Raw genomic sequence first — 57671 nt, 5'->3', positions numbered from 1 at the left:
CGTTCTGGCCCTTGATATCGGCAAGGCTCGCCTTGTCCTTCAGGATCACGGCGTCATTGCCGTTCGAAAAGTCGCCGACGATCACGGCCGTCGTGTCGACGCCGCCGGCGGCCGGGATCGACAGGCCATCCATGTTGGTCAGCGTCACCGCATCGAAGGCGCCTGCCGTGTACTGGTTCATCGACTCCACGTAATCGTTGAACTGCGTGACCTCGATCTTGATGCCGTATTTGTCGGCCCATTTTTTGACGATGCCGTGGTCGGCCGCGTAGCCCCAGGGCATCCAGCCGACATAGATGGACCAGGCCACCTTGAATTCGCTCTTCTGTTCCGCCTCCGCGACGGAAGCAAGCCCAAGCATCAGCGACACCGCCAGCGCTGTGGTCGAAACGATCTTCGAAAAAGTCTGCATTGAAATTCCCCTTCTGCTTTTCTTCAAAAGGGATCGGCAAAGACCATCGTGCCGCCAATCCCTTGGCTTACGAGGTCTCCCGGGCTTTTGTCCCGCCGTGCACCCGGCGGGATTTCTCCTCCGCCGGTGGTGGCTCTCGGACCAGTCGCGCTTCAGAAAAGCGCCGGAACCCTAGCCACCAACTCAGCATATTCTTTGCAAGAGGTGTGCCAGCTTATAAGCCTTTGATTTTTCTAGCCCCCGCTCCTTGGTTGCCTGTTACTGTGTACACTTCGCGGCATTTGCTGAATTTTTGAGCAGCGATCCGCGAAGCCATCCCATCGACGTCGGTTCTTTCCACGGCCACATCCGGTGCCACGGCACCGTTTCTGTCCTTGACTGAGCCGGAACGGGTTTTTGCTTGCATCGATCACATAAGCGTCGGTGGTTGGGATTTACTATGAGTCGACCCTTGACGATACATTTTTTGGAAGCCTTCCAATTGCCTTGGAAGTCACCCAACTTGCTTTTTTACAGTCGCAGGAATATTTTTATTCGGTCGGTCAATACATCATCCAACCAGTACTAGCTGCGGTGGAGCTATGCCCGAGTTTCACGGAAAGAACCGCCTTGCGGCTATACTGCTGATCTTCCTGACGGCATTGGTCTTTCTCGGGCTTGAACAGCCCGCTGCCGCCGCCTCCGGTGACCAGGATGGCCGGCGGGTTGCATTGATCGTCGGCAACTCCGTTTATAAGACGCTGCCCTCATTGCCCAATCCTGCAAACGACGTCCAGGAAGTCGCGAACACGCTGCGCAAGGCCGGTTTCGACGTGACGATCGGCATCAATGTCGACCGCATCGGGCTTGAGAATACGGTGCGCAGCTTCCTTCGCTCGGCCAATAATGCGGAGGCCGGCCTTATCTATTATTCCGGCCATGGCATCCAGGTCGGCGGACAGAATTTTCTCGTGCCGGTCGATGCCACGCTGGAAACACCTTATGACGTCGAAACGCAGACCATGCCGCTCGACCTCATCCTGAATCATCTCAAGCAGAATTCCCGCGTGCAGCTGATCTTTCTCGATGCCTGCCGCAACAACCCGTTCAATGCGCAAAAATTCTGGATGGCGGAAAAGCTGGAACCGGTTGGCGCGACACGCGGGCTGGCGCGCATCGACAGCGATCTGGGCAGCCTGATTGCCTTCTCGACGGAGCCGGGCCAGGTCGCTCTCGACGGCGAGGGGGCACTCAGCCCCTATTCCGAATCCTTCATCAAACGCGCCAGCGAGCCGAACAAGGAAATCCGCCAGGTCCTCACTGATGTGCGCCGCGACGTGATCGCCATGACCAATGGCAAGCAGGTCCCCTGGGAAAATTCCTCGCTGATGGACAGCTTCTATTTCATCCCGGCGCCGCCGCCGCCGAGCGTCGAGCCGATGCAGCAGGTGAGCGTACCGGAGGGGGCAGCCGCGACCAAGCTGCCGATCGCCCCGCCGCATGACGAAACCGGCTCCGCGCTGCTGGTCACCCTGAACCAGCTTCCCCAGACCGGCAAGCTCAGTCTGGACGGCAAGCCGGTCGAGCAGGGCGCCAAGCTGCCGGCCGCGGCGCTGACGGCGCTGAGCTATGATTCCTCGGGAGTTGCCGCCGGCACCGTCGGCCTCATCGGCTATTCCGTCAGCGATCCCTATGGCCAGGCGACGCAGGGCGTCGTCGCCATCACCGTCTCGGCCGGTGCCGGCGCCAAGCTCGCCCAGCTCGAACAGGAGAAGCAGGCGCGGCTTGCAGATGCCGGTGCCTATCTGAAGGCGCTGCCGCGCGACGTCGACACGACGATCGGCGTCGGCCCCGTCGAAGCCCGCCTGCCTGAAGTACCAGCATCGGCTGCGGGAATGACCTTCAAAGTCGCGGCCCTGCCCGACAAGGGCACACTGCGTGCCGGTGATCGGGTGATCGGCCCCGGTCACGTGCTTGAAGCAGCCGATATTCCGGCACTTTCCTACGAACCGCAGATCGGCACCGAAAACCAGTCTTTCGCGCTGACCCTCCAAGCCGCCAACGACGACCTGCAGCCCGCCACCATCACCTTCAAACCGACGCTTGACGCCTGCGATACCGCAGCCGCCGCACCGCTCGACCTGCAGGGCGTCACCGCAGGCAAGCTGCCGAATGAAATCGATCCCGCCGTCGCGCTGCCTGCCTGCGATGATGCGGTCAAGGCCTATCCCAAAGTTGCCCGCTTCGTTTACCAGCTCGGCCGCGCCCAGCTTGCCAACCGGGACGCGAAGACGGCCTTCGCGACGATCAAGAAGGCGATGGATGCCGGCCATGTCAGGGCGATCTACGAACTGTCGAGCTTCTACGAATTCGGCGCATCCGTTCCGCGGGATGCCGCCAAGGCCAGCAAGATCGCGAAGGATGGCGCGGCAAAAGGCGACCCCTTCGCCCTGCTCAGCTATGGCAAGTCCCTCTATTACGGCCGGGGCGCCAAAACCAACCAGCAAGAAGGACTGCGGCTGATACTGAACGCCGCCGATCTCGGCCACACCTACGCAATGAACGAGCTCGGTTACATTTTCCTGAACGGGATTAACGTCCCCGCCGACCCAAGCCGCGGCATCCGTTTTTACGAGGCCGGCGTTAAGCGAAATGATATCTATTCCCTCAATAATCTCGCCTTGGTGTACCGACTTGGAAACGGCGCGCCGCAAGATCTTCCTAAAGCGATCGAGCTTTTTACGCGCGCGGCAGCAGGTGGTCAGCCCTATGCTCCGACAAACCTTGGACGCATGTACCGCGATGGAGTTGGCGTTGCCGTGGACAAGGCCGAAGCGGCGAAGTGGCTGGAGATGGGCGCCGAGCGCGGTGACTACTGGGGCGCACTCGACCGCGCCATGCTGGCGAAGGAAGAAGGTGCGGATGCCGACGACCTTGCAACCGCGGCCCGCTATTTCGCGCTGGCAACCGCGATCAACATGCCTGGCAGCGGCGATCCGAAGAACCAAGCGCTGGCAGAACTCAAGAGGCTGCCTGCCACTGCAAAGAAGCAAGCGGAAGCCGCCTTTGCCGCCGAGCTGACCGCTGAGGAGCAAAAGGCAATTCCCAAGTCGAAGTCGCTCGATGATAGGCTCGTCAAGCTTGCCAAATCGACCTGGGAAAAGCGGAATCCAAGATACGATCTTTTCTGAAACGGCGGTCTGGGGGCGCCCTACATGAACAACAAGCTCATCATCCGTGTTCTCCTGTGCTCGACATTTCTCGCAGGCTCAGGCGCAATTCTGCAAAGCTGCATCTTCGACCCCGGCGGCAGGACGCTGTTCGCCAGCGAAGAGCCCGCCCGGGCCGCCACTCCTACCAAGAAAACCACGCCGACAGTCAGAAAAGTGGCCGCAAGGAGCAGTGACTCCACATTCGGCCGCTCCGGCAATGACTCCAGTTCGAGTTCAAACTCTAGTTCTGGGGGCATGGGCGGCGGCTCTTCGGGTTCGAGCAGTTCTTCCAGCTCAAGTAGCTCCTCCAGTTCGAGCAGTTCGTCGAGTTCCACCGGCGGTTCGTGGTCTGACCGCCGCCTGAAGACCGATATTCACAGGCTCGGCACATCAGCTGGGGGCATACCGGTCTATGCTTTCAGATACATCTGGGGCGGCCCCAGTTTCGTCGGCACGATGGCGCAGGACCTGCTGGCAATCAGACCTGAGGCGGTCATCGGCACGGCATCGGGTTATTACATGGTCGACTATGACCAGCTCGACATTGCGATGATTTCGATGCCGGAGGAACCCTCTTCCTTAATGGCCGAAGCAGCCATGGCACTCACGGCGCAGGCGGCGCGGACACGTTGTTCGGTCTCTCGCCCGCGGCTCGCCGTCCAGCCGGCCATGTGATCGAGGAAATCGAGCGCGTGCCAGTCCCGCGAGACAGCGATAGCGCTACGGGAAACCCTCTCATCGTCCAGGGGGTCACGCTTCTTGGAGGTGTTATCGGCATTGGGCTATCGAGCTCCCTCCACCTTGAACCTGGCATGGCGATGGCACTCGCTCTATTCTGTCTTCTCCTGGCGTGGATCGTCGCGGACGGGTTACCGGCTGCGCATCGGGCGTGGCTATCGCGAAAGAAGCGCCACGAGACTTCCGCGGCCTTGTGGCTGCGGATCGGAACCAAGCTGGTTGGCACAGCCGCGCTTCTTGGCGCAGTCGTCATTGCTTGCTCGGTCTTTCCTTTTTTCACGCAATCTTCCGCAGTCAAATGGGTGGTCAACGCCAGCCACACGACCATCCCCATTTCAATCGCCCTAGTCATCGCCACGATTCTCTATGTCACGGTCACCGATCTCGTTGCCGAGGAACCCGATGACTACCTGCACCAAGTCGGGCGCGCGGTGCTGATGCAGGATTTTCGCGAGGAGGACGTGCTGTTCGCATTACGGCTGGTTGTGATCAAATGCTTCTTTCTTGTGCTCATGTTCTCAGGCGGCATGACAGGTCTTGCGGAGCTCACTGAGAAGCCGGCATGGGGGTACCCGCTGCTATCGGCGGCCTGGTTCGAAGGCCTGATGCGACTTGCATTTCTTTTCGACGTCGTGCTTGCGGCCGGCGGCTATATTGCAACTTTCAAACTCTTCAGATGGCATGTCAGGGCCACGGAGACGACAGCACTCGGTTGGCTTGTCTGCCTCATCTGCTACGAACCGTTCTTTCCGATGATTTCGCAAGCCTTCGTGCCTTATGACGAAGGGCCGGGCTGGGAGATCGTCATCAGAGAAGGATCGGTCGTCTTCTTTCTATGGAGCTTCGCGACACTATTCTGTACCGCGATTTATGTCTGGGCCACCATCGCCTTCGGCCCGCGATTTTCCAATCTCACCCACCGTGGCATTATCACTACTGGGCCTTATCGCTTCATCAAACATCCGGCCTATCTCTCGAAAAACATTGCCTGGTGGCTCTTTGCGGCCCCGAGCTTCATCGCCAGCGGCTTTGCGGAAGGGCTTGCGCGGGCGGGCATGCTGGCCATCGTCAGTCTGATCTACCTTATGCGCGCCCGCGCCGAAGAGCGCATGCTGAGCAAGGATTCTGCCTATCGGGAATATGCCGAAAGCGTCGCGGCACGCGGACTTCTCGCGATGGCGAAGCGGCATCTCGCCTTGAAACCAGCGCCCTGAAGCCGCCCCTTCAGCCATCCAACCCCTTGAAGCGCACCGGCTGGTACCCGCGCAGCAGCAGGATTCCGAGCGAATAGGTGTTGCGGCAGACGCGGCCCTTGCAGGCATTCGGCGTCGCCTCCATCACCTCCACCTTGCGGTCCTCGGTGAAGCGCATGAACAGCATCACATGCGAACCTGGCCGGTTCAGTGCGTCGCCCGGCTGCAGCGACCAGGGATCGGCGAGCCGCCTCGTAATGCTCGGGATCGCCCGCGTCGAGACATGCATCTTCAGCCCCCAGGCTTCGCTGACGAAACCGGAGCAGTCGACGCCGAGAATATTGGATTGCGGCGCGCTCTTGGTGCAGACGTTGCCGGCCGTCTGGCCGTCGACGACACCCTCGGTGAAGTCCTCGAGCGGCGTCTTGCAGCCCCAGCAATAGGGCACGCCCTTCACCGTCTGGCCGCGTTTGCCGAACAGGTAGAATGGCCGGCGCAGGCGGTTCATGTTGACGCAAGCCGGCCCCGGATCCTTGCCATAGGCCGCCGGCGTCACCAGCCAGTTCAGCGTCTCGAAGCCGATCGCCCGCTCGATGACGTCGCCGCGCGATTTCGGCAGGATCGCGACCTTAGGTCCCTTTCCGGGTTTGGCCGCAATTGCCGGCTTTGCCGGCCTCGTGACGGCAAGCTTGCGGCCCGGCTCGCGCCCCTCGAGTTTCAGCACCTGCGCCCGGCTTTCCTGCGAGCGCAGAAACAGCACGTCGCCGCGCGGGCCGATTGCCACGAAGCGTCGCGAGAAGACCGTGCCGGCTTCGATCGGCAGGTCGTAGACGCGCTCCAGCACGCCGTTCGGCGTGAAGCGCACCACCAGCATGCCCGTCCGTTCCGGCCGGTCGGCAGGCACGAGCTCGACCAGCGCATAGGGTCTGCCCGTCGTGTCGATGTCGAGCAGTTCGACGGTGCCGATGCGGTTTTCCCCGGTGAGCTGAAGGGAGAGGAAATTCTCCTCCGAGCTCGCGCGCCGCAGCAGGATCTCCGCCTTGTCGTTTGCCGCCGAGACTTCTGCAACGATATCGCCGAGCCCGCGGCTCGGCACATATTGGACCACCGGGGGGCGGGCTTGCGGCCGGCTGGTGCTGCGGCCGATCTCGTCGATGATGCTGTTCAGCGGGCCGGGCGGCACCGAGCCCATCGAGGCAAAGACCGAGCGGGTGTAGTCGTCGGCATCGCCGCCGTCGATGGCGCGCAGGGTCTGCGAGCGGCCATCGGCGCCGGTGGCGCGCTCGAGCGGCACGATCCCGTCGGACCAGAGGTAGAGTTCGTTATGGACGATGGCGAGATCCTCCGGCGCCGTATTCTCCGGCAGCGGCAGGATCTCGGGATCGGCCTGCGAGCGTTCGCCGTCGACGGCGAGCACGCGGCCATTGTTCTGGTCGAGGATGTAGACGGTGCCGTCGTCGCCGACGGTGATCGCCGCCGGCCCGGACGCCTCGACCTCCTCATTGGCGGAGATGATGCCGACCGAACGGGCGCCGTCGCCGCCCGGAAGCTCGATCATCACAGTGTCTTTGGCGAGCACAGGCCAGGCGATTGCGATCGCTGCGGCCATCAGAATATGCGAGCTGAAACTGCGCATTGCCGTGAACCCCGAAACAGGATCATTTTGGCCATCGGGCCTCAATCTGAAGCCTGTTCACAATTAGAGAGCGAGAGAATGATGTCGTCGGAAAACCGTTCACAACTTTCGGCATCATGCCCCAAGTCCTTAAAATGTTAGGATAGAAGCGGCTCGTCAGCAAGGCGTTGCTTTCCAAACGATTTGAAGATCGGCGTCGGCGATAGTACAAGTTTATCGTCTTGAAGTTTTACTGGCAGGGAAGCCTATGCTGGACTGGAACGGTGACGAACTGGCGCTCGATGTCAGCCTGCTGGAGCAGGTGCGCGCGGCAAGGATCGGGTTTTCCGACCGCGTCTGCGCCGCCTCGGCCAGCAAGGACGAGAAACATCTGGCGCAGCTGCGCTCGGAGCCGACCTATCTGATGGCCGAGTTTCTCTATTCGATGAAGGTCTTCGGCATCAACACGGCTGAAGATGTCGAGCGCTTCGCCGATCTGCACAATGATTACGTGGTGTCGCTCACCCGCGATCCGGCCAAGCTGCAGCGCCTCGGGCTGTCGCAGGATCGCGCACTCGCCTCGATGTTCACCGCCGACACCAAGCCGCGGCTGATCCAGAACTGGGCGGAAAAATCAGGCGCCATCGACCAGTCCAATCTCGCCCGTTTCCTGGTCGCCGTCATGTCGAGCGAGACCTGCCGTAAAACCCTGATCGATTTCGAGACAGCCGGCTTCATGCAGCGCAAGCGCTCGCCCTATGGCACGATGGTGGTCTGGTCGACCGGCAGGATCGAGGAAATCTTCGGCGAAATGCTGCGCAATCTCCGGCTCAGCCTGCAGCAGCTGAAGATCCTCTGACCTCTCTCCAGCCGATTTCAACCCTCCCAATCGATTGGCGCCGAGTGCCGTTGCCTTCCATCCGGCCTCTCCCTATTGTCGGTTTAGAGCAATTCCAGCAAAAGTGTGCAGCGGTTTTGCGCTCGGAATTGCGTGAAAACATAGAGACAGAGCAATTCCGTGATTCGAAGAAAAACGGAATTTCTCTAGTCGCGCGATGGCGCCCCCTTGGACGGATGTGACGACGATGAAGAAATCCCGGCTCATAAGCTTGTCGATCGGCCTGGCTCTGGCGCTTGCGATGCCCGGGCTTGGGTTTGCCGGGCCTGTCGAGGATGCGCTGGCGGCGCGAAACCCCACGCTCGCGGCGCTGCGCCAGCACGATGAAAAGGCCTTTGCCGCTGCCGTTGCTGTCATCGCCGACCATGAACGCGCCGAGGGGCTCACACCCGGCCAGGGCAAGCTGCCGGAGACGACCTCGCCCGGCCGCGACATGGGCTCGGGCTCCGGCAAGGAATTCACATCGGACAATCCGGATATTCTCTGGCTCTACAATTCCTCTCCGGAAGGAATGAGCGACCTGATCTCGATTCTGAAATCCGCCGGCCAGAAGCCGAAGAACTAACCACCTTGCTTTAGTCCGTCTGACTATAAACGGACGCCGGATATTGCCGGCTGCGAGTCTTGCTCGCGCCTTGCCTTGGCGCAATCTTCGCGGCTCCAAATAATTTGTAACCCTCCCTCAAGCAAGACAGCCAAAACCATCCCAATTTCGCCGGTCAGTGCTATTCTCATCTTCAGCACAGTGTGAGATTGTTCGAAGGGGGAGGTTCCGATGCTCAGCCGCAAAGCCATCCTAGCCGCAGCCACATGTCTTTCGCTTTTTTCGCCGATCCCCGAGGTCGGGGCGCAGAACGAACGCACGCTGACGGAAGCGCCGGCTCAGAGCGGGCCCGTCAGCATCACCTTCGACCGCGCCGAGGCGAGATATGCCATCGGCGAAGTCGTCGGTCTCTTCATCCAGTCGAGTGAGAACGCCTATGTCACCGTGTTGAACGTCTCGCCGAACGGCTCCGTCACCAAGCTCTTTCCGAACAAATACCAGACCGATGCCCTCGTTGCCGCCGGCAAGCGCGTGCAGGTGCCGGATCCGGCAAGCGGCGCCAGGCTGCAGGTGTCCGGCCCGGTCGGGCAGGAACAGATCAAGGTCTTCTATTCCTCCAAGCCGCTGACGATCTTCGCCGATCTCGGCAGCAGCGGCAGCGGCATGTTCCGCTCGATCGACGGCGGCATGGATGCCGTCTCCCGCAGCCTCGAAGAAGCCCGCAGCCTCGGCACCAAGATCAGCAGCAAGACGCTGACGCTGACCACCGTCGACAGCACGGCGGCCCTGCCGCCCTCCGCGGTGCCGCCCGTCGCCGCCGTTCCCACCGCAAAACCCGCGCCGGTCGAACAGGCGGCAAAGCCGCCCGTTGCACCGAAACCGCCGGCCGCTCCCAAACCGAAACCGGCCGTCAAACCCGATGTCGCCAAAAAGCCTGAGGTGATCGAAAAGCCGAAGCCGGCGCCCAAACCCGTCGAACAGGCGACCACACAGCCGCCGAAGAAATACAAGATCGTCACCAATCTGGCGCCCGGCCAGGAGCTCGCCGCCGACGAGCTGCAGCTGATCGGCCCCGCCGACACCACCGCCTCCACCCGCCCCAACCAATATAAACAACCGAGCCAATATCAGCAGCCGTACAAGCAGCCGGCCCAGTCTGCCCAGACCAATATGCCGAAACTGCCGATGCCGCAGATCAAGATGCCGCAATTCAAGCTTCCCGGCGGTTTCAGCATCAAGATGCCCCCGCTGAGCTTCGGCCGTTCCGCCGAACCCGGCCAGGCCGGCGAGGAGATCGAGGTGGCCAATGCCGATACGCCGGCCTGCAACGCCCTGCTCGACAAGCTGAACACCGCCGTTGCCGCCAAGGACATCACCGCTGCCGCTACGCAAGCCGATGCCATCGCCGTCAGCGCCGAATGCGGCCAGTTTCAGGTGAACGCCCAGCGCCGCGTCGCAGCCCTCAGGCTCGCCGCCGCCCAGGAAATGATGGCGGCCGACAAGCCGGTCGCCGAGTATGAGCCGCTGCTCGTCGCCGCCGACAGCCCGCAGGTGCTCTGGCAGGCCTCAGCCACGCTCGGCGAGATCTATTTCTCCGCCCGCCGCTTTGCCGACGCCGCCGCCGATTACCAGCAGGCGATCGAGATCATCAAGAACGAGACCCGCACGCCGAAAGCGCCGCCGGCCGAGACCATCTCCGATCTCATCCAGCGCGCCGCCCAGGCCCGGATTCTTGCCGCCAACCCGACCAGCGACAACCCGCAGGGCAGCTTCGTGCCGGCCGAGAAGGATCACCGCAGCGGCGTGCTCGGCGGCATCTATTCGGAAAATGTGCGCGGCATCGTGCCGGTCTCCATCCCGGTGCCGATCACCTTCGATTTCGACAAGTCGACCTTCACCTCGGTCGGAACCGAAGCCGCTGAGGAACTGCTGGAGGCGCTGAAGGAGCAGAAGCCCGGCCGCATCATCCTCATCGGCCATACCGATCGTAAAGGCGGCGACGATTATAATCAGAAGCTCTCCGAGCGCCGCGCCCAGGCCGTTGCCGATTTCCTGAAAAACCACGGCATCGACGCCACGATCGATGCCGAAGGCCGCGGCGCCTCCGAGCCGGTGGACGTGACCGCCACGGCCAACCTCACCGAAGACGATATCGACGCGCTCAACCGCCGCGTCGAATGGCGCCGCGAATAGAGGGGGCGAGGGGGAACCGGCCATGTCCACATTCGCTCCCATGGCCGCCGCACTCGCCCTTCTTGCCCTGGCGGGCACCGATAGCCTCGCCAGGACGATCGAGGCTCCCGAGCGCGGCACGGTCAGAGCCGTTCTGATCGGCATCGATCTCTATCGCAATGTTCCTCCGCTGCACGGCGCCGTCGCCGATGCCGAGGATCTTTCCCTGTCGCTGCGCTCGCTCGGCGTTAAGGACATGACGCTCTTGAAGAACGGCGCTGCCGACCGCCAGGGCATCTTCGATGCGATCGGCGCCGTCACGGACAGGGCAGGCGAGGGCGATCTCATCGTGCTCGGCATAGCCGGCCACGGATCGAGCGAGCCGGAGCGCGTCAAAGGCTCGAAACCGAGCGGCCGCGACGAGGTCTATGTGCTGGCCGGCTTCGATACGAGGCTGCCGGGATCGCGCGAGCGCATCTTCGGCGACGAATTCAAGGTGCTGATCCACAAGCTGGAGCAAAAAGGCGCCGAGGTGCTGTTCATCGCCGATACCTGCCATGCCGGCGGCATGACCCGCAACGTCGATCCGCGCGGCGCCGAGATCACCTGGCGCCAGGCGCCGTCCTATACGATCGAGGAGGATGACCTCGCGCCGATTTCGACCACATCAGATGCCCTCTCCACCGGCTTCGATTACAAGCGGCTGACCTTCCTCGCCGCCGTCGACGACAACACCAAATCGCCGGAGATTACGATTCCCGGCATTGCTGAGAAGCGCGGGGCGCTGAGCTATGCCACAGCCCGCGCCTTCGAAGGCGCGGCCGACCGCAACGCCGATGGCGCCGTGACCCGCCGCGAGCTGTTCGAATATGTGCGCCAGTCGGTCTATCAGTTCACCGACCAGCGGCAGAACATCTTCACGCAAAGCTCGCCTGGGGCGGATCTCGACCACGCCGTCGTCTATGCCTATGACACGGCGGGCCCGGCGGAAGCGCAGACATCGAACGTGCCGCCACCGCCGCCTGAGCCTGCCCCGATCACCGTCGCCGCCCTCGCTACCGAGCCGGTACTGCAGGGTATCGATCCGGCCGTCACGCCGTTCAACTTGACGGATAGCGCCCATGCCGAACTCGTCTTCGATCCGCAAAAACGCGAGGCGATCGCCGGCGGCGATGTCGTCGCCTCCGAAGTCGGCGCCGGCGACATGCCCTTCGTCGTCGACCGGATGGCCGCGCTCGACACGCTGAAGCGGCTGTCGGAGATCAACCCGCAGACCGTGCGGGTGACACCCTCCGACAAGGTCCATCGCGACGGCGAGCGCGTCGGCGTCACGGTTTCCGATCTTGCCGGGCGCAAGCTCGTGCTGTTCGACGTCACCGGCGACGGCACGGTGCAGTTCCTCTATCCCGGCGACAGGGAAGCCGATGCCGAGATGTCCGCAACCTTCGATCTCGACCTTTCCGTCGTCGCCCCCTTCGGCACAGACCTGCTCGTCGCCGTCACCGCCGATCAGCCGATGCCTGGTCTGGTCGAATTCCTGAAACAGAACGACAGGCGGCGCACCGCCGGCAACATCGCCAGACATCTCGGCGAGCTTCTGCCCGAGGGCGCACGCCTCGGATTTACGGTCCTCTATACCTCCGCCGGAGCCAGGCTATGAGTACGTCGATCAGCAGGGTCCTCAACATTGCGGCCGTCCTTCTGCTTCTGGCCACTCCCGCCCTGGCGCAGCAGGACACGGATTTTGCCGGCGAAGATGGCGGGCGGGTGATCGGCGGCCAGGCGGCGAAGAAAGGCGAATGGCCCTGGCAGGTGAAGATCCTGGCGCCCGATCCCGAGCAGCGCGGCCGCTTCGGCGGCCATTGCGGCGGCTCGCTGATCTCCTCGCGCTGGATCCTGACCGCCGCCCATTGCGTCACCAGCGGCCGTTCCGGCAAGCAGGATCTCTTCGCCCGCGACCTCCTGATCGTCGAGGGAAAGCAGAAGGTCGACAAGGTGATCTCGGTCGACGGGCCTGACAAACCTGGCCTCTCCGTCGAAGACGTGATCATCCACGAGGATTTCGACCGCAAGGTCTTCGCCAACGACATCGCCCTCATCAAGCTCGCCGAACCCGCCGTTTCGAAGCCGGCGATCCTCGCCTCGGCCTCGGACGAGGCCGTCGAAAGCCCCGGCCACACCGCCGTCGTCACCGGCTGGGGCTACACAAAGGCCGATCACGGCTGGGATGACAAATACCTGCCGACCGAACTGCAGGAGGTCGAGCTGCCGCTCGTCTCGCGCGAGGATTGTCGCGCCGCCTACCGCGAAAGCTCGATGCGCATGAACCCGATCGACGAGCGCAATGTCTGCGCCGGTTATGCCGAGGGCGGCAAGGACGCCTGCCAGGGTGACAGTGGCGGACCGCTGGTCGCGCAACGCCCCGACAAGCGCTGGATTCAGCTCGGCATCGTCAGCTGGGGCGCCGGCTGCGCCGAAGCCGAACATTACGGCGTCTATACCCGCGTCGCCGCCTTCCGCGACTGGATCGCCGAAAAGACAGACGGCGATGTGCCGAACGCGCCCGACACGTCTGTCCCTTCCGCCGGCGACCAGATGGCGGCGATTGACACCAAGCGGCGGCCTGCTGCTAGCGAGCCGACGGCCGGGACGACGCAGAAAAAGACGCCGGCCGGACAGATCGAGGCCAACCTTACGATCACCACGCCGCCCGACGCCACGAAGGCGCCTGCGGTAACGACGGAGACTCCGCCAGCCGCTTCGCCCGAGGGCAACCAGCCCGAGGTTCAGGCGCCGGCCGCCGAACTGCCCATGGCGGTGCGCTCTCCCGGCGACCGCGCGCTGCTGATCGGCATCGACGACTACGAGATGCGCGAGGCGAAGCTGACGGGCTCGGTCGACGATGTGAAGGCGATGCAGCTCTTCCTCGTCAAGACGGTCGGCTACCGTCCCGAACAGATCCATACGCTCACCAACCGCAAGGCCAGCCGCGCGGCGATCCTTGCCGAAATCGACGACTGGCTGGTGCGCCAGTCGCAGGCCGGCAGCCGCGTCTTCCTCTATTTCAGCGGCCAGGGCTCCGAGGAAATGGGCGCCGAGGCGACGACGAGCCCGACGCTGGTTGCCGCCGATGCCAAGCTGGTGCGCGAGGGGGGCAAGGTGACCGTCACCAACCAGATCCGCGAGACCGAAATCGCCGCCCGGCTGAACAGCCTCAAGGACCGCCGTGTCACGCTGCTGATCGATGCCTGCCATGTCGGTCCCGGCAGCCGCAGTGCGGTGGCCGCACCCGCCGGCGGCACGGTGCGCTGCCTCGGTCCGGCCCTGGCGTCGCTGCAGCCGCCGAACCGCTCCGGCAAGGAAGCCAAGTTCTCCTTCGGCGGCGAAACGGCGATGGTCTGGTCGGCCGTCAACGCAGGCCAATGGGCGCTGGTCGATACTGAGGCCAAGCCGCCGCTCGGGGTCTTCACCCGCCGCTTCATCGAAGGCGTGCAGGAAGGGGTGGCGCGCGCTTCCGACAAGCCTGAGGTCAGCAACGCCGCCCTGCTCGATTATGTCAGGCGCAAGTCCGACGAATATTGCCGGGCGCATTCCGAGGATTGCCGCTTCACGCCGGTGCCGCAATTCTACGGCCTGCCGGATGCGCTCGGCCGCGACGTCGTCACCGGCGAGGAGGCAAAGACGCCGGTCGCCGCCGTCGAAAACACGTTGAAGACCGACAATGAGGCGGGTGTTGCCGTCGACGTGCTGCCCGGCACCTCGGTCAGCATCGGCGACAAGGTGGCGATGCGCGTCTCCACCAAGAAATCAGGCTATCTGATCCTCGTCGATATCGACGCCGCCGGCAAGCTGACGCAGCTCTATCCGAACAAGCGCTCGATGGGCCTGAAACCGACGGCCAAGGGCGGCGACAACAGGCTCGATCCGGCACGGCCGGTGGTCGTGCCGGATGCCCGCAATCCCTATATCGGCTTTGAATATGTGGTGGAGGGGCCGGCCGGCGTCGGCATGGTCGTGGCCATCCTCAGCGACAAGCCGATCGAAGTGCTCGACCTGCCTGACGTGCCGACACCGCTCGTCGGCCAGCGGGCTGCCTTCAACTATGTCTACGACCTCGCCCGCAGCCTCAGGATCGTCGGCGACGACGAGACCGGCGTCCAGGGCAAATGGTCGTTCGATTCCAAATTCTATCGCATCCGCTGAAAGAGGAGCGAATGATGTCGAAATCCATTCTGCTGGCGGGCCTTGCCGCTTCCCTGATGGCGCTGGCGCCCGCCCATGCGGCCGATGCCACTGACACCAGGGCGGTGCTTGCCGCCCAGGCCGGGCTTGCCGTCGACCTGATCGACCGCACGCTGGCGAAGGAGGGGGCGGCCAACATCATGGTGTCGCCGGCAAGCCTTGCTGCCGCGCTCGGTCTCGCAGGCCTCGGCGCCTCGGACGCGGGCAAGGCGGCCATCGCCAGGGGCCTGGGTTTCGGCGATGCGGTCAAGGGGCCGGAGAAGGTGCTGGACGAGATGAACCCGAAGACGCCGCCGGCGGCCGACGCGCCGCTCGCCTCAGGCGTTGCGATCGTCTTCGATGACAAGCTGGCGCTCGTTCCTGATGCCCTCTCCATGCTGGCCGGTCACCGCATCAAGCCGTCGATCGAGGATCTCGATCAGCCGAAATCCGTCGAGCATATCAACGGCTGGGTCAGGCAGGCGACACGCGACGCCATTCCGGTGATCCTCGAAACGCCGCCCGGCGGCGGCTTCATCAGCCTCGGGGCGCTCTCCTTCAAGGCCCGCTGGAAGACCGCTTTCGAGGCTCAGAGCCCGGCGGCCCCGTTCCGGCGGCCGGACGGCTCGACGGTCTCGGTGCCGATGATGCATCTTGCCGGCGACGGCCAGAAATTCCGCGTCGACGATCGTTTCGCAGCCGTCGACCTCGCCTATGCAGGCGAAACCTACCGCATGGTGGTGATCGCGGCGCGCTCGGAACAAGGCGTCGGCGGCGCCGATCTCAAGACCCTTGCCTCCTGGCTTCAGGGCGAGAAATTCGAAGCCGCCAAGGGCGAAATCTTCCTGCCCCGCTTTTCCCTCAATGACGGGCGTGATCTGATGCCGACACTGCACGCGATGGGCCTTTCGCCCGAAAAGGCGAGCGATGCGGCTTTTCCCAAGTTCACCACGGAAAACATCAGCTTGTCGCGCGTTCTGCAGAAGACGATGATCAAGGTCGATGAGAACGGCACGGAAGCGGCGGCGGCAACGGCCGTGGTCACTGAGCGCAGCATCGATCCGAAGCTGGTGCGGGTGAGCGCGGATGCCCGATTTGCCTTCGCGCTCCGCGATACGAAGACCGGCCTGTTTCTCGCCGCCGGGCTGATCGGCGATCCGCTTCTGGCGGGTGAATGACATGCGCTTTGATGAAGACAAAATGGCAGGGGGACACGTGCATGAGAAGTGATCTGATCGCCCGCTACACGATCGGCGAGCCGGTCTATGAAAACGAGTTCATCGTCTATCCGGCTCAGGACAAGCGGATGGATCGTTCGGTCTTCATCGTCGCGCCTGACGTGGCGCTGAAACTGGACAAGGCCCGCTTCGAGCGGGTCTGGACCTCGGTCAACGAGGCGAAATCGCTGACGGCGCGGCGCTTCGTCGAAATCGAGGACCTGATCCCGCCGTCGCCGGAAGACGACAATTTCTACATCGTCGAGAAGCGGCCGTCGAAGACGCTGCACCAATATCTCGAGGAAACCGAAATGGTGGCCTATGATCGCGCCATCGAGATCGGCCGCCACATCCTCGAAGGGCTGGCGACGCTGCATGGGGCGGGTTACGCCCACAATGCGCTGACCGACCAGTGCATCTACGTCTCGGAGGATTATTCCGGCCTCTCGGTCCGGATCGGCAACCTGCACCTGATCTCCAAGATCGGCGAGCACATCATCCCGCCCTATGCGCCGGAATTCGGCGCGCCGGAGATCTATGCCAGCGGCACCTTCTCGGCCTCCGCCGCACTCGACATCTATGCGATGGGCATGATCGCCTACAAGCTCTTCCTGCCGCGGCAGACCTATGCCAGCGTCTTCGACAGCGTCATGGTCTGGGAGGACGAACACCAGCGCGAGCAGAGCTGGAAGAACATCCATCTCGACCCCTCCAACATCTTCCCCCGCCTCGACGTGCTGATCCCCGGTTTTCCCGAGGCGCTGGCCAGCCTGGTCGAAAGAATGCTGAGCCGCGACCCGGCCCAGCGCCCGCGGATGGGCGCCGATGCGCTCGGCGAATTCAGCCGCGTCACCACGGGCATCCAGCCGATGGCCTGGGATCCGCGCGGCGGCATGCCGCCACAGCCTGATGCCCCGAAGCGGAAGAAATGGACGCTGGCGCATTTCTCGATGATCGGTGCGCTGCTCCTGATCTGCATCGGCGTCGGCGTCGTCACCATCCCGAAGCTGCTGCGCCCCGATCCCAAGCTCGTCGCCGATGTCGGCACCTGGAAGAAGGAGGCCGAAAGCCGCAGGGACAAAGCCGTCGCCGCCAAGGCGCCGGAACGCCCGTCAGGCGATGAGGCGAAGCTCTCCTATGATGCCGGCGCCGCCGCACTGACGGAGGCCAATGCCCTGCTTAAGGACGAAGACTATAAAAAGGCGCTTCCCGGCTACCAGAAGGCGGCCATCAGCCTCGGCAAGTCGCTAATCGCCATTGCCAAGGAAAATGCCGAGAAGGCCAAATCGGCCGCTGCCGCCGCCGGCGGCGACAAGGCACCGAGTTTTGCCGAGGCCGACGGCAAGATGAAGGCCGCCGCCGACAGCGCCGCCGCCCAGCAGATGCATGGCGCGGTCGATAACTATGAAGCTGCCAAAACGGCTTACGACGATCTCGCGAAGGGACTGACGGCGCTGACGGCGGCCGAAAAGGACGCTGTGGCAAAACGCGAAACCGTCACCCGCATCGGCGCCGGCGACAGCCCCGACGTCGCCAAGGCGAGCGGTCTGATGACCGAGGCCAAGGCCAAGGCCGAGCAATGGCAGCTGCCGGCCGCGACCTCCGGCTACGCCGACGCCGCCAAACTCTTCGCCGCACTGATATCGGATGTTATGGCGGCCAAGGACGAGGCGACGGCGCTGAAAAAGAAAGTCACCGACCTCCACGCCTCGCTGACGACACGCGCCGGCCCCGCCGATCCGACGCTAACCGCACTGGCGCCGAAGCTGACCGAGGCCGACGGCCGCTACAGCGCCGAGGCCTACAAGCTCGCCATCGCTGCCTACCAGCCGATCCTTGCCGATCTCGAAGCGCTTTCGGCGCGCGGCTTCTGCCCGGTTGCACCGAATGTCGCCTTCGAGACCATCCCTGCCGGCAGCTATCCGCTCGATAATGTCCGGCTGATGACCTCGTCGCTGAAGGATCTCGGCGGCATGCTCGGCGTCGCCAATGGGGCCGTGAAGGTCGAGAAGTCCTTTTGCATGCAGGCCAAAGCGGTCACCCGCGCCGAGATGGCCGAATATTACACCGCCAACGCAGACCCGGCCTCCGCCCAGGCCTATGCCGGCAATCCCGAGCAGCCGGCCGACGACGTGCCGCTCGCCGAGGCGCAGAACTATACCGCCTGGCTGTCGAAACAGCTGAACGCTCCCATCCACCTGCCGTCGGCGACGGAATGGATGGCGAGCGCCGTCAAACTGACGACCGAAAAACTGCCCGACAACGGCGACATCATCCTGCAATGGAGCGCCACCCCCTGCGAAGCCGGCGGCAACGTCGCCTTCATGGCGCAAGAAGGCTCCACCTTCGTCGTCTGCTCGGATGCATCGGCCGGCGGGATTTTTCGGGTGAGCGCCGAGTTGCGGTGACCTGGAGAATGAAAAGGGAGATTCCAGGATGGCGCGTCTCGTCCGGGAAGTGTCAGCGGGCCTTGCTCCCCCTTCTCCCCAGCGGGGGTCCGAAGGACGGGTTGAGACCCGTGGCTCAACCCCTGTCGGTGGCCCGAAGGGTCGGATGAGGGGGCCACACGGCACACCATTCATGAGCCCTTTAGCTGCTTCCATTCGCTCTAAACGATACGCGATGCAACCGCTTGGTCGAAGGAACTACAGCGTTAGCCAACTCAATTTTGGGGCCTACCAATCACCACGGAGCTTCGACATGCCTGAACCACGCTCACCACGTCTTGCTGTTCTAATCGACGCCGACAACGCCTCCGCGAAGATCGTTGACGGTCTATTCGAGGAAATAGCCAAGATCGGCGAAGCGAGCGTGCGGCGCATCTATGGCGACTTCGCCAATGCTCGCTCCAAGGCATGGATCGACGTCCTTGCAAAACACGCGATCATCCCTCAACAACAGTTTGCCTACACCACGGGTAAGAATGCGTCCGACATCACGCTTGTTATCGATGCGATGGACTTGCTCCATAGCGGCCGCTTCGACGGTTTCTGCCTGGTGTCGTCAGATAGCGATTTCACGCGTCTCGCCTCACGCATCCGGGAACAAGGGATCGATGTCTTCGGCTTCGGAGAACAGAAGACGCCGGAGAGCTTCCGCCAGGCATGCCGCCGGTTTATCTACACGGAAAATCTGGCGCCTTCAGTCGTGTCGAACGGAGCGGACGCCGCGCAGGTTGCGTCTTCACTACGGCCGCCCAGCGCCGCAATACCGATCATCAAAAGAGTAATCGCGGAGATGGAGTCTGAGGATGGATGGATCCTGCTCGGCGCGGTTGGAGCCCGACTCGCCAATCTGGCATCTGACTTCGACCCACGAACGTTCGGATTCAAGAAGTTGAGTGATCTGATTAAGAAGACGAACTCCTTCGAGGTCGATCATGCCGAAGGCCGTCCGCTTCGCATCCGCCTGAAAGCTGCTCCAACAAAAAGCAGCGAGAAGCCAGCAACCTAACGCATCGGCAGATAAACGCGAGGTTGGATCTCAGATCCGCCAAAAGCGCTCGCGGGTTTCAGCCGAAACATCGGAACGTGCGGGGACATTCGCATTTCGATATGATTTGGATCGTCGCTCCCTCCGCTCCGGCGCCTCCGGCGTCGGCCTCCTCAGCGTCAGCGCCGAATTACCACGAACTTTCAATCACAAATTCGCGTTTAAGCCGTGCCTTACGATAGATTTCAATTCCAAATTTTTAAATACGCGCGTACATTGAACATGGGGACTGCAGTATCCGTGCGTTGAGGGGTCGGGGAAAATGTGCTGGAATACATCATCAGCATTCACGCCTGTCGGGTTTGCTTTGCGAGGTCCGAAATCTCGCAAGATCGTGTGGACATTGGGCGACGCGGCGCGCCTCCTGATGAATGACTGGCCTTGCGATGACGGCGAGGAATACATGGCTGCCGTCAAAGCCTGCGTCGACGCCATCACCGGCAAAATTTCCCCGGAACAATTCCGCGAAGTGCTTCTGCGGGCGGCCGATGAGGCGGGTATCCGGACACTATCGCTGGTCCCGCAGGGGATGGGTGAGCGGCGGCCGGGTCTGCCCCCCACGTTGCGAACATAGGCTTTCCTTTAGTGGACTATCCGCTTTCGCAGGTTTCTGTAAAGGAACGACCGGTTTGGGGCCGTAAGCGGACCGGCAGCTTCCGGAATCATCAGACTTAAATGCCTCGGATTTCACCTGTGCGAGTTCGGTTCCCACGGCGGCCACGCGAGTCTCAATCTCGCAGCCTGTAGGTGTACCCGTCATCTAGCTCATCTTGAAGAACCGTAGGACGCAGGTCAATTTATTGACATTCAAACCATGAGTCGGGGAAGACATGTTTTCCGGAGGAATCGCGGATAAATTAGGGAATCGATATGAAGCCAAATGGCTTGTTCGGCAGTTGCTGGACGTCATTGGCGGCAAGTGTTCCACCTTAATCTTTGAGGGCATCGATCCCGCCTTCAAGGGATTTGAGTTTTCACTAGCTCGCGATGGCATCACCGAATGGCATCAAACGAAGATTTCGAATCCAAATGGAAACTGGACTCTTGCTGCACTGAGGAGAGAAGGTGTCCTTGAAGCGTTCAAGCATCGGCTTTCCTCCACAACTCACGATCTATGCGTCTTTGTCTCGCAACATCCAGCGAGAGATATCGCTGATCTTGTTGGAAAGGCAGAAATTTGCACTGATAAAGATGAGTTCGTCAAATCTTTGGGAAAGGGTGCCAAGGCTGATTTTGATGAACTCAAAATTTTATGGGGCGTTGATGATAAAACCGCATTCAGCTGGTTAAATCGTAGCCACTTTCGAGTCGAGAGTCAGCGCTCCATCGAAAGCGTTATCGATACATACTGCGATTTTTATTTCGACAATAAATCAAAAACTGAATTTGAAATTCTTCAAGAATTCCTAGTTCAGCGAATAAATCGAGAAATCACGACCGAGAGCGCCAGAGCAGATATTCAAAGGGAGGGAAAGCTAAAGTTTAAAGACTACGCCTTGGACCCCACGCTTGCACAAAGGTTGCATGCCGAGAATTCTGCATATCTCGACACGTACATTCCCTTTGGGGCAGGGCGTGAGACGCTCATACGTCCAGAAGCCCAAGAGATCGCAGACAGAATCGCCGATCCAAACGGACCTCCGGTTATCTTGCTCACTGGTGTTGCCGGCGCAGGCAAATCCGGTGTCATTCGCGAGCTCATTGCAAAGTTGTCATCAGTTGCGACAACTCACCTTGCGTTTCGGGTGGACCACCATTTGGATTGCAAGAGCCCGCAGGCCCTTGGCAGAGCAATAACTGGTCGCGAGGAGAGCCCCGTTGCGACACTAAGGGGTGTCTCGATTGGGCAGAAATCTGCACTCATAGTAGATCAAGTCGATGCAATCAGTGAAATTTCGGGCCGAAACGGTGCAATCAAGCAAGCAGTACTTAAGCTTGTCGATGATGTAAGGAATTTTGGAAACGTTGTCATTGTTATTTCGTGCCGTACTTTCGACCTTGAAAATGATGATCGACTGAAGGCTCTCAAAGATACTCACGGCGTTGAGCATATTGATGTTCAACTGTTAGATTGGGAAAATTCGGTAAAGCCACTCTTATTGTCGAAATCAGTGGCTGTTGATCAGTTCTCTCCCAGCCAGATCAAGCTCTTGCGGCTACCCTTAAACTTAGCGCTTTTCTTCGAAACATACGATCCCCTCGCTCCTATGGTCAGCTCGCGTAACGAGTTGTTTCGTCTCCTGTTAGAGAAGAAACGCAAGGTTATTGGAACAGATCGGACAATTTCATGGGACGTTCTAGAGCCGCTTTCATGCCTAGCAGAGTGGATGAGCGAACGACAACGATTGGACGCGCCGGACGCGGTTCTGTCCAGCTTTGGCGGAGCTCTAAGCGTTTTACCTTCCGAAGGGCTACTCGTTCGGTCCCGTGGCAACGCCAATTTCTTTCACGAGAGCTTCTTTGATTACGTCTATGCCCTTACATTTGCGGGCAGAAAGATATCCTTGGAAGCGCTACTGCTTCAAACCGAGCAGCATCTCTTTCGGCGGACGCAAGTCCGCCAGATACTAGAAAATCTGCGGCAGGTGGATAATGCCCGCTATCTCTGCGAACTACGCTCAGTGGTAGACAATCCAAAAATCCGTTATCACATTCAGGTCGCCGCAGCACAGTGGCTGGGATCGCTGAACGATCCTACACCGGAGGAGCGCGACATTGTCCTCTTGCTTGATAAGACGACGGGACCAATTCCAGCTTTGGTCAGATATGCTTTCTTCGCATCACCTGGTTGGTTTGATAGGTTACAAGCAGACGGATGGGTGCCGGAACAACTTCTCGGCGCGAACACCGAGCGAGCCGACACCATCCTTTGGTGGCTTTCTAATATTGCATCCGAGCGACCAGTGGAAGTCGCCGGTCTACTCGACAAATGGTGGGGAGGCGACCCCGAACGAGCAAAGCGATTACTCAATTGGTTCGGCTTTGTTAAGCGGCAGAAGCCGGACGAAACTCTGGTTGACCTCTGCGCTCGTGTTACGCGTTCGAACCCGCCCGGAATGTTCGAAAGGCGAGGCCAAAACCATCGAGACTTGTTGCTTCATACGTGGGCGGGCGAGAACCCTCACGGCGCCGAAAAGGTGTTGAAGGCGTATTTTGAATCTTGGTTCGAGGCTCATCCGGGGCTGCATCCATTTGAAAGAGACGAGTTCCGGGACCTTGATGCACATTCACTTGGAGAGTTGGCGAAGAAAGCACCAGAAGTCTTCATTGACGGAACGATCGAGACATTCATTCGATCTGTAGATTCGATCGTGTTGAAGAATTCGAACGGCATCAACGATTATTCATTTAGGATGCGCTTTGCTTCGGGGAACCATTTCGGTGCGGATGCCTTCCTGAGCATGTTTCGTGATGCTTTGGCAAAGGTTGCGTTGGAGTCTGCCGACAGGGCGCGCGAGATATTAAAGAGGATCAATCCCGACAAGCACGAAGTCTGCGCTCATATCTGGCTTGAGACGATCGCCGTCGATGGCTATGGCCTAAAGGACCTGTTTGTCGAACTTCTCGATTGTGAGCATATTTTTGACGCCGGCTGGAACGGGGCCGATTGGAAGTCATTTGCGTCTGCGGCGCGAGCCGCGCTGCCGCACCTGCAGGCAGACGGAACTGCAAAGTTCGATAACTTGATGGCCAGTCACAAGCCCGAGCTTGATTTAGCATCAAAGCTGCTGCGCCGCATCAAAGCTGAGGGTGAGGAAGAGCCGTGGCGAACCCGATCGGGAGCTGCACAATACCTTAACCGGTCGGGTCATGAACTTTGGTGCATTCTTGATAGCATCGGAGACGAAGCTCTATCGCCATTAGCCAGGAAGACTCTTGCTCAACTTCGAAGGAAGTTTCGCACGGACAAGCTGCCGGAGCCCGATCACCTTGAAGCCCACTGGGTTCAATCGCCAATAAAGCGAGACAAAGCAGCAAGAATGTCTGACGAACATTGGCTGTCAGCAATATTGAAATACGGTAACGATGGTCACCGCCGCCGAGGCCGCACATTTGTAGCGGGAGGGTCTAGCCAACTTGCCAGTGAACTTAAACACCAAGCCAAGGAACAACCGCAAAGATTCTCGGCTTTCTTGGAAAAAATACCTTCAGGGGCTAACCGCGCCTACATAAACCACTTGCTTTGGGGGCTGGCAGAGTCCGAGGGAGCGAGCCCTGGGGCCTTGAGACGCGCGATTGTTACGGCTCATGAAAGGGACGAGCGAGCATATGGCAGTGAAATTGCTCGGCTAATTGAGAAAAATCCGGAGATAGCTGCCGATCCCGTAATTTTCGAAATCCTTGTCTGGTATGTTGAAAACGGCGATGCCGACGAAACCGATGATGTTGATAGATCAAACACTCAAAGAGAAGTCACAACAATCGAAGACCTGGTTAGGGAAGGGCGTCTGCATATCCGCGGTGTGAATGGGGCTCGCGGGGCCGCGGCAGAAGCACTGGGAAATATTCTGTGGCACGTGCCAGAAGTTGTCGAATCAGTTTGGCCGATTATCGAAAGACGCGCCGCCATTGAGCCTTTGGTCAGTGTTCGTTGCTGCCTGGTTCGTGCAGCCCTACCTCTTTACAATTCGAATAAGGCGCGCTGTGCTAGGCTGCTGGAGCGTATCTCGGGACACCCCGAAACCTTGAGCCAACCTTCCCATTTCCAAGCGGCGTGGATTAGAGCTGCTTTCCCATCCCGGCGCCTTCCGAAGTTTGCAAAGGCGGCTTCCGTTTGGATCGCCTATGCAATTGAGAGAGTCATTCGACGAAGATCCGCTTCTATGAGCAACCCAGATGAGAGCTATTGGTCGGCTCCTCTAGTGACACACAGTGGTATAAGGTTGCTGCCGTACATCCTGCGCTTTGTACCAGAGGTGGGACAGCGGTTGCTGCACCGCATGATCGTTCAAGGTGATCCTAACACCCGGGCAATCGCCGCATGGCTTATATTCTGGCAGAGCTTTCAGGCTGAGGTGTTCTGTTCTCTGGCAGATGCCCTTGCCAAGGACGGCGTGGTATATCGTCGCCTCATGGCCGATGTCGCGTCTCACGCCATCGAGGATGCCGAATTCAGATACCGCGCGGAAACAATTTTGCGGCGCGCCTTCAACGACGACGATAAGCAGGTAAGGAGCCAGGCAAGCGATGTTTTCAGAAACGTGAAGCCTGACGAATTCGACCGATATCGTGAAATTGCGCATGGCTTCATTCGTTCACTCTCATTCGAAGCAGGCTCGTATGGGTTCTTCCACGCACTTGAACACGCTGAATGTAAAGTTGACGATATTGTGGTCGCTGCTACTGAGATTCTCTTGGAGGAGATCGTCAAAAATGGCAACGCTGCAGGGCAGAGATCAATGGATTTGCATCAGTTGCAAGATGTAATAAAAAAGGAATACTCGGTATCTGAAAGCGACCCTCCATTGCGCGCTAAAATCTTAGACCTGATTGATCGCATGCTTAAAATGGAACTTTACGGAGTTGATGCTATAGTTGGTGCGCACGAGCGGTGAATCCGGTTCATTGCTCTGTGCAACTCTACAGATACGCTCTTGAAAAATGCGCGGTGCTTGCCATCACCGGGCGAAGGATGCGCCGAGCACGTGGTCGCTGGCGACCCGAAAGGCCTCGGGGCGGTAGTGAACCTCGTCATCGGAAGGTTCGCGTCGTTTGTCGCGGCACTCGCCGATAACTATCAAGAAGCCCGACGATCGCCGCCTCATACGAGGTGACAAGGTCAAAGCCTGTTCGACGTCTGCTTTCAAGAATACGCACCTGCCGCCTTTATGACCATAGGAAGGCGCAAAAAGCAGCCTTTCTCTTCGGTAAAGGAAGAAGTCTGCTCAGGGCTGAAATCCAAAACTCGGCTTTCCATAGGCCCGCGCGGTGGAGCTGTGGTTGCCCTAGGCCGTAAGCATAGGAGCCGAGTGCCGGCTCCCTTCCCAATATTATGGCCGCTTACCTTAGCCGGAACATTTGACGCTGCAGTCGTCACTCAAACGTCAGATTTCAGCTTGCCGCCAACCGCCCAAGAATCCTTGGCGATCTCCGTAATCAGGATTTCCACCGATTCCGGCGGGCAGGCCAGGGTGTCGACGGCGGCCTTGGTCGCTTCGCGCACGAAGGCGCGCTTCTGCTCGTCGGTGCGGCCGGGATGCATCTGCAGGTGAAGAATGGGCATGGATTTTCCTTCGTTATTGGCAATGTCCGTCGCCTTGCGGCGGGCATGACCACTATGTTGTAAATGCTGAGGTTGATAAATAAGCTGCTGGTATCGTCATTCGAAACCTGTGAGTAGCCAATCATGGACAAGCTCGCCGGGATGGCGATGTTCGTCAGGGTCATCGACAATGGCAGTTTCGCGGCCGCTGCGGAGATCGCGCAGGTGTCGCCGGCCATGGTTGCCAAGCACATCAAGACCATCGAGACCCGGCTCGGGGCGAAGCTCATCCATCGCACCACGCGGCGCCATCAACTGACGGAGGTCGGCCAGCTCTATTACGAGCGCTGCAAGCGCGCGCTGGCCGAAGTGGCGCTGGCCGAGGCTTCGGCAAGCGAGCTGCAATCGGCGCCGCGCGGCCGGCTTCGGCTGGTGGCGCCCGTCAGCTTCGGCACGCAAGTCCTGGTGCCGGCGCTGATCGAATACCAGAATGCCCATCCCGACGTCAGCATCGAGCTGTCGCTCGACAACAATGTCCATGATCTCGTCGGCGAGGGGTTCGAGCTCGGCATCCACATCGGCCCGCTCTCAGACAGCAGCCTCGTCGCCCGCCCGCTCACGCCCTATCGGCGCATTCTCGCTGCCGCGCCGGATTATCTTGCCCGCCATGGCCGGCCGGCCTCGCCGGAGGATCTGACGACCCATCTCTGCCTCGGCCATTCCTACTGGCGCAGGCAGGATCGCTGGCACCTGGTCGGGCCGGACGGTGAAATGCGCGATGTGCCGATCTCCGGAAAATTCTCCACCAACCAGGGCGCTGCGCTGCGCATGGCCGCGCTCGGCGGCGCGGGTATAGTGCTCCAGCCGGAACTGCTGCTCGCCGCCGATATCGCCGAAGGGCGGCTCGAACAGGTGCTGCCGGAATGGTCCTATAGGCCTGTGCCGATGTCTCTCATCTATGCCCCGAACCGGCGCCCGACAGCGATGCTGCGCACGGTGATCGATTTCCTGGTGGAACGGTTTGGCTAGAGCAAATCCAGGCAAAGCGTGAAGCGCTTTTGCCGAGAATTGCGTAAATCCAAAAGGTTCGGTTCTGCGTTCCCGCAGCGCTTCGCCGGCCTCGCGCCGATGATTGCTTTGGGACGGATCCAGAAGCGCAATGTCGAGCGCACGGGATGCTCTTGCTTGTTTGATCGCGGTCCTTGATGGATCGATGACTGCATCGATGGCGTCGAAATCGATAGCTAGCGACGACCGACGCGGTTAACTGGGCCACCTTTATTTACGGCAGTTCCGTGCGTCACTGTACCACGCGCTGCGCGAGCAACTGGACGCGGCCTCAGCACCACCCCGGGTCTTACGACGCAGCCGGCCGGATAACTGATATATTGACAATAGACGACAGCATTTGCGGTATCGATGGGCGGGGCCGTAAATCCAATCGTCAGGAAGGCAAGTGACGCGGCGGCAATTCTTTTCATAGTCTCCTCCTATATCCTCGACACTTCCCCAGAAGTACTGCGGTTGTTCCCACTTCCAGGGGTAGGCCTGTGGGACTAATCAACGACATTGAACAGGCCATAGCGCGTGCGAACGCTTTGATAATGCGGAGCGTCACAACTGGCCATGGCGGACCCTCCCACAAACGGCCTTATAATAACATTCGAACCAACTCCTGGCCCGTAACATCACGTAGAATCGGTTCCGTGCAGCGATGCCGCGGACGGTGATCGATGTCTTCGTGGAACGGTTCGGCTAAGCCGATCGACGTCGACATAGTGACGGGCGTGCCGGCTTATTCTCCGTCCGGTAAGACCCTTCTCACCGGATCAAAGCCCGTGATAAAAGCGCTCATGGGCATCAGGAACTATTTGATCGAGGGCAGTTCGGGCACTGGGAAAACCTCTGTCGCTTCCGAACTGGAGCGGCGGGGCTACCATGTCGTCCATGGCGACCGCGTCCTGGCATATGTGGGCGACCCCGAGACTGGCCAGGCGCTGGCGGGACCGCCCGAAGGCGCCGACCGCATTGCCTGGGGATACGCGCATTGGGTCTGGCCTGCCGAAAAGGTCCGGGCCATTGCTGCCGACACCACCCACCCTGTTACCTTCTTCTGCGGCGGCTCGCGCAATTTCCACAAATTCCTGCATCTGTTCGATAAGGTTTTCGTGCTCGACATCGACATTGAGACTTTGAACCGGCGATTGGATGGGCGACCCGATGAGCCGGGCTTCGAGCCGGCCGAGCGGGCTCTGGTGCTCCGTTATCATAAGACCCGGGAGCATCTTCCCGTCGGTATCAATATCGACACCGCGGGCAGCATTACAGGTGTCGTCGACGATATCCTCGCTCAACTCACCTGAAGTCCTCCGCCTGAACGCTGATTATCGGCATCTCCCTTCGTCCCGCCGCAGGCTTTGGGAGCGGCAAACGGCGTGTCGTCGTCGCTGGAATGAGGGCGCGAAGCTGCCGAGATATTCGGCAGCTGTCGACCTGCGCCAGATGATCTTTTTGCCGCCGCCGCGGTTCCTGACTTGAATGACCGGTTTACAGCAGGGGACGCTTGCGCTTCCTGCGCGCGCAGGTTATACACTGAACCATATGGTTCAGTATGAAAGTCCACCCCTCGATCTCTCGTTCGCGGCGCTGTCCGATGCGACCCGCCGCGGGATCATCGATCAGCTTGGGCGAGGGGACGCGTCGATCACCAGTCTCGCGGATCAATTCCAGATGACGCTGACCGGCATGAAGAAGCACGTTCAGGTTCTCGAGCGGGCGGGGCTCGTCGTCACGCAGAAGGTCGGACGGGTGAGAACGTGCCAGCTTGGAAAACGCGGTCTCAAGGCGGAGGCCGAGTGGATCGAGGCTCGTCGCAGGCTGTTCGAGGCCCGCTTCGAAGCATTGGATGAGATCATCAACGAAATGAAACGGGAGGGAAGCGATGACTGAGCAAGTTGAGAGGGCAGGTGGCGCGCAAAACCGCACGTCGGTCGAGCGCAGAGGGGATCGCGAACTTGTGGTAACCAGGACATTCGATGCGCCGCCAAGCACGGTCTACAGGGCGTGGAGCCAGCCCGAGTTGTTCCGGCGCTGGTGGGTGCCAAAATCGGTACCCGGCATTTCGCTCGTATCATGCGATATGGACGTCCGCACCGGCGGCAAATATCGGCTGGAATTCGGCGCCGGCGGTTCGGATACCATGGCCTTCTATGGCAAGTATCTCGAGGTGGTGCCGAACGAGCGTATCGTCTGGACCAACGACGAGGGCGAAGAGGGCGCGATCACGACCGTGACCTTCGAGGATCAAGGCGGGAGAACACTGCTGGTTTTCCACGAAGTCTATCCCTCCAAGGAGGCGCTTGAGGAAGCACTGCAGGGCTCGGCTGTCGCATTGCCGGAGCAGTTGGAGCAGCTCGACGAATTGCTTTCCAGTCCGACCGAGTAGGCACGGCCTCCAGACCGCCTTTGCCGGCCATCCACGCACGTTTGGAACGCAACTCGCCCTGTTTCATTACCGTGGAGGCGGTAAGAAAGGGGAGTTTTGGCGATGCTGATCCAGGGAATCTACGCCGCGCTCGCAACGGCAGACATGGATAGAGCGGAGAAGTATTACACTCGGCTGTTCGACCGGGGACCCGATGATCGCCCCATGGAGGCGTTGATCCAATGGCGCAACGTCGCCGGAGCGAACATTCAAATTTTCCTCGACAAGGAGAATGCCGGGTTCGGCAGGCTGACCATTGTGGTGCCGAAAATGGATGAAGCCCGCAGAGCGCTTGAAGAGATTGGCGTGACGCTCACAGGTGAATCCAAGGGCGACTATGGAAGGATTGCCCAGATCGGGGACCCCGACGGCAATCGCATCACCCTTGCGGAGCCGCCCTCTCGGCCGTTCGATACGCAGCGAAGATAGCGTTCCGCTTGACCCTCTGGTTTGCCCGTGCCTAAGCTTGGGCATGGGCCAACCAGAAATTCCTATCACAGGCGGCGCAGATTCAAATGTTGTCCGGGTCGGCGGCACGGTTCGGCGGGGTGGTCGCGCATGGTCTTCTGCCGTTCTCGACCTGCTTCGCCACGTTGAACGGCAAGGATTTGAAGGAGCTCCCCGCGCGCTCGGCTTCGATGATCAGGGACGCGAATGTCTCACCTACATCGAAGGTGAAGTCGGCTTGGGCAAAGGCTTCATCCCTGATCAACTTGGCCGCTTCGACGTCCGGCTTCCTGACTATGTCTGGAGCGACCGGGCCCTTGTCGAATTAGGGAAATTGCTGCGATGCTACCACGATGCTGCAGCAAGCTTTCCCTGGAATGAGCGCAACTGGCGTCTTCAACCTCAAGAACCCGTCGAGACGATCTGTCACAATGATCTGTCGCCGTGGAATACCGTCTTTCGGGCTGGGCTCCCTGTCGCGTTCATCGATTGGGATGCTGCAGCACCAGGACCACGCTCCTGGGACCTCGGCTTCATTGCGTGGCGTTGGGTGCCCTTCTGGCGTGACGACAAATGCGAAGCGCATGGTTTGCCGAAAGGCGTGCGCGAGAAGGCGCGGCGCTTCCAGCTGTTCCTCGACGCCTATGGGATAAAGCCGGAGATTGAGATCATGCAGGCAGCCATCGAAAGGGTGCGGCAGATGCAGCAACATATGCGCAATCTCGCTGCCTCCGGCTCTGTATGGGAAATGGAGTTGGAACGCCGCGGCGTCCTTGATGAGGGAGCACTCGAACTGGCCTGGATGGAAGAGCACGCAGGGGAATTGGTGCAGCCTCTTGGCGCGTCGTCATAGCCTCTGGATCAGACTGCGCGAGCAAGACAATACCTGGCAAGGTGCGAACGGCATATCGCTTACGCGGAAAAGTTCTAGGCTTGTAAGCCAACGCCAGAAACAGGATTAACAGGCAGTCGCCCGTCCTTTGCGACCAGACCCGTGTCTTGTCAGTGGGCAGTGTTGCAGAACCGACGATCACCACGGTCGGCGGCTTCGAGGTGCCGCCCCCACGCGGTCTACTTGACGACGTTGACGTCGAAAGTCACGTCGCGAACGACCCCATCTCCATAGGACTCCCTGAACGTTGTTTTGTCAGGGCCGACATATCCGGCTGCAGAGGTGTAGTAAACGACCATGCCGGCGGTTTTCACCCCGGCGCATTTCGGAAATTTCTTCGAATTCGCAACTACGTCTTCCGGTACGATTTCGAGTTTCCCATGAGCTGGCGGAGAAACTGTTCGAACGTTCGGACGGCTTGATGGTGAGCAATCGACTTTGAGGTGCCAGGCCTGCCCCAGTCGTGTCCGCTCGGCGCTGACTGCAGTAAGGCTCTTGTTCTCCGTGACGATGCCACCCGAGGTGGTCGTGCAACTCGCCAGTACTGGCAGAAGGAGAGCGGAAATTGCTGCAGCCGAAGTTCGCATCATGGGTGTCCTGTTGCTGATGAGTATGCGTATCACGGCCCATAAAAGCGTCAATCGCGTGAGGCATTGAGCCGCAGGGGCCAAGTCCCGCTGACGAGCTGCAGGCACTCCGATCGGTGAACTGTTCGGGCGACGGCAAGGGAACCTTTGGCAGCGGCGAAGTGTTGTGCTCGGCATGATTGCGGGAGGCATGGCCGATGTACATCATTGTTGGAGGGACGGGGCGGGTCGGTTCAGCCGTGGCGAAGAGGCTGCTCGCTGAGGGCGAACCCGTCACCATCGTCACACGAAACTCTGAGAAGGCGGGCGCATGGCGACGGCGGGGCGCAGAGGTTGCGCTCGCCGACGTCCACGACGTGACCTCGATGCGGACGGTGTTCCGCCGCGGGAAGCGGGCCTTCCTGTTGAACCCGAACGCTGACATCTCGAGCGATACGGATCGGGAGGAACGCGAGACCGTGCGCTGCCTGCTCGAGGCGATCGAAGGCTCGGGACTGGAGAAGGTGGTGGCGCAATCAACCATGGGCGCGCAGCCGGGCGAGCAATGCGGCGATCTCAACGTACTTTATGAACTGGAGGCGGGCCTGAGAAATCAGCCGATTCCCGCCAGTGTTATCCGCGCAGCCTATTACTACAGCAACTGGGATACGATGGCGGGCCACGTCAGGAAGGACGGGGTATTGTCGACCATGCTCCCGGCCGACCTCAGGCTGCCGATGGTCGCGCCGGAGGATCTGGGAAGAGTGGCTGCACGGCTGCTGCAGGAGCCGATCGAACAGATCGGCATATACTCCGTCGAAGGGCCGGAACGATACTCCCCCAATGATGTTGCCGCAGCCTTCGCCGCCGCCCTCGGCCGGACCGTTCGCGTCGACGTGATCCCGCGCGAAGCCTGGGAAGACGCATACCGCAATTTGGGCTTCTCCGACGCGGCGGCTCACTCATATGCCAGGATGACGGCTCTCACCGCCGATGGCCCCGAATATCCCGAGGACTCAATTCGCGGATCGATTTCCCTCCAGACGTACATAGATGGGCTCGTTCGGGACTCGTCCTGACGCGCCTTCGTATGGGACTTATGCCGGGGCAGGCGCCTCGTCTTCAGGTTGCGACCTCCATGGAATCGCTGAAGCCGCCACGGCGGTATCATCAACCGCGTTCGACCAGTTTGCGGATGGCGGTCTCAAAGGTCGTTGTGCCCTTGCGCGATCGGGCCTCGCCACCTTCGAACTCGATCCAGCCTTCATTGAAGCCGTCAAGCATGCGCATACGGGGCCGGGGGTTCTGCATGCCCTGGTTCAAAAACAGCGCTTCCCATGTCTCTCTTGCGACCGGCTCGGCACGGACCCTCTTGCCGAGCACGGCAGAGAAGGCCTCCGCCATCTGCAGCGGCGTGATGCGGGAAGGACCCTCAAGCTCGACGATGCGTTTACCGGTCCAGTCCTCCTGCAGCATTTCAGCCGCAGCAGCGCCGACATCGCGCACGGAAACCATTGGCACGGGTTTGGTGAGCGGCTGCAGAAAGCTTGGCATGATGCCGCTCTCCCTTGCCGGCGCGATGTCCCAGGCTGAATTCTCCATGAACCAGCAGGCGCGCAGGAACGCGACCGGCATCGGGAGTGTCGACATTGCCTGCTCGACGAGGCCGAGCTGGCTCAGCAGATTCTCCTGCTTTGCCTGAGCGCCGATCGTCGACAGGCAGACCACCTTCTTGGGTGACGCCTTTGTGAGGGCGGTCTTCAGTGCTTCGATGATTGCCTTCACCTCCGGGAAACCCGGCGCGGGATCGAAGCTTGGCGGCAGAAGCAGGAAGACGCCCTCGGCGCCATCGAAGGCCGGGGCGAGGTCCGACGCGTCCGTCATTTGAGCAATAGCGATTTCCGCGCCGCGATCCCGCCAGGCGCCTGCTTTTTCCGCATTTCGCAGGACTGCACGGATACGAAGTCCCTGATCCATCAATTTCGCGCCGACCACGGCGCCGACCTGACCTGTTATTCCAGTCACAGCAAACATTCTCGGACTCCTTTTGGCAGCGGCTTGCGCCGCGATGAAATAAAAGATGCGCCAAAGTCGCTTTTGACTGAATTGACCTTTTGTCAGATAGTTCATGATAAAATATCAGGAATTGGATGATGTTCGACGGACGATTGCTGAATGGGGTCAGCGTGCTGGCCGCCGTCGTTGAGAGCGGCAGTTTCGCGCGGGCGGGCGAGGCGCTGGGGCTGACAGCTTCCGGAGTCAGCCGAGCGGTGGCGCGACTTGAGAGCCGCATCGGCGTGCGCCTGCTCGAGCGGACGACCCGTTCCCTGAGGCTCACCGATGACGGCACGCGTTTCTACGAGCAGGTCGTGCCGCTACTTGGCGGCATCGAAGAAGCCGCTGCCTATGCCGCCGGAACGACGCAGACGGTGCGTGGGAGGCTGCGGATCAATGTTGATCCCTATTTTTCGCGGCTGATCCTCGCGCCGAAGCTCGGCACCTTTCTCGATCGCTATCCCGATCTTCAGCTCGAGCTGGTGACAAGGAACGAGATCGGCGATCTTGTCGCCGACGGCATGGATGTGGCGGTGCGCTTCGGCGAAATCCCGGCGAAGAGCTCGCTGATTGCCCGGCAGCTGTTTCGCACGAGGGTGATCACGGTTGCTGCGCCGTCCTATCTTGAACGGCACGGCACGCCGAAGCTGCCTGCCGACCTGACCGATCATACCTGCATCCAGTATCAGAACCCTTTGACGGGCAGGCCTTTCGAATGGGAGTTGCGGCGCGGAAAGAAGGTGGTGCCGATCCAAACGCATGGGCGCATCCTCGTCAATGATGCCGGTACGGCCCTTGCTAGCTGTCTCGCCGGGATCGGCATTGCCCAAGTCTTCTCGCTCGGCATGAAGCCCTATCTCGATTGCGGCCAGCTGGTCGATCTCTATCCGGATTGGCCCGATGAGACCTTTCCGTTGCACTGCTTCTACACCTCCCGCCATCACATACCGGCAAAGGTTCGAGCCTTTATTGATTTCTGCGTCGAAATCGTCGGCTAGATGCCGGTCATGCCGCCGCCCAGTGATTTGCTGCCAAATTTGTACTTTGCCGCGAGTTTTAACAAAAACGCAACCAGCCGTGCGTTTAGCTGCTTCCACCACCGCCTGTACCCGGCGTATGCAGCAGACGTGTATGGAGCGTTTATGCGGAAGTATGTCGCCAACATTGCCTTATGGATCACGGCTGCGGTGTTGGTCGTTGTCACGGTCGTTGCTTGGCACCATGCCCCCGCCGATCGCTTCGGCCTCTTTTGCACGGCGAAGATCAGATATGAGGTAAGCGGCACCGTTCTCGTCGGCGACGAGGTTCTGACATCCTCGGTCAAAACGGAATTCGGACATGCCCGCCAATGGCTCCGGCGTTTCACGTCTTGGGATTGCCAGCAGTCCGAGGGCAAGGCGCTTGCATTCAAGGCTCGCGATGGCCGGGTGTTCCTCATTCCGACCGGCCTATGTCCGTTGGCGGAAGCGGTGATCCGCGATGTCAACGAGGTCGACATCATGAGGATGTGCAAACGGGAGCGGCGTTACCCAACCCGGGCCTATATCGTCTCGACGGCGGATACGCCGACCAGCTGGCAAGCGTTTGACTACTCGAAGACGGGCCCGCTGACGATCGTTGCCATGAATGCCACGGCGTTTCGTTGGGGCGCTTTGGGTGACGATGTCGCGAAGAACGCGCCGCGCCTGCTGAGGACCGATTTCATTCTGCCGGCCAACGGCGCCTCTTGGCTCAGCCCGATCAGGCTTGTGCCTCAGTCGCTCAACATGTTCACCAGGGAACAGTCCTTTCTTTATCGGGCCTATCCCATAGACGGCCCAATTCTGATGAGGGGAACACTTCAATAGGCCCACCCAAGCGCGCATATCTGGCCGTTTTCGTATTGCTGCTGCTTCCGTTTGCACGGACGTGGTACACGAATTCTGCGTATATGAACCGGCCGCCGGAGGTCGCAAAGGAGACCTATATACCGGGTGGCATGCGCATCGAATATATTGGTTCCGGCGAGGGCCTGACACTCGCCGGGTACAACGCGGCTGCGGTCAGGACCGTCCGTCTCGCCGCGAATCTTAACATCATTATCGATGAGCTTGGTATTGGTTTCCTGAATGCCCTAAAGCGTGCCAAGGGACAAGACGATGGTTACGCCCAGTGGATGGAAACGCCGATCAACATCTCTGACCTAGAAACCCGCTCGCCCAAGGATGGTGCGATTCTGGCTGCGTTGCAGAAGCGCTGCGATAAGCAAAAGAACGAACTATTCTACTGCGACGGCTTGGAACGGGCGAAGAAGAATTCGGGCCTGTTCTTCACCCATGGTGATGGAAGGATCGTCATTCTTGAGCCTCGGACATTGCAGATGCACGTCGCCTTCTCTGGGCCATACACAGGTCGTCGATAGGCTGAGGAGCAGCGCGTCCCCTACGAGTCCGGTGGCGGCTCTTTGGGCGACGTAGCACATAGGAGTCGTGAGGACACGCTATCCAGCATCGGCGGGTTCAGGTGCTACGAACGCGCGGCATAAGGCGCTTCGGATCGCCTCTACCGATGGTGTGGCCTCGGACTCACGCCACGGACCATCCCCCGTCCACCAGCAGGTTCGCACCGGTGATCAGGCTCGCAGCCGGCGATGCTAGGAACACGACGGCGCCCACCACGTCATCGGTTTCACCGATCCGGCCGAGGGGAATGTGATCGAGCGTCGCTTGGCGATTGGCGGCGTCGGATAGAAAGGGCGCCGTCCCATCCGTGTGGATGAAGGTCGGCGATACGGTGTTGACGGTGACATTATAGCGGGCCCATTCGGCCGCAAGGCAGCGCGAGAGGTGATTGATGGCCGCCTTGCTCATGCAATAGATCGCCTCGCCGCGCAGCGCCACGGTCCCGGCCTGTGAGCTGATGCTGATGATCCGGCCGCCATTCTGCTTGATCATCTGACGACCGACGGCCTGCGTCATCAGGAAGGTGCCCTTGATGTTGACATCGAGGATCTCGTCGAGGTCCTTCTCCTCGACGAGTTCCGCAAGATTGCCTGGAGCCACGCCGACATTGTTGACGAGGACGTCGATCCCACCAAATGTCGTCAGCGCCGCGTCGACGGCTTGGGCGATATGGCCCTTGTTGGGAAGGTCCAGTTCAACGGCGAGGGCTTTTCGCCCCGCACCCTCGATTTCGGCAACCAGATCCGCCGCCGCTGCGACATTGCGAACTCCCAAAACAATATCGGAGCCTTCCGCGGCACAGGCAAGCGCGCAAGCCCGACCGATACCGCGGCTCGCTCCTGTTACCAAAGTCACTTTGCCCTCAAGGCTGAAGTCCGGCGCATGCCTCTGCATCATGGTTCCTCCCTTGATGAAATCAATTTATGCCAGGGTCGGCGCGGATGCCAGATGCTCTCCGCATGTGCAGGGGCAACCTCGCCCGACCGTAGCGCCGGGGTTCAAGAGAGCCTCATCCTGAGGTGCCCCGCAGGGGCCTCGAAGGACGAGGCGGGCGCTCAGGCGTTGAGACATGCAAGAAGCAGCGTTGCAGCATTCGGTAGCTAACGCCACTATCGGTTCTCGAGGTCAACCCAACACGTCAATTCAGGCCGGCACGGGTAAGTCCTTCGATCAGACGCGCCCGATCCTCGGCGCGGACGAAAGAAGATGTTGCTCCGACCGCGTCCCGTGAGATGTCAGGAACTAGCGATTTAAGCCGTTCGAGCAAGTCCGTGGCAGCCTCCCGGTTGTCGAGAAGTCCGGCACAGGCCGTGCCAATGATCAGTGGAACCGCATGGCCGGACCGCAATCGATGCGCCTCCCGTGCGTAACTCAATCCAAGTTCGTAATTCGCGCCCTGGAAATGAGCCATGGCGTAGTAAAACTGAAAGTCGCCGAGAAAAGCCTCGCGCGGGCTCAGTCTGAGGGCGTAGTCGATGCAAGGAATGGCGTCCGCCGCGCGGCCCCCGTTGGCATGCGCAAGTCCCAACTGGCCGTGTGCAAACGCGGAGTTGGGGTTGATCGCGACAGCCTGGCTGATCGCTGCCACCGCCAGGACATTGTCGCGCGTCGCAAAGGCTATCATCGCCTGCGCAAGGTAAGTCCACGGTTCCTTATCGTCCGCGGCCATGGCTTGTTGGACGACATCCCTGGCAAGGGCCAAGGCATATCCCATGTCCTCCCACCCCTGGAACGCGCGCCACGTGGTAATCCAACCTTTCATGGCGAGCGCCTGGGCATAGCCGGGGGCAAGTTCGATTGCCCGATCGAGCAGCGGGAGCATCTTCCTGCTGCTCTCCTCAGACAGTTGGGAACACAGGAACACCGCCCGCACGACACATTCCCAGGCATCAAGGCCATGATGCGGCTTTGGGCTTTCGCGAGCATGCTCCGCCGCCAGGAGTTCCGGGCCGATGCGGCCGACGACGCTTGCGGTGATTTCGTCCTGAATGGCGAAGATCTCGCCGAGGTCGCCGTCGTACCTCTCGGCCCAGAGATGGACGTCGGAGGCCGCATCGATGAGCTGCGCGGTCACCCTCATCCGGCTGCCGGACTTGCGGACACTCCCCTCGAGAACATAGCGGACCCCGAGTTCGCGCCCGATGGCGCGCACATCCACGGGCTTTCCCTTGTAGGTGAACATCGTGTTGCGGGCGATCACGAAGAAGCCCTTGAGCTTGGATAGCGCAGTGGTGATGTCCTCGGTCAGCCCATCGCTGAAGAAGTCCTGCTCCGGCTCGGCGCTCAGGGCATTGAACGGCAGCACGGCAATGGATGGCCGCTCCGGAAGTGCAGACCTCAACGATGCCGTTCCGGCGGCCGTCCTTTCCTGAAGGGGGCGGTACAGTCGCACCGGCCTTTCCATATTCTTCAGCGCGCGCTCGCCGAGGTATTCGAAGTCGCAGTCAAGCTTGCCCTGGAGGTGATCGTAGGCCGTGCCGGAAATGCAAATGCCCCCCGGATCCGCCAAGGTCTGGAGGCGGGCCGCGATGTTGACGCCATCGCCGTAGAGATCCCCATCGAGCTCGTGGATCACATCACCCAGATTGACTCCGATCCGGAAGACGATGCGTCGCTCCGTCGGGATATCCGCTTGGTTCTCGGCAACCCCCTTCTGGATGGCGACGGCGCACGCGACGGCATCGACGACCGAGCCGAACTCCACGAGCGCACCGTCGCCCATCAGCTTGACGATACGGCCCTGATGCTCGGCCAGCAGCGGATCGATCACCTCCCGGCGCAGAACCTTGAGGGCCGAAAACGTCCCAGTCTCGTCATGTTCGACGAGGCGGGAATAGCCGACGACGTCAGCGGCCAGGATCGCGGCCAGCCGCCGTTCTGCTCTTGCGGTTGCCATGGCTGTCTCCCCTCAGGAGATGCGCCGAATGAAGTCCAGGCGATTGACGCAACATGCACCATCCGGCTGCCCGACACCGCGACCGTGCCGGTTCATGATACCACTGAGACCGTCATGTGGCGACGCTTCATAAGGGTGCCGCCTCCAATGGAACAGGAGCCGCGAAGCGGTCGACGCAAATAGAGTCCGATCCCCGGGCGTGCAAGTCTACTCACGTCTTAGCCCAAATTAACTAAGAAAATCACACAATTAGTAAGTTGATCTGTCGCCGCTCTGATTATAGTCTTTTTATCTTATGGGAAGGCATAAATCCTCCTCCGGCTGCAGAGATCAGTCGGAAATGGAGGTTTTTGCTATGGGCAAAACGTTCTCACGTGTCAGATGGATTGAGTATCGCGCGTTGAAGCCGATAGCCGACTTCCAATGAGGAGAATCCTAACATCCGATTCAGCTCCCGCCGCGAGGCGGGGCGAGGATTCGTAGTCCGTTGGCGACCAGCGCCAGAGGGGAAGCCAGCACATCTCCAAAAGGAACACTCTGGCGCATGCCTGATGTTAGTGAACCCCGATCAAGGAGCATGTACCATGTCCAGACTTACGCTTTCGGTTTTCACCGCCCTCGCACTTCTGCTCGGTGGGCTTCAGTCGACGTTTGCTGCAAGCAGCAATTCACGGGACCAGACCACAACTATGGGCGAAAGCGGCAACCCGCCGCCGAACGACAATGCAGGAAGCAGCAGCGGCACCAAGGACACCTCAACAAACAAGGGCAACCCGGAGAACTTCAACTGCAACGACTGCGGTTCGAGCGGGCCCGGCAACAAATGAGGCTAATCCGGACGGCATCGCGTCCGGACAAACGTAGCAAAGCCAAACCATTGAAGGCTAACTCTGCCGGAGCGGATTTTCGTCAGGCGAAAGGCGTGGCGAGGGCATACTCAAGCTGCCTCCGGCATTCAGGGGTTTCGCAGACTTGCCAGGCGAATCTGCGGGCCCCCTGATCGACCGGCCGGCTTGGCCGTAGGCGTGACTACGACGCGCGCTGGCCGGTCGACCCTCCGAGCCGTTTTGAAGAGTTTCGAACCGCCAATCACCGCCGCGCCGGCGGCTTGGTGGCGGCGCGGCGCTGCAGCGCGAAACGCGCGGCCGAGCAGTTGACGTCGGGAACGAGATCGTAGGTCTGCTGGTAGAGGCTCTGCGCCAGCGTGTTGTTGCCGCGGTTTTCCGAGGCAAGGGCGGCGAGCGCCGTGCGCTTGTAGGCCTCGACGATCGGCTCCGCCGCCTTTGCCAGCGCCGCGTCGTCGGCGGGCTCGGCTGCTAGCGCAAGGGCGGCATAGGTGACGTCGCCGTCGCGGCCGACGCGGCCGCCGACGGCGCCGTTGAAAGTCTGCTCGGAAACCTGGCGCAGGCGCCTGGCGTTCTTGATGCATGTCGGGATGCGGGCGGCTTCGGCATTGATGCGCTCGGCCGTCGGGCCGGCCTCCGTGCTGCCGCCGCCGGAGAGGATGACGTAGCCGATGATCCCGACGACGGCGAGGTAGACGAGGCCAATGGCGGCGAGGAAGGCGGGCTGCTTGAAGAGCGGCTTTTTCGGCTTGCCGTCGTCTGCCTTGGCAGCCTCCTTTTTCGGCGCCTCCTTGGCCGGCGCCTTCTCCAGAAACTGGAATTCGACATCCTTGCCGAGACGGAAACTGTCGCCTGTTTTGAGCGAGGCGGTCTGCAGCAGCGCCTCACCGCGCAGCATGATTGGGTTCAGCCCCATGCGGCGGATGATGAAGCCGCCGTCGCTCTGCTTTTCGATGCGGGCGTGGATCGGCGCCAGGAACGGATCGTCGACGACGATATCGGCATTGGCTGCCCGGCCGATCGACATTTCCGCCCGGTCGAGCACATGGCTGCGGCTCTGGCCGCCGGGGCCGGTCTGCAGAAGGCTCGGTTTGTTGCCGCGAAAGAAGGAAAAGACCATGATCAGAACATCCCACTCGACATCATCTCGACGATAGCAGGCGCCAGCACCAGAAGAAGGATCGACACGACGATCAACATCGCCGGCATGACGATCTTGGCCTTCAGCTTCTCACTGGCCCTGTCGGCCTTTTCCCAGCGGCGGAAGCGCAGATCGCGCGCATGTTCGCGCAAAAGCTCGACGCGGTTGCTGCCCTCGACCTCGCCCTGGATGACGGCGCGGATGACGCGCACCACCTCCTCGGCCGTCATGCGCGCCTCCAGGCGCTGCAGCGCCTCGATCATGCCGGTGCCGAGCGCCACGTCCTTCAGCGTCTGCTCGATCTCCTCGGTCATCACGGTGCCGGGTGCTGCCTCGGCATAGAGCCGCAGGCTTTCCGGCAGGGTCGCCTGCGCCTGCTGCGTCATGACAACGAGATCGAGGAAATAGGGAAATTCGCGCGAGATGCGTTCCTTACGGTCCTGCATCTTGTCGTCGGCGACGACCCAGAAATAGATGGCGGGGATGAAGCCGAGGATCAGGCCGGCGGCCAGCCCGCCGATGACGCTGCCGCTCGCAATGCCGAACAGCACGCCGAGCAGGATGAAGCCGAAGAGGCTGAGGACAACGAGAAGGGCGATATATTCACGCCCGGTCACGCCGCCGAAGGGCCGGCCGCCATAGATCAGCTTCTTTTCGAGCTGCGCACCGAAATCGGCCAGAAGCGGCTCGAACTGCCTCAGCACGAATTCGACCGGCGTGCGCATGCCGATGCTGTCGACGATATTCGGCGGCGGCCCGTCGCCACCGGCCGACCGCCGCACCACCTTGATGCTGCCGAGGAGATCGCCGATCCACCAGACGATGAGCGCCGCAGTGACGCCGGCAAGGACAATGATGATCGGGGCTAGGGGGATTGCCGACATCATACCGACACCTTCATCATCGAGCGCATCCAGAAGAAACCGGTGGCGTAGAGAATGGCGCCGACGATCGCGATGACGATGCCGATGGCGTTGCCGAACACTTTGTCGATCAGCTCAGGCTGGCCGAAGAAGATCATCAGGATCATGAACAGCGCGCCGCCATTAACGACGCGGAAGTTCATCCGCGCTTGTGACGACGAGGTGCTGATCTTCTGGTCGAGCTTCCAGATCTCCTTGAAGGATTTCGACATTTCCGTCAGCGGCTCGGATATGTCGCCGCCTTGGCGGGCAAACAGGCCGAGGGCGGCGTCGACCATCTTGAAATGCAGGCTCGGAACCGTGCGGCCGTGGCGGTCGAGCGCTTCGACCAGGCCGATGCCGAGCTTCTGTTCGCGGGCGATGCGCTCGAATTCGCGCGAAGCCGGCATCTGGCCGGTGTCGGCAACCGCATTGACGGCGACGGCGAGCGGCTTGCCGGTGCGCACCGCCGAGACGATCTGGTCGACGGCATAGGGAAGCTGCGATTCGATCTGCAGCCAGCGGCGCCGCAGGAAATAACGGATCATCGCCTTGGGCAGGAAGAAGGCGACGGGAATGGCAACGACGATGCCGAAGATCGGCCCGAAGATCAGCGAGATCAGAGCGAAGACGATGATGGCGGTGATCGTATAGGCGAGGATCATCGTATAGGGCGGCACGGCGTCGCGGCCGAAGACCTGGGCCGCTTCGCTGGCGAGCGCGATATCGCGTTCGGTGGCGCGCAGCAGCGGTGCCGGCCATTGCATCGGCGCGCCCCAGACGAGCAGCCCCGCGGTCACTGCGCCGAGGGCGATCGTCAGGATCTGCAGAAGGCTGATGTCCATGGTTCCACCCTCAAACGAACATATCGAGGTTCTTGATCTCGCCGTCTTCGCCGAAGGCGACGAGCTCGGCGACGAAGCTCGGCAGATAGCCGGTGAAGGCATGCGCCGCCTGGCCGCCGGCGCGGCCGACGAGATTGAAGATCGGCTCGACGATGATGAGGCCGGTATCCGGATCGATGCCGATGACCTCCGATATCTCGGTGACGGCGCGCCGGCCGCTTTCCAGACGGTTGAGCTGCACGACGAGCTCGACGGCGGCGACGATCTGCTGGCGGATCGCCGTCACCGGCAGCGAGCTCTGGCCCTGCAGCACCATCACCTCAAGCCGGGTCATCATGTCCTGCGGCGTGTTGGCATGCGCCGTCGTCATCGAGCCGGCATGGCCGGTGTTCATCGCCTGCAGCATGTCGATCGCCTCGGCGCCGCGGCACTCGCCGACGATGATGCGGTCGGGACGCATGCGCAGCGCATTGCGCACGAGGTCGCGGATGGTGACGCTGGTTTCGCTCTCCGCCGTCTTCGGCCGCGATTGCAGATAGACGACGTGAATGCCGTCGAGCTGCAGTTCGGACGTGTCCTCGACGGCAACGACGCGCTCGCCGACCGGAATGAATTGCGACAGGCTGTTCAGCAGCGTCGTCTTGCCGGAGCCGGTTCCCCCTGAGACGACGATATTCTTGCGGGCGCGCACCGCCGCCTCGAGGAAGGCGCGCATCGGTTCGCTGAGCGCGCCGGCGGCCACCAGCTTGCTGATGTCGAGTCGCGACTTGCCGCCGAATTTGCGGATGGTGAGGCAGGCGCCCTTGACGGCGAGCGGCGGGATGACGGCGTTGACGCGCGAACCGTCCGGCATGCGGAAGTCGGCCATAGCCTCGCTCTCGTTGATCGAGCGGTTGGAATCGACGGCGATGCGCTCGATCACCTTCATCAGCTGACGCTCATTGGCGAAGGCGAAGGGATATCGCTCCAGCAGGCCGAATTTTTCGACATAGATCTCGTCATACCGCGTCACCATGATTTCCGAGATGACGTCGAGATCCATCAGTTCCGAGATCGTGCCCCAGCGATACATCAGCTCCTCGATATTCGAGCGCAGGTGCATATGGGCGATCTCGTAGCGGTCGCCGGCGTTGAACAGCGCCTGGCGGGCCTGGAAGGCGGCGCCGAACTTGGTGTCGAGCTGGGCGAAGTCGGAACGGGTGGATTCGAAGTTCAGCTTCAGCTGCAGCGCCGAGATCAGCGCCTTGCCGACATCGAAGAGCCGGCGGTTGTCCTGCTCTTCGCGTGCGAGGCTTGCCGCATTCGACGCGCCGTCGCGCCGGCCGGTGCGGGCAATGCGTTTTGCCAGCCACCGGTAGACGGCGTTCTTGATGACGAGGATGACGAGATCCTGCGGTGCGGCGTCCAGCGCCTCCTTGATGAACAGGTCGAGGCGCTCGCGAATGCGGCTGCGCGTCTCCTCGCGGCCGAAATCGGAGGATTTCACCAGCCGGTCATATTGCGTGTCTTTTAGCAAGCGCTCATGGATTTCCATCTGCAGCGCCAACACCCGCTCCTGGTCCGGAAACTGCGTCACCGCCTCCGGCGCCGCCGCCGGCTCGACCAGTTCGATCGTGACATTCGGCACCCAGATCGACATGCCGGCCGAGACCGCCACCGGCGTGCCGGCCCGAAGCGGCTGGTCGTCGACCCGGGTCGGGTTGCGGCCATGATGCTGCACCGACCATCCCTGGCCGGACTTGCGCAACACGAATTGCGGCGAGGAGACGTGGCTGCCGCGCAGGCGCACGACGCCGGCGCCGGCGGGCAGCGAAAGCGTGCTGCTTTCGCCGACGAAATAGGTCTCATTCGCCGAGAGCGGGATTACCTCCCGTCCGCTGCCGTCCTCATAGGAAATCTTCAACAGCATGGCTCAAATCCCCGAAACGATCACATGCGCGTCCAGTTGATGCTCGGCAGGTCTTCGACGCTATTGTCCGTCGGATTGCGCAGCACGAGGTTGAGGCTGCCGTTCGCCTGGCCCATGGCGAAGATCAGCATCTCGGCTTCCGACGGCGTCACTTCGACCGTCACGTGATTATAGCTGCTATTGGCCTTGGTGACCGCACCTTCCGGCGTGGTCGCCGCCCCGACGGCGAGCACCTTGACGTTCTGCAGGAAGGTGCGGGTGACGACGCGGGTGCGCGAACTGATGCCGAGCTTGTAGTCCTGCGCCTGCTTCCGGTAGGCGTTGATGTCGTTCTCGTCGGCGCCGGGATATTGGGTGAGATAGTTCTTCAGCATCTGCTCGACCGGCGAGGGCGGCTGGGCCGGCGCTGGCGGCTGCGTGGTTGCGGCGGGCGTCTGGCCGGGTGCGGCCGGTGGCTGCCCGGGCGTTCCCGGCTGCGTCGCGGCGGGCGGCGCCACCGGCTCGACCGGTTCGTCGACCGTGCCGAGAATATCGACATAGCTGCCCGGCTCGACGAAATGGCCGACGGCCTCGGCGGCATTGACCGGCAGGGTGAGCGCCCGCTTGCCGGGCGCGATCATCGTCGTCAGCCGACCGCCGTCGGTATCGTCGAAATACTGGAAGAGCAGCACCGAGCCGGCCGGAATGTCGGCCGCCGCCGTCCGGTCCTTCAGCCATTCCTGATAGGCGCTGGCGGCAGGCACGGCGAGCTTGGCGAGCGCCCCGAAGCTTTCCGGCAGCATCACCGGTTCGGCGAGCATGTCGGGGGTGATCGCCTGTCCTCTCGTCACCTTCTTGTCGGGCTGGAGCCGCATGAAGGCATAGGCCACCTGCTCGTTCTTGACGCTCTCTGTCCAGAAGTAGAGGAGAACGCCGGTGATCAGCCCGACGATCACAGCGGCAATGAGCTTCCAGTTCATGGTGTTGTTCCTTCGACGAAGGGTTGCCTGATTTGAATGACCTCAACGGTCCTGCCGTCGGTTCTGCTTCTGGTGTAGAGAACATTGGCCTCGACGCTGCCGCGCCGGCCGTAAAGCGCGGTGACGCCGCCGCGCTCAGCCGGCGGCGTTTCGATGGTGAAGCCGTCGCGGACAAGCAGGTCGGCGCGCTGATCGGACCAGCGCGCGGCGGCGAGCGTGCCCTTCGACACGACCGTGCGCGACATATGGCCTTTGTCATGGTCGCCGATATCGCTCAGCACCTCGACGCCGGCCGGCGGACGCAGCGACGTCGGCAGCTTGGCGACATCGGCAGGGGCGGCGAAGGCCGGCAGCGTGGCGGCGACATCGTCGAAGCGGCTCATCAGCACTTCGGTCATCGGCGCGTCGGCAGGCCGCCTGATCATGATCGAGACGCCCGCGATCGGCGCTCTCGCCGAAGGATCATTCGGATCCTGCCGTCTCATGTAGGCGAGCGCAGCCTCGCCGTCGCCGTCGAAGAAGCGCACGACAACGGCAAGATCGTCGCGGATGCGGCTGACCTTCGGGACGATCATCATGTTGGCGGCGATGACGGCGGTCAGTTCCTCCCGGTCGCTGCTTTTCGGCATGGCGGGGCGGGTATTGGCGGCCAGCACCCGCAGCCACTCGTCGGTGATCTCGGAAATGCTGCGATCGCTCTGGTAGGGGGTGAACTCGAGCGGCTGGCCGTTGATGACGAGATCGCGCGGCGCCCGTTCCGGCGTCCCGAGAATGCCGGCCAGCATGGAATTCAGCGTCACCCGGATATCCTTGTAGATCTCGGCGCGGCCCGGTGTCGCCATCACGGCGAGGCCGACGACCAGGGCGGTGCCGAGGAGATGAACGGAGATGCGTGATCGCTGTGCCATGTCACTTCGCCCCCGGAAAGACGCCGTCGAAGAGATCGCCGGAATCGCTGGCCACATCGCGGATTTCCCGACGCAGCGTCGGGTCGTAGCCGCGCCGCGTGGTATCGTTGTTGTGCGAGATAAACAGCGTCGAGTCGTCCACCGTGAACGCATCCTTCCAGCGGATGCTGCGGATGGTGTCAAGATCGTCGGAATCCCTGAACTTGTAGACGCGGTCGGCGGTCGCGGTGACGAGCTGCGGCTTCTCGTCGGCAAGCTCGCCGACCATATCGCCGAAGTCGCGACCATTGCCTTTGAGGGTTTTCTGCACGTCATCCCAGACAAAGGTCCGCTGAGGATCGCCGTCGCCTTCATGCGAAGGGGTGCGCGAGCAGTTGATCGCGTCTCCCCCGGGCAGTGCCGGCAAGGCCGGGATCGGGAAGACGTTGGAGAAATCAGAGGTGCAATTCAGGCCGCTCGCCTCGGCGAAGGCGGCATTGCGCATGGCAAGCATGGTTGCGACCTTCTTGGTGGAGATCTTGTTGGCGTGAATGACGAAGATCACGATCAGCAGGATAACCGGCGCGGCGAGGACGAATTCGATCGAAGCAAGCCCACGCCGGTCGCGGTGCAGCCGCATCATGAACCCGCCGGCCGGAGCGTCACCGGCTTGCTCAGTGTGTGTTGACGGCAGCCCAGGCATTGGCTCCTCCCTGGTCGAAGACGCGCGTCAGGCCGGTGAAACTGTCGGCGGCCGGGCTTTGCTTGATGGTGCCGGAAACAGCGCCGATATCGTCGGCGAGTGTCGCTGGCGCCAGCGAGGCAAGCCAGTCCTGCGTGTAGAGATCGAAGGCCGTGTAATTATGGACCCAGCTCTGCGCGAGCGCATAAGCGGACGGCGTCTTGTCCTTGAACAGCCGGACCTGGAGCCTGGCGCGCGGCGCCCGCGAAACGATGGCCAGCGTCTGGTAGTCGGTGAGCTGGTCGCCTCCGAAGGGCGTGAAGTTGAAGGGGATGCGTCCCTTCAGCCAATAGGGTTTCGGGAAGGAGAGGAGCGGCAGGCTGGCGCCGCTCACCGATATCGCCCCGCCCGCCGGACCACAGACCTGGTTCCAGATCATGTCGAACTTGCGGGTGAAATCGTTCTCGTCCTTCGTCTGTTTGTCGGAATAACGCGGTGGCACGTCGATCGGCAGCTGGAAAGGGTTGGTGATGCCGAAGCCGACGCCGAAGACCTTGTCGGCGATCCAGAAGCTGGCATCGAGCGCCAGTTCCTGCCACCAGCTGAGATCGCCGGCATATTGCTCGACAATCGCCTTGAACGGGACCTTGCTCAGATAGGCCGGCCCAAAGGCTTCGTAGAAGATGTAGAACTCCACCAGCTGATCGTCGATGCCGCTCTCGTGGTTGACCCAGTCGCGGATATGGCTGCCGTCGACGCCGCCTGCCGTCAACGGACCCTTGCCGTTCGGGAAGCCGCGATTGGCGTATTCGCCGCGCATCAGGAACGGATCCTGTCCCTGGGTGCCATAGGACATGGCAAGGCACATTTCGGTATAGGCGGCGGCTGGATTGACGCCGTCGCGGTCCACCGGCAGGTTGCCGCCGGCGCCTTCTCCGGCCTGACCGCAGGATTCGCAGGGCGGATGGAAGACGACGTGATCCGACTTGTTCAAACGAACCAGATGCAAGGCGTCGTTGCCGACCCGCTCGGGAAAGCTTTCGACGAGGTAATCGTTCAGGTCATTCATCGCATCGATGATGTCGCTGGACTTGTTGATCAGACCCAGCGGATCGTATTTGACCTGCGCCGCCACCGTATAGGCGATCGCCTTGGTGGCTTCGGTCGCCCGGAACCCCTGGAACGCCAGGCAGGCGCCGTAGATGATGCCGCCGACGATCGGAACCTTCTGCCAGCCGGGGCAGTAGGGCATCGGCGGCAGCGGCGGCAGGAGCGACGCCGGTCCGAAGCCTTCGGTGAAGGAATATTGGGCGAGTTTCGCCAGAATGGCGGCGGAGCGCAGCGCCAGTTCCGCGGTGGTCAGCTGGTAAGCGACCGACGTTGCCATGACGACGGTTGCCTGCGACGAGGCGACATTGTTCATCGCCATGATGTTGAGATAACGCGCCTCCCAGTCGGCATGGACGAGTGCGGCGGCATCGGCGGTATCCTGGGTGCGCTGCTTGTCGTAGATCATCTGCCCGGTGTTCAGGATCCAGACGATCATCAGCGCCAGCGCAATCGTCATGTAGAGGATGATCGGCGACAGGAAGCCGCGCTGGTCGCGGTGCAGGCGATGGATGAAGGACGGTGTCATAGCAGGTTCACCTCCGCCGTCGAAATCGTATAGTAGCGCCCATCCTTCCGCTGGCCACGGGCAAACACCCAGCCGGCATATTCGAGCAGCAGGAAGCGCGCTTCGACCTTGGCCGTCACGGGCACATTCGGCGTGCGGTTGATGGCGGCAAAGAGCGCCATCGGGGCGCGGTCGACGGTGACCGTGACGTTCTGCGGGTCGAACATGTAGCGCGCCTGGTTGCGCATCGCGCGCCAGTTCTTCGAAAGGCCCGAGGCGTCGGCAAGGTTCTTCAGCGCATCTTCCGGCGGCTGGCAGGCGCCGACGCATTTCAGCTGGTCGTAGGGAGCGGCCGGGATCAGCGCCAGGCGGGCGGCAAGATCGGCCTTGCCCGCTGCAGCGTCGTTATCGCAGGTCTTGGGGCCGATGAAGCTGTGGATGGTGATCGGCAGGGCCGGGCAGAAATAGACGCGGGCGCTGCGGGCCGCCGCATAGGCGGCATAATGGGTGAAGAGGTGGTTCTTCGCCAGGATCGTGAACTGGAAGACCACGAACATGAAGAAGACGAAGATCGGCGTGACCAGCACGAAATCCATCATCGTCGTGCTGCCTGAGATATCGCCGTGAAGCTCCGATATCCGCCGCCGGCGGGCGCAAAGCAGCGGCAGAAGCAGCATCGAGGCAAAAAGCAACAAGGCGATCGCAAAGGTGCCGAGAAGCGCGCCATGATCCTGAGGGATCCAGAAGGTCCGCGAGTGCAGGATCGAACTCCAGAAAGCACCGTCGAAAGTGGGGCGTTCGAGTTCCGCGCGCATTGCCGTTACCTCACGAGGGCAAGAGGGGTGAAATCAGGCATGAACAGGCACCAGAGAAGTCCGAGAGCGGCGGCGACGCCGAAACGGACGGTATGATGGGTTTCGCGCGGCTTCAGCACAGAAGCGGCGCTTCGAATGCCGACAGGCAGAAGCAGGGCGAACAGTCCGACGTTCCGGGCCAGCGCGCCCCATTGAACCCGCCGCGCCATGGACAAAACCGCAATCATGCCGCCGATCATCAGCGATGCGAGCATCACGTCGATGGCGGGCCAGAGGCCGAGAACGGCGCCGAGCGCCGCCATCAGCTTGACATCGCCGCCGCCGCAGCTTCCGGCTGCGAAGGCGATAATGAAGATCGTGCCTGCAGCAAGCAGGCCGGCGAAAGCCAGGCCGATCCCTGCCAGACCGCCGCTGATCGCTGCCAGCATGAAGCCGGCAAGCAGGCAGGGATAGGTCACGGCGTTCGGGATGTGACCATGGCGGTGATCGAACACCGCCGCGGTCGTGGCGCAGGCGACGGCAAGAGCCGCCGCCGCTGGCATCTGGGTCAGATCGTAGGTCATATCCATGACACGGATCCGCTTATTGGCCCGGCTCGGGGATCCTCTCGGCGCTGGTAAGGGCCTCGTTCTTCTCGTTGAACCATCCGGCGATCTTGGTGCCGAATGCGAGCAGGATCAGCATGAGTGGAATGACGATGAGGGCGACGGCCAGGACGATCTGGGCCATGTCGCCGCGTTCGTCCTTGTGAAGTGCAATTGCGAGAGTCTTGAGTTTTCCAAACATCTGCGTATTCCTCGTTCCTTGGTTTGTTTCGGATCGAAGACCTTAGTGAAGAAGAAGCGAGCATACGCTATCGATCCGAACCAGCACGTTGCTCGTTCCAATGATTTTTTCTGCTTCTGCTTTTCTTCCCCGGTCGCCAACGCTTGTTGAGCAACATCATTAAGACCCAAGAGTGCGCCCAAGGCCAGCCCTCCGTCAAGCAAACGGAAGGCAGGGTTCCAATTGTCTTGGAGGCGTCGCTTGAAGGAATGCAGTTGACGGTGGCGTTTTCACGCTAACCGGCTGATTACGCGGTAATTTTTTCGGGTGAGGCATCCAGTGAAGCCGTTTTCGCGAATATCGCCAGCTGCTCCATTATTGGCCAATTGTTTCAAGGCGATAGGGGAGACAGAAGCAACGCGCCTATATTGCCGGCCGGGCGAGGGCGCCCCCATGGCGTTGCTTGCCGATCTGGATTAAGCTTGTCTTCAATATTGGCTATGGCCCGTCAGTCGTTCCGGAGACAAAACCATGGAAACGATGAGCAGCGTCCTGATACTTGCATTGGTCCTCATTCCACTGATGCTGTTCTTTCCGACTGCGGTTCAGATGATGGTGACGCTGTTCGGCATGAGCTCCGTCCTTGTCGGGATGCCGCTCTGATGAAAGCCGTTTCCGACGACGCTGCCGAACAGGCGACCTTCCAGGTTCTGACCCGGGCGCTGGACAAGCTCCTGGCGCCCATCCGCTTCCTGCTCGAGGATCCGAGCGTTTCCGAAATCCTGATCAACGGAACCTCCGACATCTTTGTCGAAAGGCGAGGCAAGCTCGAGCGCGCCGATACGCGCTTCGCCAGCCGCGAGGATCTGGAATCGGCGGCGCGCAGCATCGCGCAATTCTCAGGCAAGCGGCTGACGCCCGAGGAACCGAGCGTGGAAGCCCGTCTGCCGGACGGTTCGCGCGTGCAGATGATCCAGCCGCCGGCCGCCCGAACCGGGCTCTGCATCTCCATCCGCCGCTTCCTGAGAGAACATCGCAGCATTCGCGACCTCGTCACCCAGGGCAGTCTGACGGAGGAGTCGCTGTCCTTGCTGCAGGCGGCGGTCGGGCTGCAGAAGAATGTCATCATCTCAGGCGGCACCGGCACCGGCAAGACGACGATGCTGAACGCGCTGTCGGAATCCTTCGCCGATCATGAGCGTGTCATCGTCATCGAGGATACGTCGGAACTGCAGATCCGCAAGGAGCACGTCGTCTATCTCGAAGTCACCAAGCCCGACAGGTTCGGTCGCGGCGGCGCCAGCATTCGCGAGCTGTTTCGCTCTTCCTTGCGAATGCGGCCGGACCGCATCATCGTCGGCGAGTGCCGCGGCGGCGAAGCGCTCGATATGATCCAGGCGATGACATCGGGCCACAGCGGCAGCCTTTCGACCGTCCATGCCAATACGCCCTATGACGCGCTGCACCGGCTGGAAACCCTGGCGCTGATGTCGGATATCGACATGCCGCTGCGGCCGCTGCGCTCGCAGATCGCTTCCGCCGTCGATGTCGTCGTCCAGATTGCCCGATTCAAGCGCACCGGGCGGCGACGGGTCATCGAAATTTCCGAGATCAAGGGCCTCAATGATGACGGCCAGTATGTCGTCGAGAGCATCTACAAGCTCGACGGCGGCGGCCATTCCAACGCGGATGGCGAGCTGCGCTGGACAGGCGCCGTGCCGAGCTTCGCCACGGAAGCCTTTGAGGAGCTGGGAAGCAGCCAGGCGGAGCTCCCGAGCTGGATGAAGCCGGTGGCGACCGCTCACCGGCCTGAGTAAAGCGGAGATCGGTCTGGCCGAGCTCGACACGGTCGCGAGCGACCTCGCCGTTCATCTCCTGGCCTAAGCTGCGATCTTCTGCCAGACGGAGACATGTCGATCGCTGACCTTTGTGAACGGCTCCTTTTTCCAGCCGCCCCATCGGTCTTTGAGTTTCAGGCCGGCCAGCCGCGCCATAAGGTCGAATTCCGCTGGCCATGCATACCGAAACGGCACCGAGAAGCTTCGGTAGTTCCCGTCCCGCATCCGGATGTGATGGGACGTGAAGTTCTGGCTTACCACGTCAAACTCGTCGACGCCCCAATGCGTCTCGCGGCGGTCGAACGCCAGGATCGTCTCGCCGAGCGGAAGCCGCTGAAGCGGCGGGACGCCAACCTCGATCAGGAAGCGCCCGCCAGTTTCAAGATGCGCGGCCGCGTTCTGAAAGCAGGCGACCTGAGCTTCCTGCGACGTCAGATTGTTGATCGTGTTGAAAGCGAGATAAACCAGGGAAAAGCGCCTCTCGACACGGGTTGTCGCCATGTCGCCGATCACGACCGGAATCTCCGCGCCGCCCTCTTTGGCGCGAAGGCGCGACACCATCGCTTTCGAAAGCTCGATGCCTTCTACCTCCACCCCTTTCCGCGCAAGAGGCAGCGCCAGGCGCCCGGTCCCGATCGCGAATTCGAGCACGCGCCCGCCGCCTGCGACCTCGGCCAGGAGATCGACCGCCGGATCAACGACCTCCGGGGCCGAGATCCCGTCAGCATCATCGTAGGTAGCCGCGACCTCATCGTCAAAAAAGCCATCGTCGTGCATCTTTCTTACCTCTCTGATAGCGGTTGCCTGAGGACCGGGAGTGCCATCACCTTGCCCGCCGCTTCGCGGGCAACGCGTCAATTGGTCCTAGCGATCGCGCCAGCTCGCCAATCTCGTGGCGGGCAACGCCTATGTCTTCCAGATCGCGGTCCGACAGCCACTGGAGTGCCTGTTCCGTTTCGCGCCGTTGCCACCACCGAAGGAGGGCGGGCGCTGCAAACCGCAAAGCTGCCATCTTCGTCAGAAGGCTGGGAGCAAAACGATCCGAAATTTCAATGTGCCGGAGTTCGAATGTCATAACCTACGTCCAAGTTGTGTTGCGGTGATATCAATCTAGTGAAATGCCATCCGACGTGTTATCGGCAGTCTGTCAAATTATGTCTGTGAGACGCCATGATTGCCCGCGACAACCTGACCAATGTTCATCTGCCGGAAGACGCATTTGGAGATTATCCGCACACCGCTGTCGCTCAGGGTGGAGCAGAGCCCGCCGGGCGAACCTATTCTTTCCACGTGCACCACCGCGCCCAGCTCTTTCAGATCGTTCGCGGTTCGCTGCGGCTGGAGACCGAGCGGGGCTACTTCATCGTTCCGCCTGAACGTGCCGTATTCGTGCCCTCAGGCGTCCTGCACGAAGTGACATACCTGCAGGAGACGGAGCGCAGCTACCTCTTCTTCCGGCCCGACGCGGTCGTGAACCTGCCCTCCGAGGTTTCAGTGATCGGTACGACGCCGCTCCTGCGCGAACTGATCCTGGCCTTCCTGGAAATACCGCGCGCGGATGCCGGCAGTGCCCCTGCCGAACGGCTCGTCGCCGTCATTCTCGACCAGCTTCAGACGAGTACGGTCGCGCCGCTGTCGCTTCCCTCGCCGGCATCCGAACGCCTCCGCAGCATCGCTTCAGACATCCGCAACGAACCGGGTGCCGATTGGCCACTCGATGAACTTGCCTCACGTGCGGCCATGTCCGCCCGCAGCTTTCAGCGCCATTTCCAATCCGAGACGGGCATGAGTTTCCGCGCCTGGCGTCAGCAGGCGAAACTGCTTAAAGCCGTGGAGTGGCTTGCGGCCGGCCGAAGCGTCGGCGATATCGCCTTCTCGCTCGGCTACTCAGGCCCCAGCGCTTTCATTGCAGTGTTCCGGACGGCCTTCGGTGTCTCTCCAGGACAATACTTCCAGGACGCCTTTCCGGGTCATGGTGCCGGATCTTCCGTGCGGCCGGCGCAATGACGCGTCCTCTGGCGCAAAACGGCAAAGCCAGAATCATCGCCTGACGGCCCATCGGAGATTGTCTCCAAAGCCGCAACGAAAACGGCTCAGGCCGTCTCCGCCGCCATGGCCCGCCCGCCCGTGCCGCGGGTCATCGCCATACCGCCCAGCAGGTTGCGAAGCTCCGCCGCGGCTCTGTTGGCGATGATGCCGAGCGCAAGGCCGCCTGATATCGCCAGCAGGTGAAAGAGCGGAGCCGGCAGCGCGGCCGCTGCCTGGGACATCAGCAGTTCCGGCACGAAGCGGTGCAGCAGGTAGGTCGGAAAGGCGGAGGCGGCGATCAGCGTCACCAGCCGCCCCAGCCGCACGGGCAGCGGAATGCGCGGCAGGTAGAGAAGCGCCATCAGCGCGGCGAAGATCGTCAGATATTTGACGGTTGTGCCGATCCAGAGCGTTTCCCAGAAGGCGAGATAACCGAGCACGGCGGCGGCAATGATCGTCAGGATGATACGTTGCGCCGGCCTGCCGGCGAGGCCGGCGCACCAGCCGAACAGGCCGAGATGCAGGCCCCAGTAGAGGGTGAAGATCTGCCGCTGGCCGATGTCGAAGACGTGCGGCAGCGAAAACCGCGCGGTGACCGCGAGCGCCAGCAGCGTCAGCGAGAAGGCGAAGGGTTGCGATCGCGCCAGCCTGCGCACATCAGGCACGGCGAAGACGAGCGTGAAGACGAGAAGCGTCTGCGCATAGGCTTCGATGAACCAGTAGAGATAGGGAAGCATCTCGTGACGCTCCGGCTCGGCATAACCGAAATTGCCGGTCAGCGTCACCGAGGCCCAGGGAATGGTGCGCCAGGCGAGCGCATAGGCGGCGACGATGAGAAAATAGGGAATGAGCACATTGATGGCAGGCCGCAGCGCATGGCGGAAATCGCCGGCGAGGAAATGGCCGGACTGGAAGCGCGCCAGGCTGAAGCCGACGAGGAGCAGCATCACGCCCGATCCGCCGGGAATGGGCCAGAGCATCTGGTGATGGATGACGACGAGCAGGATGGCGATTGCCCTCAGAACCAGATCGGTCGGCAGCGCCCTCAACTCTGCGCTCCCGCCTGACGCGGCGACCCGCGCGCCGATATCGAGCTCGGCGATCCGCTTTTGCTCCCAGCCTTCCGGCAGCTCGACGCCAAGCCGGTCGACCGCCATCGTCAATTGCAGAAAGCGCAGCGAATCGCCGCCGAGCGAGACGAAGCTGTCGTTGCGGCTCACTTTGTGGGGGTAGAACACCCCCGCATAGGCATCGAGCACGCTGAGCACAGCCGCGCGGCTCGTCTCGCGCGCCGCCAGCATCTCTTCGCCAAGCGCCGCATAGTCGATCTTGCCGGAGGCAAGCCTCGGAAGCTCGCTTAGCACCCTGACGCTAACGAGGTTGGCCGGAAGGTGGCTCGCCTCGACGAGCACCTGAAGCGCCCGGCCGGCGTCACGCGCATTGCTCACATAGGCCTGCAGACCGTGATCGTCGCCGACGACGGCCGCCGCGATCCCCGCTTCGGCCAGAACCTGCTCCATGATGTCGAAGCCGATCCGAAGCCCCGCGACCTTGGCAAAACGGCTCTTGCGGCCGACGATCCGGAAGAAACCGTCCTCGTCGCGCATGGCGATGTCGCCGGTCATCAATGCCGCGACCTCGGCCCCGCGCTGAAGATCGGCGCGGTCCGTACCGTAGCCCATCATCACGTTCGGGCCGGCATAGACGAGTTCTCCGGGAACACCGGCTCGGTCGATGGGATGCCCGTCATCGCCAACGAGGCTGAGGCTGCCGCCGGGAATGGCGATGCCGATCCGCTCTTCATGATTGCCCAGGCTCTCCGGCGGCACGAAGGCGATGCGGGCGGCGGCCTCGGTCTGGCCGTACATGACGAAGAAGCGGCCGCCATTGGCGCGCATATGGTCGCGGTAGAGGCGGATCAGTTCCGGCGCCAGCCGGCCGCCGGCCACCGTCATGAAGCGCAGCGTCTTCAGCGCCTTCGTCCGGAAGCCGGTCCTTTCCATCAGCTCATAGGAATAGGGCACGCCCGAAAGATTGGTGCAGCCGCTTTCGCCGAGCAGCCGTGCAAAATCCTCGCTGACCACGGAGACATCAGGCATGAAGATGCTGCCGCCGGCAACCAGATGCGAATGGAGAACGGAGAGGCCGTAGGAATAGTGAAGCGGCAGGACGAGCGCGGTCCTGTCGGAAGGGGAGAGCTCGAGATAGGACGCGATCGAGCGCGCATTGGCGTCAAGATTGGCATGGGAAAGGCGAACGGCTTTCGCCAGGCCCGAACTGCCCGAGGTCATCAGCAGCAGAGCGAGATCCGGATGCAGCGGCGCAGCACTTTGCCCGGGCCGGCTTTCCCAGACGAGCCGCCAGCGGCCATCGGCCGGGCGGTAGGTGAAGTCCGGCTCAAAGGCGGCCAGAAACTCTCGCCACAGCCTGTCGTCGCAGGGCGGCAGCATGGCAACCGCGTGGCCGGCGTGCAAGGCGCCGAGATAGGCGATGATCGCATGTTCCGAGATCTCGGCCGAAATCGCCACGAGCCGCTTTTCCCCGCCTCCCAGCCGCTCGGCAAAGCGCCGCGTCCGCGCGTTGAGATCGGCGTAGGAGAGCGTCCGTCCGCCTGGGAAAACAAGGGCAGGGCGATCGTCGGCGCGGGCGATTTCGGAAAACAGGTTGGCGGGGATCATGCTGACGCTTCGGATTGGCAGAAAACTGGCCGAAGCGCGTATAATCCTTGACTATCGCAGTCAACTAATTTGCGGCTGCATTACCGCGCACGGGCCAACTAGGCGGTTCCCCCGCATGCGCCGCGGCGAGCCCTTGCCTGTCGCCGCGGCAGCCATTTCACCGCGGCGGCGAGAGACCCAGCCTCGCAGCATCGAATGCCTTCCGCGCCGATCCGGTTGCAGCCGATGTCCGATCACCAGCGGGAATGGCGCGTGTTGACGCTTCCGTAATCACCCCAAGCGCCTTTGCTTGCCGAGCGGCTCTTTTCTCATAGGATTTCTGCGCCATCTCTTGCCAGGGCAACCAGACAGGGTCCGGTATGGACGAGACAATCGAACAGCTTCTCCATCTTTCCGCACAGACGGAAACGCTGATGGCGGTCTATGATGGCGATGACCGGCTGCGCTATGCCAACAGCGCCTTCCGCTCGGCCTATTTCATCGAGCCGGAGGAAACGCCGCTCTGGCCGGATCTGATGCGGCGCAATTTCCATCTCGGCCGCGGCACCGTCATCCGCACGGAGAATTTCGAGGAATGGCTGCGCTCCACCCAGTCGCGTCGCGGCAAGATCGGTTATCGCGCCTTCGAGACGGATCTTGCCGACGGCCGCTGGCTGTGGATGACCGAGGCGGTGCAGAAGAACGGCTGGATGCTCTGCATCGCCAGCGACATCACCCGTCTGAAAGTCCATGGCCGCACTGTCCGGCAGGATCGCGACCAGGCGATCAAGGCCTCCTACACCGACGAGCTCACCGGCGTCGCCAACCGCCGCTTCGTCATGGCGCGCGTCGAAGACATGCTTGAAGCCGCCCGTCATGGCAGCAGCGGCTGCCTTGCCGTCTTCGACATCGATAATTTCAAACGCATCAACGACCGGCTCGGCCACCACGCCGGCGATCTCGTGCTGCGCGATTTCGCCCACCGCATCCACCAGAATGTCCGCCGCAGCGATTGTTTCGGCCGGGTCGGCGGCGAAGAATTCCTGCTCGTCATGCCGGCCACCGGCCCGGAAGACGCGCTTGCCATGGTCGAGCGCATGCTGACAG

50 protein-coding genes and 1 riboswitch (1 of these 51 running past the window's edge) are annotated in these 57671 nt (G+C 61.5%); of the genes, 28 read left to right on the top strand and 22 right to left on the bottom strand.

The window, feature by feature from the left end:
• On the bottom strand, positions 1 to 412 hold the 5' end (the start) of the coding sequence (locus PH551_RS25610; RefSeq protein WP_285195528.1) for a putative urea ABC transporter substrate-binding protein. It extends 662 nt beyond the left edge of the window; 412 of the gene's 1074 nt are visible here — the first part of the coding sequence; its start codon is at positions 410 to 412; its stop codon lies beyond the left edge, outside the window.
• 74 nt (positions 413 to 486) lie between these two features.
• A riboswitch (guanidine-I (ykkC/yxkD leader) is annotated at positions 487 to 598 on the bottom strand.
• Between the two features lie 395 nt (positions 599 to 993).
• Between PH551_RS25610 and PH551_RS25605 the strand changes: the two genes are divergently transcribed.
• The 3 genes from PH551_RS25605 to PH551_RS25595 are packed head-to-tail and all read left to right on the top strand — an operon-like array spanning position 994 to position 5555.
• Positions 994 to 3582 carry a caspase family protein gene (locus tag PH551_RS25605; RefSeq protein WP_285195527.1) on the top strand — a complete coding sequence of 863 codons (2589 nt, stop codon included), beginning with the start codon at positions 994 to 996 and terminating at the stop codon, positions 3580 to 3582.
• Positions 3583 to 3606: 24 nt separating this feature from the next.
• A complete protein-coding gene (locus PH551_RS25600; RefSeq protein WP_285195526.1) occupies positions 3607 to 4278 on the top strand; it encodes a tail fiber domain-containing protein in 672 nt (223 codons plus the stop codon).
• A 17-nt stretch (positions 4279 to 4295) separates the two neighbouring features.
• Positions 4296 to 5555, top strand: coding sequence for a methyltransferase family protein (locus tag PH551_RS25595; protein WP_285195525.1), 1260 nt, complete (start codon positions 4296 to 4298; stop codon positions 5553 to 5555).
• 10 nt (positions 5556 to 5565) lie between these two features.
• Here PH551_RS25595 and PH551_RS25590 read toward each other — a convergent pair whose 3' ends face one another.
• Positions 5566 to 7170 (bottom strand): NHL repeat-containing protein, encoded by a 1605-nt coding sequence (locus PH551_RS25590; protein WP_285195524.1) that lies wholly within the window; start codon positions 7168 to 7170, stop codon positions 5566 to 5568.
• A gap of 247 nt (positions 7171 to 7417) precedes the next feature.
• On the opposite strand from PH551_RS25590, the gene PH551_RS25585 reads away from it, so the two are divergent.
• From PH551_RS25585 to PH551_RS25540, 10 genes are all read left to right on the top strand, one after another.
• Positions 7418 to 8008, top strand: coding sequence for a hypothetical protein (locus PH551_RS25585; RefSeq protein ID WP_097598890.1), 591 nt, complete (start codon positions 7418 to 7420; stop codon positions 8006 to 8008).
• A 226-nt stretch (positions 8009 to 8234) separates the two neighbouring features.
• On the top strand, positions 8235 to 8612 hold the full coding sequence (locus PH551_RS25580; protein WP_285195523.1) for a hypothetical protein: 378 nt from the start codon (positions 8235 to 8237) through the stop codon (positions 8610 to 8612).
• Positions 8613 to 8822: 210 nt separating this feature from the next.
• Positions 8823 to 10784: a DUF4384 domain-containing protein gene (locus PH551_RS25575; protein ID WP_285195522.1), complete on the top strand. Its 1962-nt coding sequence runs from the start codon at positions 8823 to 8825 to the stop codon at positions 10782 to 10784.
• Positions 10785 to 10806: 22 nt separating this feature from the next.
• Positions 10807 to 12423, top strand: a complete 1617-nt coding sequence (locus PH551_RS25570) for a caspase family protein (RefSeq protein WP_285195521.1) — start codon at positions 10807 to 10809, stop codon at positions 12421 to 12423.
• On the top strand, positions 12420 to 14966 hold the full coding sequence (locus tag PH551_RS25565; RefSeq protein ID WP_285195520.1) for a trypsin-like serine protease: 2547 nt from the start codon (positions 12420 to 12422) through the stop codon (positions 14964 to 14966). Before PH551_RS25570 ends, PH551_RS25565 begins: the two co-directional genes overlap by 4 nt.
• 14 nt (positions 14967 to 14980) lie before the next feature.
• Positions 14981 to 16162, top strand: coding sequence for a serpin family protein (locus PH551_RS25560; protein ID WP_285195519.1), 1182 nt, complete (start codon positions 14981 to 14983; stop codon positions 16160 to 16162).
• A 41-nt stretch (positions 16163 to 16203) separates the two neighbouring features.
• Entirely contained in the window at positions 16204 to 18609 is a 2406-nt protein-coding gene (locus PH551_RS25555; protein WP_285195518.1) for a protein kinase domain-containing protein, read from the top strand.
• A gap of 292 nt (positions 18610 to 18901) precedes the next feature.
• Positions 18902 to 19654: an NYN domain-containing protein gene (locus tag PH551_RS25550; RefSeq protein WP_285195517.1), complete on the top strand. Its 753-nt coding sequence runs from the start codon at positions 18902 to 18904 to the stop codon at positions 19652 to 19654.
• Between the two features lie 301 nt (positions 19655 to 19955).
• Positions 19956 to 20267 carry a DUF982 domain-containing protein gene (locus PH551_RS25545; protein ID WP_285195516.1) on the top strand — a complete coding sequence of 104 codons (312 nt, stop codon included), beginning with the start codon at positions 19956 to 19958 and terminating at the stop codon, positions 20265 to 20267.
• Positions 20268 to 20523: 256 nt separating this feature from the next.
• A complete protein-coding gene (locus PH551_RS25540) occupies positions 20524 to 25248 on the top strand; it encodes a hypothetical protein (RefSeq protein WP_285195515.1) in 4725 nt (1574 codons plus the stop codon).
• Between the two features lie 482 nt (positions 25249 to 25730).
• Here the strand turns inward: PH551_RS25540 and PH551_RS25535 are convergent, their stop codons facing one another.
• On the bottom strand, positions 25731 to 25916 hold the full coding sequence (locus PH551_RS25535) for a 4-oxalocrotonate tautomerase (RefSeq protein ID WP_350223861.1): 186 nt from the start codon (positions 25914 to 25916) through the stop codon (positions 25731 to 25733).
• A gap of 123 nt (positions 25917 to 26039) precedes the next feature.
• On the opposite strand from PH551_RS25535, the gene PH551_RS25530 reads away from it, so the two are divergent.
• Complete coding sequence (locus PH551_RS25530) at positions 26040 to 26924, top strand: LysR family transcriptional regulator (RefSeq protein ID WP_285195514.1); 885 nt, start codon at positions 26040 to 26042, stop codon at positions 26922 to 26924.
• Between the two features lie 215 nt (positions 26925 to 27139).
• On the opposite strand, the gene PH551_RS25525 is transcribed toward PH551_RS25530, so the two are convergent.
• The gene (locus PH551_RS25525; protein WP_285195513.1) at positions 27140 to 27376 is read right to left on the bottom strand and encodes a hypothetical protein; all 237 of its coding nucleotides are present in this window, start codon (positions 27374 to 27376) and stop codon (positions 27140 to 27142) included.
• A 372-nt stretch (positions 27377 to 27748) separates the two neighbouring features.
• Here PH551_RS25525 and PH551_RS25520 point away from each other — a divergent pair, with 372 nt between their 5' ends.
• The 5 genes from PH551_RS25520 to PH551_RS25500 all read left to right on the top strand — a co-directional run bounded on the left by PH551_RS25520 (position 27749) and on the right by PH551_RS25500 (position 30679).
• Complete coding sequence (locus tag PH551_RS25520; RefSeq protein WP_285195589.1) at positions 27749 to 28258, top strand: adenylate kinase family protein; 510 nt, start codon at positions 27749 to 27751, stop codon at positions 28256 to 28258.
• Between the two features lie 238 nt (positions 28259 to 28496).
• A complete protein-coding gene (locus tag PH551_RS25515; protein WP_285195588.1) occupies positions 28497 to 28844 on the top strand; it encodes an ArsR/SmtB family transcription factor in 348 nt (115 codons plus the stop codon).
• Positions 28837 to 29340: an SRPBCC family protein gene (locus PH551_RS25510; protein ID WP_285195512.1), complete on the top strand. Its 504-nt coding sequence runs from the start codon at positions 28837 to 28839 to the stop codon at positions 29338 to 29340. The genes PH551_RS25515 and PH551_RS25510 overlap by 8 nt, the downstream gene beginning before the upstream one ends.
• 102 nt (positions 29341 to 29442) lie before the next feature.
• Positions 29443 to 29808, top strand: a complete 366-nt coding sequence (locus PH551_RS25505) for a VOC family protein (protein ID WP_285195511.1) — start codon at positions 29443 to 29445, stop codon at positions 29806 to 29808.
• A gap of 43 nt (positions 29809 to 29851) precedes the next feature.
• Positions 29852 to 30679: a phosphotransferase gene (locus PH551_RS25500; RefSeq protein ID WP_285195510.1), complete on the top strand. Its 828-nt coding sequence runs from the start codon at positions 29852 to 29854 to the stop codon at positions 30677 to 30679.
• Positions 30680 to 30897: 218 nt separating this feature from the next.
• Here the strand turns inward: PH551_RS25500 and PH551_RS25495 are convergent, their stop codons facing one another.
• Positions 30898 to 31308, bottom strand: a complete 411-nt coding sequence (locus PH551_RS25495; protein ID WP_285195509.1) for a hypothetical protein — start codon at positions 31306 to 31308, stop codon at positions 30898 to 30900.
• Between the two features lie 194 nt (positions 31309 to 31502).
• On the opposite strand from PH551_RS25495, the gene PH551_RS25490 reads away from it, so the two are divergent.
• On the top strand, positions 31503 to 32363 hold the full coding sequence (locus PH551_RS25490; RefSeq protein ID WP_285195508.1) for an NmrA family NAD(P)-binding protein: 861 nt from the start codon (positions 31503 to 31505) through the stop codon (positions 32361 to 32363).
• 91 nt (positions 32364 to 32454) lie between these two features.
• Here the strand turns inward: PH551_RS25490 and PH551_RS25485 are convergent, their stop codons facing one another.
• The gene (locus PH551_RS25485; protein ID WP_285195507.1) at positions 32455 to 33318 is read right to left on the bottom strand and encodes an NmrA family NAD(P)-binding protein; all 864 of its coding nucleotides are present in this window, start codon (positions 33316 to 33318) and stop codon (positions 32455 to 32457) included.
• A 119-nt stretch (positions 33319 to 33437) separates the two neighbouring features.
• On the opposite strand from PH551_RS25485, the gene PH551_RS25480 reads away from it, so the two are divergent.
• The 3 genes from PH551_RS25480 (at position 33438) to PH551_RS25470 (ending at position 35740) form a co-directional block, all read left to right on the top strand.
• The gene (locus PH551_RS25480) at positions 33438 to 34337 is read left to right on the top strand and encodes a LysR family transcriptional regulator (RefSeq protein WP_285195506.1); all 900 of its coding nucleotides are present in this window, start codon (positions 33438 to 33440) and stop codon (positions 34335 to 34337) included.
• The gene (locus PH551_RS25475; RefSeq protein ID WP_285195505.1) at positions 34338 to 35186 is read left to right on the top strand and encodes a hypothetical protein; all 849 of its coding nucleotides are present in this window, start codon (positions 34338 to 34340) and stop codon (positions 35184 to 35186) included.
• Positions 35187 to 35269: 83 nt separating this feature from the next.
• Positions 35270 to 35740: a hypothetical protein gene (locus PH551_RS25470; RefSeq protein ID WP_285195504.1), complete on the top strand. Its 471-nt coding sequence runs from the start codon at positions 35270 to 35272 to the stop codon at positions 35738 to 35740.
• A 163-nt stretch (positions 35741 to 35903) separates the two neighbouring features.
• Here PH551_RS25470 and PH551_RS25465 read toward each other — a convergent pair whose 3' ends face one another.
• Both PH551_RS25465 and PH551_RS25460 read right to left on the bottom strand, forming a co-directional pair.
• On the bottom strand, positions 35904 to 36674 hold the full coding sequence (locus PH551_RS25465; protein ID WP_285195587.1) for an SDR family NAD(P)-dependent oxidoreductase: 771 nt from the start codon (positions 36672 to 36674) through the stop codon (positions 35904 to 35906).
• 244 nt (positions 36675 to 36918) lie between these two features.
• Positions 36919 to 38676: an adenylate/guanylate cyclase domain-containing protein gene (locus tag PH551_RS25460; RefSeq protein ID WP_285195503.1), complete on the bottom strand. Its 1758-nt coding sequence runs from the start codon at positions 38674 to 38676 to the stop codon at positions 36919 to 36921.
• Positions 38677 to 39260: 584 nt separating this feature from the next.
• On the opposite strand from PH551_RS25460, the gene PH551_RS25455 reads away from it, so the two are divergent.
• Positions 39261 to 39503, top strand: coding sequence for a hypothetical protein (locus PH551_RS25455; protein ID WP_285195502.1), 243 nt, complete (start codon positions 39261 to 39263; stop codon positions 39501 to 39503).
• 262 nt (positions 39504 to 39765) lie between these two features.
• On the opposite strand, the gene PH551_RS25450 is transcribed toward PH551_RS25455, so the two are convergent.
• The 11 genes from PH551_RS25450 to PH551_RS25400 are packed head-to-tail and all read right to left on the bottom strand — an operon-like array spanning position 39766 to position 50062.
• Positions 39766 to 40641: an FHA domain-containing protein gene (locus tag PH551_RS25450; protein WP_285195501.1), complete on the bottom strand. Its 876-nt coding sequence runs from the start codon at positions 40639 to 40641 to the stop codon at positions 39766 to 39768.
• Between the two features lie 2 nt (positions 40642 to 40643).
• A complete protein-coding gene (locus PH551_RS25445) occupies positions 40644 to 41549 on the bottom strand; it encodes a type II secretion system F family protein (RefSeq protein WP_183701437.1) in 906 nt (301 codons plus the stop codon).
• Complete coding sequence (locus PH551_RS25440; protein ID WP_285195500.1) at positions 41546 to 42409, bottom strand: type II secretion system F family protein; 864 nt, start codon at positions 42407 to 42409, stop codon at positions 41546 to 41548. The genes PH551_RS25445 and PH551_RS25440 overlap by 4 nt, the downstream gene beginning before the upstream one ends.
• A 10-nt stretch (positions 42410 to 42419) precedes the next feature.
• A complete protein-coding gene (locus PH551_RS25435; protein ID WP_285195499.1) occupies positions 42420 to 44318 on the bottom strand; it encodes a TadA family conjugal transfer-associated ATPase in 1899 nt (632 codons plus the stop codon).
• Positions 44319 to 44338: 20 nt separating this feature from the next.
• Positions 44339 to 45277 (bottom strand): Flp pilus assembly protein CpaB, encoded by a 939-nt coding sequence (cpaB, locus tag PH551_RS25430; RefSeq protein WP_285195498.1) that lies wholly within the window; start codon positions 45275 to 45277, stop codon positions 44339 to 44341.
• Positions 45274 to 46185: a hypothetical protein gene (locus PH551_RS25425; protein WP_285195497.1), complete on the bottom strand. Its 912-nt coding sequence runs from the start codon at positions 46183 to 46185 to the stop codon at positions 45274 to 45276. Before PH551_RS25425 ends, cpaB begins: the two co-directional genes overlap by 4 nt.
• A 1-nt stretch (position 46186) precedes the next feature.
• The gene (locus tag PH551_RS25420; RefSeq protein WP_285195496.1) at positions 46187 to 46867 is read right to left on the bottom strand and encodes a TadE/TadG family type IV pilus assembly protein; all 681 of its coding nucleotides are present in this window, start codon (positions 46865 to 46867) and stop codon (positions 46187 to 46189) included.
• Positions 46839 to 48482, bottom strand: coding sequence for a TadE/TadG family type IV pilus assembly protein (locus PH551_RS25415; RefSeq protein WP_285195495.1), 1644 nt, complete (start codon positions 48480 to 48482; stop codon positions 46839 to 46841). Before PH551_RS25415 ends, PH551_RS25420 begins: the two co-directional genes overlap by 29 nt.
• A complete protein-coding gene (locus tag PH551_RS25410) occupies positions 48479 to 49276 on the bottom strand; it encodes a TadE/TadG family type IV pilus assembly protein (protein WP_285195494.1) in 798 nt (265 codons plus the stop codon). Before PH551_RS25410 ends, PH551_RS25415 begins: the two co-directional genes overlap by 4 nt.
• Before the next feature lie 5 nt (positions 49277 to 49281).
• On the bottom strand, positions 49282 to 49845 hold the full coding sequence (locus tag PH551_RS25405; protein WP_085781001.1) for an A24 family peptidase: 564 nt from the start codon (positions 49843 to 49845) through the stop codon (positions 49282 to 49284).
• Positions 49846 to 49858: 13 nt separating this feature from the next.
• Positions 49859 to 50062, bottom strand: coding sequence for a Flp family type IVb pilin (locus PH551_RS25400; protein WP_085781002.1), 204 nt, complete (start codon positions 50060 to 50062; stop codon positions 49859 to 49861).
• Positions 50063 to 50572: 510 nt separating this feature from the next.
• Here PH551_RS25400 and PH551_RS25395 point away from each other — a divergent pair.
• Entirely contained in the window at positions 50573 to 50704 is a 132-nt protein-coding gene (locus PH551_RS25395) for a hypothetical protein (RefSeq protein WP_257784635.1), read from the top strand.
• Positions 50704 to 51858: a TadA family conjugal transfer-associated ATPase gene (locus PH551_RS25390; RefSeq protein WP_285195493.1), complete on the top strand. Its 1155-nt coding sequence runs from the start codon at positions 50704 to 50706 to the stop codon at positions 51856 to 51858. Before PH551_RS25395 ends, PH551_RS25390 begins: the two co-directional genes overlap by 1 nt.
• A gap of 63 nt (positions 51859 to 51921) precedes the next feature.
• Here the strand turns inward: PH551_RS25390 and PH551_RS25385 are convergent, their stop codons facing one another.
• Together PH551_RS25385 and PH551_RS25380 are read right to left on the bottom strand one after the other, a co-directional pair.
• Positions 51922 to 52656 (bottom strand): class I SAM-dependent DNA methyltransferase, encoded by a 735-nt coding sequence (locus tag PH551_RS25385; RefSeq protein WP_285195492.1) that lies wholly within the window; start codon positions 52654 to 52656, stop codon positions 51922 to 51924.
• Positions 52657 to 52702: 46 nt separating this feature from the next.
• On the bottom strand, positions 52703 to 52954 hold the full coding sequence (locus PH551_RS25380) for a DUF1127 domain-containing protein (protein ID WP_097598925.1): 252 nt from the start codon (positions 52952 to 52954) through the stop codon (positions 52703 to 52705).
• A gap of 95 nt (positions 52955 to 53049) precedes the next feature.
• Here PH551_RS25380 and PH551_RS25375 point away from each other — a divergent pair, with 95 nt between their 5' ends.
• Complete coding sequence (locus PH551_RS25375; RefSeq protein ID WP_285195491.1) at positions 53050 to 53886, top strand: AraC family transcriptional regulator; 837 nt, start codon at positions 53050 to 53052, stop codon at positions 53884 to 53886.
• Positions 53887 to 53972: 86 nt separating this feature from the next.
• Here the strand turns inward: PH551_RS25375 and PH551_RS25370 are convergent, their stop codons facing one another.
• A complete protein-coding gene (locus PH551_RS25370) occupies positions 53973 to 56585 on the bottom strand; it encodes an AMP-binding protein (protein WP_285195490.1) in 2613 nt (870 codons plus the stop codon).
• Positions 56586 to 56944: 359 nt separating this feature from the next.
• On the opposite strand from PH551_RS25370, the gene PH551_RS25365 reads away from it, so the two are divergent.
• A partial coding sequence (locus PH551_RS25365; RefSeq protein WP_285195489.1) for a GGDEF domain-containing protein occupies positions 56945 to 57671 on the top strand: 727 nt, incomplete at its 3' end.

This window comes from Rhizobium atlanticum, from assembly GCF_030182485.1.
GTDB lineage: Bacteria > Pseudomonadota > Alphaproteobacteria > Rhizobiales > Rhizobiaceae > Rhizobium.
This window is presented reverse-complemented; position numbering and strand designations above follow the sequence as displayed.

Bases quoted from the DNA above. Each gene is read 5' to 3' on its own strand.
- PH551_RS25605 (WP_285195527.1), top strand. From the start codon at position 994: ATGCCCGAGTTTCACGGAAAGAACCGCCTTGCGGCTATACTGCTGATC.
- PH551_RS25600 (WP_285195526.1), top strand. From the start codon at position 3,607: ATGAACAACAAGCTCATCATCCGTGTTCTCCTGTGCTCGACATTTCTC.
- PH551_RS25590 (WP_285195524.1), bottom strand. From the start codon at position 7,170: ATGCGCAGTTTCAGCTCGCATATTCTGATGGCCGCAGCGATCGCAATC.
- PH551_RS25585 (WP_097598890.1), top strand. From the start codon at position 7,418: ATGCTGGACTGGAACGGTGACGAACTGGCGCTCGATGTCAGCCTGCTG.
- PH551_RS25580 (WP_285195523.1), top strand. From the start codon at position 8,235: ATGAAGAAATCCCGGCTCATAAGCTTGTCGATCGGCCTGGCTCTGGCG.
- PH551_RS25575 (WP_285195522.1), top strand. From the start codon at position 8,823: ATGCTCAGCCGCAAAGCCATCCTAGCCGCAGCCACATGTCTTTCGCTT.
- PH551_RS25570 (WP_285195521.1), top strand. From the start codon at position 10,807: ATGTCCACATTCGCTCCCATGGCCGCCGCACTCGCCCTTCTTGCCCTG.
- PH551_RS25565 (WP_285195520.1), top strand. From the start codon at position 12,420: ATGAGTACGTCGATCAGCAGGGTCCTCAACATTGCGGCCGTCCTTCTG.
- PH551_RS25560 (WP_285195519.1), top strand. From the start codon at position 14,981: ATGTCGAAATCCATTCTGCTGGCGGGCCTTGCCGCTTCCCTGATGGCG.
- PH551_RS25555 (WP_285195518.1), top strand. From the start codon at position 16,204: ATGAGAAGTGATCTGATCGCCCGCTACACGATCGGCGAGCCGGTCTAT.
- PH551_RS25550 (WP_285195517.1), top strand. From the start codon at position 18,902: ATGCCTGAACCACGCTCACCACGTCTTGCTGTTCTAATCGACGCCGAC.
- PH551_RS25545 (WP_285195516.1), top strand. From the start codon at position 19,956: ATGTGCTGGAATACATCATCAGCATTCACGCCTGTCGGGTTTGCTTTG.
- PH551_RS25540 (WP_285195515.1), top strand. From the start codon at position 20,524: ATGTTTTCCGGAGGAATCGCGGATAAATTAGGGAATCGATATGAAGCC.
- PH551_RS25535 (WP_350223861.1), bottom strand. From the start codon at position 25,916: ATGCCCATTCTTCACCTGCAGATGCATCCCGGCCGCACCGACGAGCAG.
- PH551_RS25530 (WP_285195514.1), top strand. From the start codon at position 26,040: ATGGACAAGCTCGCCGGGATGGCGATGTTCGTCAGGGTCATCGACAAT.
- PH551_RS25525 (WP_285195513.1), bottom strand. From the start codon at position 27,376: ATGAAAAGAATTGCCGCCGCGTCACTTGCCTTCCTGACGATTGGATTT.
- PH551_RS25520 (WP_285195589.1), top strand. From the start codon at position 27,749: ATGGGCATCAGGAACTATTTGATCGAGGGCAGTTCGGGCACTGGGAAA.
- PH551_RS25515 (WP_285195588.1), top strand. From the start codon at position 28,497: ATGGTTCAGTATGAAAGTCCACCCCTCGATCTCTCGTTCGCGGCGCTG.
- PH551_RS25510 (WP_285195512.1), top strand. From the start codon at position 28,837: ATGACTGAGCAAGTTGAGAGGGCAGGTGGCGCGCAAAACCGCACGTCG.
- PH551_RS25505 (WP_285195511.1), top strand. From the start codon at position 29,443: ATGCTGATCCAGGGAATCTACGCCGCGCTCGCAACGGCAGACATGGAT.
- PH551_RS25500 (WP_285195510.1), top strand. From the start codon at position 29,852: ATGGGCCAACCAGAAATTCCTATCACAGGCGGCGCAGATTCAAATGTT.
- PH551_RS25495 (WP_285195509.1), bottom strand. From the start codon at position 31,308: ATGATGCGAACTTCGGCTGCAGCAATTTCCGCTCTCCTTCTGCCAGTA.
- PH551_RS25490 (WP_285195508.1), top strand. From the start codon at position 31,503: ATGTACATCATTGTTGGAGGGACGGGGCGGGTCGGTTCAGCCGTGGCG.
- PH551_RS25485 (WP_285195507.1), bottom strand. From the start codon at position 33,318: ATGTTTGCTGTGACTGGAATAACAGGTCAGGTCGGCGCCGTGGTCGGC.
- PH551_RS25480 (WP_285195506.1), top strand. From the start codon at position 33,438: ATGTTCGACGGACGATTGCTGAATGGGGTCAGCGTGCTGGCCGCCGTC.
- PH551_RS25475 (WP_285195505.1), top strand. From the start codon at position 34,338: ATGCCGGTCATGCCGCCGCCCAGTGATTTGCTGCCAAATTTGTACTTT.
- PH551_RS25470 (WP_285195504.1), top strand. From the start codon at position 35,270: ATGAACCGGCCGCCGGAGGTCGCAAAGGAGACCTATATACCGGGTGGC.
- PH551_RS25465 (WP_285195587.1), bottom strand. From the start codon at position 36,674: ATGCAGAGGCATGCGCCGGACTTCAGCCTTGAGGGCAAAGTGACTTTG.
- PH551_RS25460 (WP_285195503.1), bottom strand. From the start codon at position 38,676: ATGGCAACCGCAAGAGCAGAACGGCGGCTGGCCGCGATCCTGGCCGCT.
- PH551_RS25455 (WP_285195502.1), top strand. From the start codon at position 39,261: ATGTCCAGACTTACGCTTTCGGTTTTCACCGCCCTCGCACTTCTGCTC.
- PH551_RS25450 (WP_285195501.1), bottom strand. From the start codon at position 40,641: ATGGTCTTTTCCTTCTTTCGCGGCAACAAACCGAGCCTTCTGCAGACC.
- PH551_RS25445 (WP_183701437.1), bottom strand. From the start codon at position 41,549: ATGATGTCGGCAATCCCCCTAGCCCCGATCATCATTGTCCTTGCCGGC.
- PH551_RS25440 (WP_285195500.1), bottom strand. From the start codon at position 42,409: ATGGACATCAGCCTTCTGCAGATCCTGACGATCGCCCTCGGCGCAGTG.
- PH551_RS25435 (WP_285195499.1), bottom strand. From the start codon at position 44,318: ATGCTGTTGAAGATTTCCTATGAGGACGGCAGCGGACGGGAGGTAATC.
- cpaB (WP_285195498.1), bottom strand. From the start codon at position 45,277: ATGAACTGGAAGCTCATTGCCGCTGTGATCGTCGGGCTGATCACCGGC.
- PH551_RS25425 (WP_285195497.1), bottom strand. From the start codon at position 46,185: ATGGCACAGCGATCACGCATCTCCGTTCATCTCCTCGGCACCGCCCTG.
- PH551_RS25420 (WP_285195496.1), bottom strand. From the start codon at position 46,867: ATGCCTGGGCTGCCGTCAACACACACTGAGCAAGCCGGTGACGCTCCG.
- PH551_RS25415 (WP_285195495.1), bottom strand. From the start codon at position 48,482: ATGACACCGTCCTTCATCCATCGCCTGCACCGCGACCAGCGCGGCTTC.
- PH551_RS25410 (WP_285195494.1), bottom strand. From the start codon at position 49,276: ATGCGCGCGGAACTCGAACGCCCCACTTTCGACGGTGCTTTCTGGAGT.
- PH551_RS25405 (WP_085781001.1), bottom strand. From the start codon at position 49,845: ATGGATATGACCTACGATCTGACCCAGATGCCAGCGGCGGCGGCTCTT.
- PH551_RS25400 (WP_085781002.1), bottom strand. From the start codon at position 50,062: ATGTTTGGAAAACTCAAGACTCTCGCAATTGCACTTCACAAGGACGAA.
- PH551_RS25395 (WP_257784635.1), top strand. From the start codon at position 50,573: ATGGAAACGATGAGCAGCGTCCTGATACTTGCATTGGTCCTCATTCCA.
- PH551_RS25390 (WP_285195493.1), top strand. From the start codon at position 50,704: ATGAAAGCCGTTTCCGACGACGCTGCCGAACAGGCGACCTTCCAGGTT.
- PH551_RS25385 (WP_285195492.1), bottom strand. From the start codon at position 52,656: ATGCACGACGATGGCTTTTTTGACGATGAGGTCGCGGCTACCTACGAT.
- PH551_RS25380 (WP_097598925.1), bottom strand. From the start codon at position 52,954: ATGACATTCGAACTCCGGCACATTGAAATTTCGGATCGTTTTGCTCCC.
- PH551_RS25375 (WP_285195491.1), top strand. From the start codon at position 53,050: ATGATTGCCCGCGACAACCTGACCAATGTTCATCTGCCGGAAGACGCA.
- PH551_RS25370 (WP_285195490.1), bottom strand. From the start codon at position 56,585: ATGATCCCCGCCAACCTGTTTTCCGAAATCGCCCGCGCCGACGATCGC.